This window comes from Streptomyces sp. DSM 42067, assembly GCF_055792885.1.
In genome coordinates, this window is the sequence record NZ_CM147706.1 from 6,673,512 (window position 1) to 6,729,424 (window position 55,913).

53 protein-coding genes and 2 pseudogenes (1 of these 55 only partly in view) are annotated in these 55,913 nt (G+C 67.5%); 35 read left to right on the plus strand and 20 right to left on the minus strand.

Going from position 1 to position 55,913, the window contains the following annotated elements:
* The 6 genes from mycP (ACSMXV_RS30260) to ACSMXV_RS30285 all read left to right on the plus strand — a co-directional run.
* Window positions 1-885 carry the 3' portion of a type VII secretion-associated serine protease mycosin gene (gene mycP / locus ACSMXV_RS30260; protein WP_473174317.1) on the plus strand. Its footprint begins 471 nt before the window's first position, so the window shows 885 of its 1,356 coding nt (coding positions 472-1,356); its start codon lies beyond the left edge, outside the window; its stop codon occupies window positions 883-885.
* Complete coding sequence (locus ACSMXV_RS30265) at window positions 878-1,201, plus strand: hypothetical protein (protein ID WP_473174318.1); 324 nt, start codon at window positions 878-880, stop codon at window positions 1,199-1,201. Before mycP (ACSMXV_RS30260) ends, ACSMXV_RS30265 begins: the two co-directional genes overlap by 8 nt.
* A gap of 40 nt (window positions 1,202-1,241) precedes the next feature.
* Window positions 1,242-2,648, plus strand: a complete 1,407-nt coding sequence (locus ACSMXV_RS30270; RefSeq protein ID WP_473174319.1) for a hypothetical protein — start codon at window positions 1,242-1,244, stop codon at window positions 2,646-2,648.
* A 94-nt stretch (window positions 2,649-2,742) separates the two neighbouring features.
* The gene (gene mycP, locus ACSMXV_RS30275) at window positions 2,743-4,080 is read left to right on the plus strand and encodes a type VII secretion-associated serine protease mycosin (RefSeq protein WP_473174320.1); all 1,338 of its coding nucleotides are present in this window, start codon (window positions 2,743-2,745) and stop codon (window positions 4,078-4,080) included.
* 364 nt (window positions 4,081-4,444) lie between these two features.
* Entirely contained in the window at window positions 4,445-5,218 is a 774-nt protein-coding gene (locus ACSMXV_RS30280; RefSeq protein ID WP_473174321.1) for a hypothetical protein, read from the plus strand.
* 101 nt (window positions 5,219-5,319) lie between these two features.
* Window positions 5,320-6,546: a S8 family peptidase gene (locus ACSMXV_RS30285; RefSeq protein WP_473174322.1), complete on the plus strand. Its 1,227-nt coding sequence runs from the start codon at window positions 5,320-5,322 to the stop codon at window positions 6,544-6,546.
* Window positions 6,547-6,871: 325 nt separating this feature from the next.
* On the opposite strand, the gene ACSMXV_RS30290 is transcribed toward ACSMXV_RS30285, so the two are convergent.
* Window positions 6,872-7,210, minus strand: coding sequence for a GntR family transcriptional regulator (locus ACSMXV_RS30290; protein ID WP_473174323.1), 339 nt, complete (start codon window positions 7,208-7,210; stop codon window positions 6,872-6,874).
* A 152-nt stretch (window positions 7,211-7,362) separates the two neighbouring features.
* Between ACSMXV_RS30290 and ACSMXV_RS30295 the strand changes: the two genes are divergently transcribed.
* Together ACSMXV_RS30295 and ACSMXV_RS30300 are read left to right on the plus strand one after the other, a co-directional pair.
* The gene (locus ACSMXV_RS30295; protein WP_473174324.1) at window positions 7,363-7,713 is read left to right on the plus strand and encodes a hypothetical protein; all 351 of its coding nucleotides are present in this window, start codon (window positions 7,363-7,365) and stop codon (window positions 7,711-7,713) included.
* Window positions 7,713-8,111 carry a hypothetical protein gene (locus tag ACSMXV_RS30300; protein ID WP_473174325.1) on the plus strand — a complete coding sequence of 133 codons (399 nt, stop codon included), beginning with the start codon at window positions 7,713-7,715 and terminating at the stop codon, window positions 8,109-8,111. The genes ACSMXV_RS30295 and ACSMXV_RS30300 overlap by 1 nt, the downstream gene beginning before the upstream one ends.
* Before the next feature lie 262 nt (window positions 8,112-8,373).
* On the opposite strand, the gene ACSMXV_RS30305 is transcribed toward ACSMXV_RS30300, so the two are convergent.
* The gene (locus ACSMXV_RS30305; RefSeq protein ID WP_473174326.1) at window positions 8,374-8,880 is read right to left on the minus strand and encodes a hypothetical protein; all 507 of its coding nucleotides are present in this window, start codon (window positions 8,878-8,880) and stop codon (window positions 8,374-8,376) included.
* Between the two features lie 298 nt (window positions 8,881-9,178).
* On the opposite strand from ACSMXV_RS30305, the gene ACSMXV_RS30310 reads away from it, so the two are divergent.
* The 4 genes from ACSMXV_RS30310 (at window position 9,179) to ACSMXV_RS30325 (ending at window position 13,665) form a co-directional block, all read left to right on the plus strand.
* Window positions 9,179-9,616 (plus strand): hypothetical protein, encoded by a 438-nt coding sequence (locus ACSMXV_RS30310; protein WP_473174327.1) that lies wholly within the window; start codon window positions 9,179-9,181, stop codon window positions 9,614-9,616.
* Window positions 9,617-9,713: 97 nt separating this feature from the next.
* Window positions 9,714-11,987 carry a PPE domain-containing protein gene (locus ACSMXV_RS30315; RefSeq protein WP_473174328.1) on the plus strand — a complete coding sequence of 758 codons (2,274 nt, stop codon included), beginning with the start codon at window positions 9,714-9,716 and terminating at the stop codon, window positions 11,985-11,987.
* Window positions 11,980-12,669, plus strand: a complete 690-nt coding sequence (locus tag ACSMXV_RS30320) for a hypothetical protein (protein ID WP_473174329.1) — start codon at window positions 11,980-11,982, stop codon at window positions 12,667-12,669. Before ACSMXV_RS30315 ends, ACSMXV_RS30320 begins: the two co-directional genes overlap by 8 nt.
* 339 nt (window positions 12,670-13,008) lie before the next feature.
* Window positions 13,009-13,665 (plus strand): hypothetical protein, encoded by a 657-nt coding sequence (locus ACSMXV_RS30325; protein ID WP_473174330.1) that lies wholly within the window; start codon window positions 13,009-13,011, stop codon window positions 13,663-13,665.
* 620 nt (window positions 13,666-14,285) lie between these two features.
* Here ACSMXV_RS30325 and ACSMXV_RS30330 read toward each other — a convergent pair.
* The 4 genes and pseudogenes from ACSMXV_RS30330 to ACSMXV_RS30345 all read right to left on the minus strand — a co-directional run bounded on the left by ACSMXV_RS30330 (window position 14,286) and on the right by ACSMXV_RS30345 (window position 17,459).
* Entirely contained in the window at window positions 14,286-14,750 is a 465-nt protein-coding gene (locus ACSMXV_RS30330) for a hypothetical protein (protein ID WP_473174331.1), read from the minus strand.
* 445 nt (window positions 14,751-15,195) lie between these two features.
* Entirely contained in the window at window positions 15,196-15,582 is a 387-nt protein-coding gene (locus ACSMXV_RS30335) for a hypothetical protein (RefSeq protein WP_473174332.1), read from the minus strand.
* Between the two features lie 496 nt (window positions 15,583-16,078).
* Window positions 16,079-16,596, minus strand: a pseudogene (locus ACSMXV_RS30340) (hypothetical protein).
* Window positions 16,597-16,835: 239 nt separating this feature from the next.
* Window positions 16,836-17,459: a hypothetical protein gene (locus tag ACSMXV_RS30345; protein WP_473174333.1), complete on the minus strand. Its 624-nt coding sequence runs from the start codon at window positions 17,457-17,459 to the stop codon at window positions 16,836-16,838.
* A gap of 892 nt (window positions 17,460-18,351) precedes the next feature.
* On the opposite strand from ACSMXV_RS30345, the gene ACSMXV_RS30350 reads away from it, so the two are divergent.
* Genes ACSMXV_RS30350 through ACSMXV_RS30360 form a run of 3 tightly spaced genes read left to right on the plus strand, consistent with a single transcriptional unit; the run spans window position 18,352 to window position 21,205 of the window.
* Entirely contained in the window at window positions 18,352-18,681 is a 330-nt protein-coding gene (locus ACSMXV_RS30350; RefSeq protein WP_473174334.1) for a hypothetical protein, read from the plus strand.
* Window positions 18,678-19,766: a WXG100 family type VII secretion target gene (locus ACSMXV_RS30355; RefSeq protein WP_473174335.1), complete on the plus strand. Its 1,089-nt coding sequence runs from the start codon at window positions 18,678-18,680 to the stop codon at window positions 19,764-19,766. The genes ACSMXV_RS30350 and ACSMXV_RS30355 overlap by 4 nt, the downstream gene beginning before the upstream one ends.
* A complete protein-coding gene (locus ACSMXV_RS30360; protein WP_473174336.1) occupies window positions 19,763-21,205 on the plus strand; it encodes a hypothetical protein in 1,443 nt (480 codons plus the stop codon). The genes ACSMXV_RS30355 and ACSMXV_RS30360 overlap by 4 nt, the downstream gene beginning before the upstream one ends.
* A 109-nt stretch (window positions 21,206-21,314) precedes the next feature.
* Here the strand turns inward: ACSMXV_RS30360 and ACSMXV_RS30365 are convergent.
* Window positions 21,315-21,509, minus strand: a pseudogene (locus ACSMXV_RS30365) (DUF6228 family protein); the annotation flags it as partial.
* 876 nt (window positions 21,510-22,385) lie between these two features.
* Between ACSMXV_RS30365 and ACSMXV_RS30370 the strand changes: the two are divergent.
* Both ACSMXV_RS30370 and ACSMXV_RS30375 read left to right on the plus strand, forming a co-directional pair.
* A complete protein-coding gene (locus ACSMXV_RS30370) occupies window positions 22,386-23,144 on the plus strand; it encodes a hypothetical protein (protein ID WP_473174337.1) in 759 nt (252 codons plus the stop codon).
* Window positions 23,141-23,827 carry a hypothetical protein gene (locus ACSMXV_RS30375; RefSeq protein WP_473174338.1) on the plus strand — a complete coding sequence of 229 codons (687 nt, stop codon included), beginning with the start codon at window positions 23,141-23,143 and terminating at the stop codon, window positions 23,825-23,827. Before ACSMXV_RS30370 ends, ACSMXV_RS30375 begins: the two co-directional genes overlap by 4 nt.
* 188 nt (window positions 23,828-24,015) lie before the next feature.
* Here the strand turns inward: ACSMXV_RS30375 and ACSMXV_RS30380 are convergent, their stop codons facing one another.
* From ACSMXV_RS30380 to ACSMXV_RS30395, 4 genes are all read right to left on the minus strand, one after another.
* The gene (locus ACSMXV_RS30380; RefSeq protein WP_473174339.1) at window positions 24,016-24,210 is read right to left on the minus strand and encodes a hypothetical protein; all 195 of its coding nucleotides are present in this window, start codon (window positions 24,208-24,210) and stop codon (window positions 24,016-24,018) included.
* A gap of 11 nt (window positions 24,211-24,221) precedes the next feature.
* On the minus strand, window positions 24,222-24,806 hold the full coding sequence (locus tag ACSMXV_RS30385) for an ArsR/SmtB family transcription factor (RefSeq protein WP_473174340.1): 585 nt from the start codon (window positions 24,804-24,806) through the stop codon (window positions 24,222-24,224).
* Window positions 24,807-25,113: 307 nt separating this feature from the next.
* Complete coding sequence (locus tag ACSMXV_RS30390; RefSeq protein ID WP_473174341.1) at window positions 25,114-25,854, minus strand: class I SAM-dependent methyltransferase; 741 nt, start codon at window positions 25,852-25,854, stop codon at window positions 25,114-25,116.
* 213 nt (window positions 25,855-26,067) lie between these two features.
* The gene (locus ACSMXV_RS30395) at window positions 26,068-26,574 is read right to left on the minus strand and encodes a hypothetical protein (protein ID WP_473174342.1); all 507 of its coding nucleotides are present in this window, start codon (window positions 26,572-26,574) and stop codon (window positions 26,068-26,070) included.
* A 623-nt stretch (window positions 26,575-27,197) separates the two neighbouring features.
* Here ACSMXV_RS30395 and ACSMXV_RS30400 point away from each other — a divergent pair.
* The 4 genes from ACSMXV_RS30400 (at window position 27,198) to ACSMXV_RS30415 (ending at window position 31,645) form a co-directional block, all read left to right on the plus strand.
* Window positions 27,198-27,551: a DUF4333 domain-containing protein gene (locus ACSMXV_RS30400; RefSeq protein ID WP_473174343.1), complete on the plus strand. Its 354-nt coding sequence runs from the start codon at window positions 27,198-27,200 to the stop codon at window positions 27,549-27,551.
* A gap of 327 nt (window positions 27,552-27,878) precedes the next feature.
* Entirely contained in the window at window positions 27,879-28,478 is a 600-nt protein-coding gene (locus ACSMXV_RS30405) for a hypothetical protein (RefSeq protein ID WP_473174344.1), read from the plus strand.
* A complete protein-coding gene (locus ACSMXV_RS30410) occupies window positions 28,475-30,574 on the plus strand; it encodes a M48 family metalloprotease (RefSeq protein WP_473174345.1) in 2,100 nt (699 codons plus the stop codon). Before ACSMXV_RS30405 ends, ACSMXV_RS30410 begins: the two co-directional genes overlap by 4 nt.
* A 168-nt stretch (window positions 30,575-30,742) precedes the next feature.
* Window positions 30,743-31,645 (plus strand): alpha/beta hydrolase family protein, encoded by a 903-nt coding sequence (locus tag ACSMXV_RS30415; RefSeq protein ID WP_473174346.1) that lies wholly within the window; start codon window positions 30,743-30,745, stop codon window positions 31,643-31,645.
* Between the two features lie 274 nt (window positions 31,646-31,919).
* Here ACSMXV_RS30415 and ACSMXV_RS30420 read toward each other — a convergent pair whose 3' ends face one another.
* A complete protein-coding gene (locus ACSMXV_RS30420) occupies window positions 31,920-33,494 on the minus strand; it encodes a CBM35 domain-containing protein (RefSeq protein WP_473174347.1) in 1,575 nt (524 codons plus the stop codon).
* Between the two features lie 868 nt (window positions 33,495-34,362).
* Between ACSMXV_RS30420 and ACSMXV_RS30425 the strand changes: the two genes are divergently transcribed.
* From ACSMXV_RS30425 to ACSMXV_RS30435, 3 genes are read left to right on the plus strand one after another with little or no spacing between them, the layout of a single operon-like run.
* Window positions 34,363-34,686, plus strand: a complete 324-nt coding sequence (locus ACSMXV_RS30425; protein ID WP_473174348.1) for a type VII secretion target — start codon at window positions 34,363-34,365, stop codon at window positions 34,684-34,686.
* A 2-nt stretch (window positions 34,687-34,688) separates the two neighbouring features.
* Window positions 34,689-35,951, plus strand: a complete 1,263-nt coding sequence (locus ACSMXV_RS30430; RefSeq protein WP_473174349.1) for an amidase domain-containing protein — start codon at window positions 34,689-34,691, stop codon at window positions 35,949-35,951.
* A complete protein-coding gene (locus ACSMXV_RS30435) occupies window positions 35,951-36,391 on the plus strand; it encodes a hypothetical protein (RefSeq protein WP_473174350.1) in 441 nt (146 codons plus the stop codon). The genes ACSMXV_RS30430 and ACSMXV_RS30435 overlap by 1 nt, the downstream gene beginning before the upstream one ends.
* A 161-nt stretch (window positions 36,392-36,552) precedes the next feature.
* On the opposite strand, the gene ACSMXV_RS30440 is transcribed toward ACSMXV_RS30435, so the two are convergent.
* Genes ACSMXV_RS30440 through ACSMXV_RS30450 form a run of 3 tightly spaced genes read right to left on the minus strand, consistent with a single transcriptional unit; the run spans window position 36,553 to window position 38,719 of the window.
* Window positions 36,553-37,128, minus strand: a complete 576-nt coding sequence (locus ACSMXV_RS30440; RefSeq protein ID WP_473174351.1) for a hypothetical protein — start codon at window positions 37,126-37,128, stop codon at window positions 36,553-36,555.
* A 41-nt stretch (window positions 37,129-37,169) separates the two neighbouring features.
* Window positions 37,170-38,471, minus strand: a complete 1,302-nt coding sequence (locus ACSMXV_RS30445; RefSeq protein WP_473179108.1) for a putative T7SS-secreted protein — start codon at window positions 38,469-38,471, stop codon at window positions 37,170-37,172.
* Entirely contained in the window at window positions 38,417-38,719 is a 303-nt protein-coding gene (locus tag ACSMXV_RS30450; RefSeq protein ID WP_473179243.1) for a hypothetical protein, read from the minus strand. The genes ACSMXV_RS30445 and ACSMXV_RS30450 overlap by 55 nt, the downstream gene beginning before the upstream one ends.
* A gap of 384 nt (window positions 38,720-39,103) precedes the next feature.
* On the opposite strand from ACSMXV_RS30450, the gene ACSMXV_RS30455 reads away from it, so the two are divergent.
* Window positions 39,104-39,472, plus strand: a complete 369-nt coding sequence (locus ACSMXV_RS30455) for a hypothetical protein (protein ID WP_473174352.1) — start codon at window positions 39,104-39,106, stop codon at window positions 39,470-39,472.
* Window positions 39,473-39,580: 108 nt separating this feature from the next.
* Here ACSMXV_RS30455 and ACSMXV_RS30460 read toward each other — a convergent pair whose 3' ends face one another.
* Window positions 39,581-40,162, minus strand: coding sequence for a hypothetical protein (locus tag ACSMXV_RS30460; protein ID WP_473174353.1), 582 nt, complete (start codon window positions 40,160-40,162; stop codon window positions 39,581-39,583).
* A 189-nt stretch (window positions 40,163-40,351) separates the two neighbouring features.
* Here ACSMXV_RS30460 and ACSMXV_RS30465 point away from each other — a divergent pair, with 189 nt between their 5' ends.
* The 4 genes from ACSMXV_RS30465 to ACSMXV_RS30480 are packed head-to-tail and all read left to right on the plus strand — an operon-like array spanning window position 40,352 to window position 43,297.
* Window positions 40,352-40,678, plus strand: coding sequence for a hypothetical protein (locus ACSMXV_RS30465; RefSeq protein ID WP_473174354.1), 327 nt, complete (start codon window positions 40,352-40,354; stop codon window positions 40,676-40,678).
* Window positions 40,678-41,964 (plus strand): putative T7SS-secreted protein, encoded by a 1,287-nt coding sequence (locus ACSMXV_RS30470; protein WP_473174355.1) that lies wholly within the window; start codon window positions 40,678-40,680, stop codon window positions 41,962-41,964. The genes ACSMXV_RS30465 and ACSMXV_RS30470 overlap by 1 nt, the downstream gene beginning before the upstream one ends.
* On the plus strand, window positions 41,961-42,668 hold the full coding sequence (locus ACSMXV_RS30475; RefSeq protein WP_473174356.1) for a hypothetical protein: 708 nt from the start codon (window positions 41,961-41,963) through the stop codon (window positions 42,666-42,668). Before ACSMXV_RS30470 ends, ACSMXV_RS30475 begins: the two co-directional genes overlap by 4 nt.
* A 26-nt stretch (window positions 42,669-42,694) precedes the next feature.
* Window positions 42,695-43,297 carry a hypothetical protein gene (locus ACSMXV_RS30480; RefSeq protein ID WP_473174357.1) on the plus strand — a complete coding sequence of 201 codons (603 nt, stop codon included), beginning with the start codon at window positions 42,695-42,697 and terminating at the stop codon, window positions 43,295-43,297.
* A gap of 115 nt (window positions 43,298-43,412) precedes the next feature.
* Here the strand turns inward: ACSMXV_RS30480 and ACSMXV_RS30485 are convergent, their stop codons facing one another.
* Window positions 43,413-43,886, minus strand: a complete 474-nt coding sequence (locus ACSMXV_RS30485; protein ID WP_473174358.1) for a hypothetical protein — start codon at window positions 43,884-43,886, stop codon at window positions 43,413-43,415.
* Window positions 43,887-44,347: 461 nt separating this feature from the next.
* On the opposite strand from ACSMXV_RS30485, the gene ACSMXV_RS30490 reads away from it, so the two are divergent.
* The 5 genes from ACSMXV_RS30490 (at window position 44,348) to ACSMXV_RS30510 (ending at window position 48,966) form a co-directional block, all read left to right on the plus strand.
* Window positions 44,348-45,169 (plus strand): hypothetical protein, encoded by an 822-nt coding sequence (locus ACSMXV_RS30490; RefSeq protein WP_473174359.1) that lies wholly within the window; start codon window positions 44,348-44,350, stop codon window positions 45,167-45,169.
* A gap of 142 nt (window positions 45,170-45,311) precedes the next feature.
* Window positions 45,312-45,599, plus strand: a complete 288-nt coding sequence (locus tag ACSMXV_RS30495) for a WXG100 family type VII secretion target (RefSeq protein ID WP_181866079.1) — start codon at window positions 45,312-45,314, stop codon at window positions 45,597-45,599.
* Between the two features lie 54 nt (window positions 45,600-45,653).
* A complete protein-coding gene (locus tag ACSMXV_RS30500) occupies window positions 45,654-46,925 on the plus strand; it encodes a putative T7SS-secreted protein (RefSeq protein WP_473174360.1) in 1,272 nt (423 codons plus the stop codon).
* A 5-nt stretch (window positions 46,926-46,930) separates the two neighbouring features.
* Window positions 46,931-48,052 (plus strand): hypothetical protein, encoded by a 1,122-nt coding sequence (locus ACSMXV_RS30505; protein WP_473174361.1) that lies wholly within the window; start codon window positions 46,931-46,933, stop codon window positions 48,050-48,052.
* A gap of 26 nt (window positions 48,053-48,078) precedes the next feature.
* On the plus strand, window positions 48,079-48,966 hold the full coding sequence (locus ACSMXV_RS30510; RefSeq protein ID WP_473174362.1) for a hypothetical protein: 888 nt from the start codon (window positions 48,079-48,081) through the stop codon (window positions 48,964-48,966).
* Between the two features lie 94 nt (window positions 48,967-49,060).
* Here the strand turns inward: ACSMXV_RS30510 and ACSMXV_RS30515 are convergent, their stop codons facing one another.
* The 3 genes from ACSMXV_RS30515 to eccCa all read right to left on the minus strand — a co-directional run bounded on the left by ACSMXV_RS30515 (window position 49,061) and on the right by eccCa (window position 54,035).
* Window positions 49,061-49,663, minus strand: a complete 603-nt coding sequence (locus ACSMXV_RS30515) for a hypothetical protein (RefSeq protein WP_473174363.1) — start codon at window positions 49,661-49,663, stop codon at window positions 49,061-49,063.
* A gap of 23 nt (window positions 49,664-49,686) precedes the next feature.
* Window positions 49,687-49,977: a type VII secretion target gene (locus ACSMXV_RS30520; RefSeq protein WP_473174364.1), complete on the minus strand. Its 291-nt coding sequence runs from the start codon at window positions 49,975-49,977 to the stop codon at window positions 49,687-49,689.
* Between the two features lie 110 nt (window positions 49,978-50,087).
* Window positions 50,088-54,035: a type VII secretion protein EccCa gene (eccCa, locus tag ACSMXV_RS30525; RefSeq protein WP_473174365.1), complete on the minus strand. Its 3,948-nt coding sequence runs from the start codon at window positions 54,033-54,035 to the stop codon at window positions 50,088-50,090.
* Window positions 54,036-54,294: 259 nt separating this feature from the next.
* On the opposite strand from eccCa, the gene eccD reads away from it, so the two are divergent.
* Complete coding sequence (gene eccD / locus ACSMXV_RS30530) at window positions 54,295-55,761, plus strand: type VII secretion integral membrane protein EccD (RefSeq protein ID WP_473174366.1); 1,467 nt, start codon at window positions 54,295-54,297, stop codon at window positions 55,759-55,761.
* Window positions 55,762-55,913: the final 152 nt, after the last annotated feature.

Genomic DNA, 55,913 nt, shown 5'->3' on the forward strand with positions numbered 1-55,913 from the left:
CGTAAGTCCGACGAGAGCGGCTTCATCGGCATCGCCCCGGAAGCCACGATCATCCCGATCCGTCAGAACGACGACCAGGGCAGCGGCAACGTCGGCACGATGATCTCGGCCATCAAATACGCGGCCGATGCCGGGGCTCAGGTCATCAACATCTCGCAGGACACGGCGTCGAAGATGGACCCCACGGTCCACGCCGCCTTCCGCGCGGTCATCCAGTACGCCCAGGAGAAAGACGCCCTGATCGTCGCAGCGGCCGGCAACAACGGCGCGGACGGCAAGAAGGCGAAGACGTACCCGGCGGCGTACCCGGGCGTCCTCGCCGTCGCGGCCTCGGACCGCACCAACCTCCGCGCCCCCTTCTCCCAGTCGGGCACGTTCGTGGGCGTGGCCGCGCCCGGCATCGACATGGTCTCGACGGTCCCCAAGGGCGGCCACTGCGTCGACCAGGGGACCAGCTTCGCCGCCCCGTACGTCTCGGGCGTCGCGGCGCTGATCCGCGCCAAGCACCCCAAGTGGACCTACCAGCAGGTCATCACGCAGATCGAGCAGACGGCGGACCGGACGAAGTCGGGCCGCGACGACTTCGTCGGCTGGGGAGTCGTCGACCCGGTCGCCGCCGTCAACGAGGACACGGTCACCCCCGCCGAGTCCCCCACACCTGACCCGGTGGGCCCCGCCGGCGACGCGGCCGACGTCGAGGCCGCGACCCTCATCCTCGGCGAATCCCGCCAGGAGCGGACGGAGCGGTACGCACTGTATGTGCTGGCGGGGGGCTTCGCCGTGGTGCTTCTCGTGTTCGGCGGGGGCAGGGTACTGAGCGACTGGCGCCGCAAGCGGGGTATTGGTAACGACATTGGAGTGAACGGGGAGCTGCAGCATGGCTGAGCAGTACAAGGTCGATCTGAGCGAGATCGAGGGCACGATTACGAAGTTGAATCGTGTCCTTAAGGACATGGGGACGTCGGCGTCGAGCTGCAAGAACACGACGTACCTGCCGGCTGGGGCGCTCGGTTCGGCGGACGCCGGGTTCCGGGAGGCCGGGGCGCTGCACAAAGCCCATGAGGAGATGAAGGAACGCCTCTACGAGATCGTCGCGCACCTGGAAGAGGTGCTGGACGACTTCGGGCAGAAGACGAAGAAGACGCATGACGCGTTTCACGACGCTGAGGCCGTACACCGCGCGGCGTTCAACGGGAAGTGACAGGGTGTTCCGATACGTGGCGAGGAGGGGGATGTAAGCCGTGGGCGAGAAGCAGGAGATGGACAGTTTCGGGTACGTCGAGGCGGCCGATGACAAGTGCTACGTGGTGGAGCACACCACGTCATTCGGGCTCGACTACAACATGGACCAGATGAAAGACATGGTCCGAAACGCAGACCCGGGCACGGTGGAGAAGGTGGGTGAGGGCTGGGCAGCCCTCAGCAAGGAGCTCGTCGGTAGCGGCGGGATCAAGGAGACCTTTGAGGCCGCTGTCCAGCACGTCCTCGCCCATTGGGAGGGCAAGAGCGCGGACCTGTTCGCGGAGCAGGCGCGGGTGGTCAGCAAGAAAATCACCGACAGTGCCAAGTACGCCGACAACACCTCGCAGTCCCTCAAGGGTGCCGCTGCGGTTCTCGCAGACATCAAGCCCAAGGTCCTGGCGATGGAGAAGCCAAGCAAGGCCTCCAGCGTGGGCGACTTTATTGGCGATCTCGGCGACCGGGACGCTTCAGGTACGGACAACAGCCTGAAGAGCGGGGCTGGCTCGCAGGAGGCCCTCGACAACAACGAGGGCAGCCTGTCAGCAGGTCGAGAAGCGCAGCTCAAGATGGCTGCGCAGATGGAGATCCTGGGGGCGGCTTACAACAGTCGGGCTCGGGAGATGGGGTCGTGGAGGCGCGGTGGCATCGAGGAGAGTGAGAACTACCCCGGTGATCCCGGAGGCATTCCACCTGCTGCTGTAGTTGTGCCCACAGGGACTGCGCCTCGAAGCCCGCAAGGCGCTACAGCGGGTACCGCTCGCGGCAGCCAGGCCGGCACGATCAGCTCATCGAAGCCCGTTGCCCCGCCCTCGGGCATCACGGGCGGCGCACACAAGCCGACTCCGCCACAGCCCCAGGTCAGTACCGCGATTGACGGCGTTTCCGGTGGTCGAACCGGGGTACCACCAGCTGGCGGCGGCGCCACAGTTGGCGGTGGATCCGCTGGCGGCGGCCCGGCCGGTGGTGGCGGAGGCTTGGTCAGTGGCGTGCCTGGTGCGTCGGCTGGAGCCGGTGCCGCTCGTGGTGGCACGGCCGGTCGTGCGGGCATGGCGGGTCGCCCAGGCGCTGGGGGCGTGGGTGGCGCCGCTGGCGCAGGTGCTGCCAAGAGCGGTGCGGCGCGTGCCGGAGGCCTGGCTCGCCAGAGCGGTGGCGTAGTTGGTGGCACGCCCAGGGCTGGTGCGGGTGCGGGCAGGGGCACTGCCGGCGGTTCGGGTCTGCACCGCAGCCGCGGAGCCACTGGGGGAGCGGGTGCTGTTCGCAAGGGCGGCATGGCGGGCGTCCCCGGTGCACGAACCGGTAAGCCGAAGGACCAGGAGGGCCGCGAGGGCGAGCGTCCCGACTATCTGGTCGAGGACGAGGAGACCTGGACCCCGCAGACCAACGCAGCACCTCGAGTCATCGAGTAGTCGCTAGCGCTTGGTGCTCACTGGCACGTGACAGGATGCGTGGGCGTGGCCTCCGGGCCACGCCCACGTTCGGTAATCGGAGAGGGAAGACGGAATGGCCTTCACGCGAACGATGCGTGCACTGAGCGCCACGGCACTGACTGGCGCGCTGATCCTGACGGCGGCTCCCGCTGCCTCTGCCGACCAGACCAGACGTGACCAGTGGGCGCTGGAAGCATTGCAGGCCGAATCCGTCTGGAGAATCTCGAAGGGCAAAAGCATCACCGTTGCCGTGATCGACACAGGCGTGAACGCCGAGCACGTTGATCTGAAGAACAACGTCCTCAAGGGCAAAGATTTTGTGGACGGCGACGATGACGCCTCGCCTGAAATCTCGGAGCAGGCCTCCCACGGTACAGCGATGGCCTCGATCATCGCTGGCCACGGACATGGTTCAGGAGCAGCAGACGGTGTTATGGGGCTAGCGCCAGAAGCCAAGATTCTCCCTATCCGCGCGGATCTAGCCGGGTTCGCTGACGAGATCCGCTATGCGGTGGACAATGGGGCCTCGGTCATTAACGTTTCCATGGACATTAGTGACTCGAGCTATGAATTGGGCGGGGCTCCCGAAGATCTTGAGGCGATCTCCTACGCACTAAAGCGTGACGTCCTAATCGTGGCTGGAACCGGGAACGATGGGAATCGCAGAGTTGCATTCCCTGCCATAGCTCCAGGCGTCTTGGCTGTGGGAGGGGTTAAGCAAAGCGGTGCCATCTGGGAGGACTCCAACTACGGTCCCGAAGTTCTGCTTACCGCCCCCGCCACGCGCATTGTGCATGCAGGGTGGCCCGGCAATAAGCTCACTATCGGAGACGGAACTTCAGACGCTACGGCCTTCGTATCAGCAGCGGCGGCCTTGCTCCGGTCAAAGTTTCCTGACCTTACGGCGGGGCAGATTGCGAATCGCCTCGTTAAGACTGCCGTACTACCAGATTCTGCTAAGGGACTTTCTCTCCCTGATGAGAAGTACGGCTACGGCACCATCCGCCCGCTCGCTGCACTGACGAAGGACATCCCCGCGGGCTCAAAGAACGGACCGCTCAAGGTCCCCGGACCTGAGAGCCCCGCCGCTGCTCCGAGTACCGGCAAGTCTGACGCCGACTACGCCGCAGAAAACGAAAAGGCAGACCAGAAGCAAATGCTCTTCTTCGCCGTCCTCGGTCTTGTCGCCCTGGCCGTGATCGGCCTGATCGTGCTCCTGATCGTGAAGCTGTCCCGGCGCAACAAGAACAACAACGGGGGCCCCGGCGGTCCTGTCGGCTACCCGCAATACGGCCAGCAGCCCAACGCGCCGCAGCAAAACCCGTACCAGCAGCAGCCCTTGCCGCCGCAGCAGAACCCGTACCAGCAGCAGCCCACCCCGCCTCACAGCCAGTGGCCGCCCCAGCAGTAGCTGCCGAGAGTGACGTAGACGACCAGAGGGCGTGATGCTTGGTCGCATCGCGCCCTCTCGGTGTAGAGGATCCAGGCGAGGGGCAGTTCGCTCCAGTTTGGGGCTTGGCGTGGACCAAGGGCGCCGGGCCTAGAGCAACTAACGGTCAGCAGGCCGTTTATCTCCCCTTGTTCCTATGCGACTTCCCATAACCCGGTAGGTTGATCGCGACCACACTTCGCGACTTGATCAGGGCAGGCTTGGGCCATTGATCGAGCCGTCCTAAAGGAATGTATCAGTGCAATCCAATCAGCCTCCGTGGTACGGGCATACCAGTTCCGCCTCATATGGTGCTTTGCCTCAAGCGCCGGCTCCTCCGCCAGGAATGCCGGGGCCGGCCTACCAGCCCGTACCGCCTGCGAAACCAAAAGGCCGAGCCCGCAAGGTCTTCGGTGTTCTGCTGGTCGTTTTCGGTGTGCTGCCGCTTCTCGGCGCAGCCCTCACCGTCTACCAGAACTTTAAGAACGCCAAGCAGCAGAACTCCAACGACGCCTTCATACCCAAAGCATGGCACAACCTGAAGAGCGATGAGCTTTTCCCTGACCGTCTCACCCACGAGACGGTCGACGGGAAGAGCCAGATGTGGGCGCGGCAGGGGATCGCCAAGGAGACCTCATGCAAGGAGGCGTTCCCCGCTGACTTCGTGAACAACGTGATGGCGGACCGCTGCAAGTTCGTACTCCGGGCGACTTATACCGACCTCGGCGGCGAGATGGCAGCGACCATCGGTCTCGTGGTGGCCGCATCGCCCGACCAGGCCAGGGAGATCGTCTCCGAGATCGACAAGGACCAGAGCGAGAAGCTGAATAAGGTTCACGTACCGACGGTCCGGCCGTTCGCCGTTCCGGGTACTCCAGCTGCCGAGTGGAGCGAGGAGATGGGCATCGGCGGCGCCTCGGAACAGGTATTTATGGTGCCGGAATCGCCGTATGCCGTGACCATCACGGTCGGCCCCACGGACCCCTCCCGTTCGGTTGGCCAACTGCCTGAACCTTGGGACGTGATGGCCCATCGGGAAAAGCGACCCTACCTCGGCGTGGCGAAAAATCTCGCGCGCATCTATGCCCAGGACCTGCAGAGGACGGTGCAGGGCAAGTGATCAAGCGACTTACTGCCAGCGCCTTGCTGGCATCCTCACTGACAGTGGCTGGCGCCTCGACAGCATCCGCTGCGATCCCGAACGGCTGGGAGCTGCCCGCCATGTCAGTCCCGGCCGCCCAAGCCATCAGCAAGGGCGAAGGCGTCACCGTCGCGGTTCTCGACACCGGCATTCGCACCGACCACCCTGCCCTGAAGGGCCGCGCCAAGGAGGGGCCGGACTTCCTCCAGGAGGACGACCAGTCGGAGTCCTGGTACGGCGACCACGGCACCTCGATGGCGTCCAGCGTCCTCGACGTCGCCCCCGAAGCGAAAGTCCTCGGCCTGCGGGTGATCCGAGACCCGGACGACCCCGACTACCAGACCCCGGACGAGGTTATGGGTCAGGGTGGCAGCAGGGACAACAGTCACGGCCTCTCGCAGGCGATCACCTACGCGACAGATCACGGCGCCGACGTCATCTCGTTGTCACTCGGCTCTGGCAGCGTCTGGGACACCTACGACGAGGAGCAGGCGAAAGCCATCGAGTACGCCCTGTCCAAGGGCGTCGTGGTCCTCGCCGCCCTTGGCAACGAGGGCAACGTGGAGCGAGGGGAGGAAAACCAGGTCTCCTACCCAGCTGCCTACCCGGGTGTCATCTCCGTGGCAGCCTCGGTCCCGGACGGCTCCCGCGCGCCGTTCTCGTCCGTGCACTCCTACGCCGACATCGCCGCCCCAGGCGTCGTCATCAATGCAGCGGACTACCGCTCCAGCGGGCGCAAGCCTGTACAGGGAACATCGTCCGCTTGTGCATTGGCTGCGGGGGTGAGTGCACTGATCGTCTCGAAGTACCCGGATCTGCCGCCGCGCCAGGTGGCGCAGGTCCTTGAGGGGACTGCCTCGCATGCCTCCCGCGGCCACAGCGTGGAGACCGGCTACGGCGTGATCAATGCCCATGCCGCGCTCCGAGCCGCAGCCAAGCTCACTCCGGAGAAGCCGGTGGCGATCGGCAAGGCCGGGGCTGGCGTGCACTTCGGCCCCGGGGACGACGGCACGCCCCAGATGGTCACCTACGGCTTGGACCCCGAGTACTTCGCAATTGCGGCCGGCGGGGCCCTCACGGGTCTCCTCGCCATTCTCGGCGGCCTCTGGCTCTTCAAGAGCGGCCGCCGACTGCAACGTCAGGGATTCGGTGATGGTGGACCGGGTGGTTCTGCCGGTACCCCGCAATACGGCCAGCAGCCCGTTCCGCTGCAGCAGAATCCGTACCAGCAGGCCGTCCCGCCCCCGCGGAACCCGTACCAGCAGCAGCCCACCCCGCCTCACAGCCAGTGGCCGCCCCAGCAGTAGGCAAAGCGCATCCTGAGCCCGGCGGTGTAAAGCACCTCCGACTGCGGCAGGCTACGGCCGCAGTCGGAGGCGCTTGCTGTCCAAGACGGGGGCGCTGGCACCGGCAAGGGCGCAAGGTGCGTCTTCGAACTTGAGCGGTGCATGCACCAGCGGCAGCGCGGTCTTGGTTGTTGCTCGGGACAGCGATTGGCAGATCTGGGCCAGCTCCGGCGGCTGCGGCCAAGCCTTACCGAGATCGCAGTGGCCCAGATCTGCCAATCCTGCGGCGGCTTCACCGATCAACTTTGAAGACCCCGCATGGTCCGTCACCACGCGGCTGGACACGTCATGCCCTGTCCAGCCCATCCTCGTCGGCCGGGTCCTCGCCGGACGCGTTCGGCGGCTCCGCCTCGGACGGCTTTTGCTCGATGACGAACGAGCCCTTCCCGACAACGGTCCGCACGATGCCCAGCTCCGCGAGGAGGACCAGGGTCTTTCGGGCAGTGCCGCGGGCAACCCCGAATTCCTGGACTAGACGGTCCACGCCCGGCACAGCACGCCGCGGGGGGTAGTCGCCGCGCTTGATGCGGGCGACCAGGACAGCCGCAAGCTGCAGATAGAGGGGGTCCGGTGCGTCGCGGTCCAGCTCGTCATCGGGACCGTACCCTTCGGGGATCTCAGTCATGGTCGGAACGTACGGGGGCAGGGGAAGCCTGATTAATTCATGTCATGCCATGGCATGGCATGACCAGGTGCCTGTATCGTCGCCCACAACAAGGACCCCCGCGACCGCTGCAACGGCCCGGGGGAGTGGCCACCGCTTACGGGAGCGATGACATGACAGACCTTATCCGTGCCCTCACCGACCTGTGGAAGGTGGTGTTCGGCCCACGTCCGCAGGGCCGTCACCGTGCCGACCGGGCGGCCGCCGTGCCGCCGTTGCTCGCCCCTCCGATCCCTCCGGCGCCTCCGGCCTGGCCCAGGTCGCCGAGGCCGAGGAGTCCCTACGGGCTCGACGGGCCGCTGAACGGCCACGAGACGGCCCTGGTCCGCCCGTATCTCGTCGCCCACGAGGAGCAGGAGGCGCAGAGGGAGCGGCGGATGGCGCTGCTGCTGGCGCTCGATGGGTTCGACGTCGGCCCGGACGTGATCCACGGTGTGCGTGTCGGGGTGGGGGTGGCCGCCTGATGCACGACGTCCCGCACCGCAGCATCACCGACCGCGAATGGGCAGCTCCCGGCGACAAGTGCGACCCGGGGGACACGCACGACCTAGTAGGCGGCCCGTGCGCGTTGTGCGGCTCACCGCACGGCCCCCACGCGACCGTCACCGACGCCGCCACAGGCCGGCACCAACAGCTCTGCCAGCAGTGCGCCCGCAGCGGCCGACCTGCCGCACGTCGGCCCCTGCGGATGTGCGTGCGCTGCGACATGCTCACGGACGCTCCGGTCCTCGTCTCCGAGGTGCATCAGGCGAGCGGCCCCGGCTGGAACGTATACGCCTGCCCGGGCTGCGCTCCTTACTTCCCGCCCCTGCCGGACGTGCTCGACCTCTTTCCCCGCCGCAGGGAGGAGGGTGAGCGGTGAAGGCCCGGATCCGGCGCACCGGGGCGCCTCGTGCATGACCCTGCGCGCCTACCGGGTCGGCGTTGACGGGCCTTCGAAGTTGAGCGGTTCGGCCCCTTCTCGACGACGGCGTCAGCTCGCTGGGGTCTTCCCGCGGGATGTGACACTTCAGCGCCGAGTGTCACATCCCCCACGCCTCGTCGGCCAGGCGTCTGTGCCCCTCGCGCACCGCACAACTGGCGAATGGGCATCACGCAGGCAAGCGGGTGTAGTCCCGCCAATCTCACAGCTTGCCGGTGATGACTCCGCGCCAGGTCCAGCCCGACTTCAGGACGACGCTCTGCAGGGGGTCCTTCAGGTCGTCGCTGTCGAAGCTGAACGTCTCTTCTCGGCTGCCGTCCTCGTCTCTGCCGAGCGACCAGCGCTTCGAGACGGTCTTCACCTGACCGCGCTGGACCTCTGACGACAAGGCGAGCCTGGGGGTGTCGCCGACCCAGTCGACCTCGAATTCCTGGTCCAGGGCACGGACTTCGTTCTTCTCCGGGACCAGGCGCATATGAATCTTGAACACTCGGCTCAGCTGAGTACGAAGGAAGAATGTTCGCCAGGCCGGCTCCAGGAGGCGCCACTCGGCCACCAGGTCCGCGCCCTCCTCGCGGCCGTCCCGGATAACGTACGGAACGTCAGGACTGTTGAGGCCGAGCAGGGCCGCGTGCACCTCATCGGCGGATAGCGGGGCGATGCCGTCGGCGGGGCGCTTGGTTCCGGTCAGCTTGTCGAAGAGTCCCATGACGTCAACCTAGAGCCATGGCACGGTCAGGCAGCGACAGGTCGAATTCGAGTTGCTCGGCCAGCGGTACCAACCAGCGGGCGCATCAGCTCGTCGAGCAGTCGCTGAGCGGTGGGCCACTCAGGGGAAGATCCGGTATCTTCTGCCGTGATTGGCATGTCCTTGCTCACGTGGCCGAGCGCGGCGCTCGGTCGGCGGGAGCACCGTCACGCCGTACGGATGAGACGAACAACCCCCGTAGGCAAGTGCGCGAGGCGGGCATGCCGGCCACTGTTGTCAACGGGGATGGGACAAAGGGATGAGCACTCCCTTCGATGCGCCACAGCACAGCGGAACCGCTCAGATGCGGTTGAACTCCGTACCCGCGGAAGGCGGTGGCGGTGGGGGTGCCAGCGGGACCGCCAAGGTCGACACCCAGCGTCTGGACGAGGCAGCCAATGCTCTCGTCGAACTGCGTGGTGACACCGAGAACGTCGACAACGCCGCCGACGAGGACACCATGAGCGCCGTCATGGGCCTGAACAAGCACACCGCTCCGGGCTTGCCCGAGGCGGGCTCCTGGGCCACTGCCGGCTCCCTGATGACCATGGACGTCCGCTGGGGCTCCCAGGTCATGAATCTCAAGCGCATGCTTCAGGACATCAGCGACAAGCTCCACACCACCACCGGCCACTACACCCGCACCGAGCAGGAGGAGCAGGCGCGTCAGCGCGCGATCAACTCTCCCTTCGGATAAGCCGGGCCCCGGGCCGGAACACTGCCCGGGACAGACCGCAAGGCCGGACCAGAACCAACCGCATCCCCGTCCACGGGACGGATAGGAGCTGTCGCACGTGGTGTCCATCCCCTACCTCGACAAGGCCGACCTCGGCCCGCTGGCTGATGCCGCCGCTTCCTGGAAGGCGCTCCCGGCCAAGTACGAGGCGCTGCAGCGCGAGTTCGAGCAGCGTGTCATCAACCACCTCAAGGGCCACTGGGAGGGGGACGCGGCCGAAGCGGCCTTCGCCACCATGGCCAAGGCCCGCACGGAGTACGAGAACGCCGCTACCGAGGCGGGCCGCATCGGCAAGCTGCTGCAGGATGCCCACAGCGAGTTCGGCACCTGTCAGAAGCAGCTCCGCGCCCTCCTCGACGAGGCTCGCAACGACAAGTTCCACGTCTCCGAGGACGGGAGGATCGAGGATGTCGATCCCCGCTGGGACAGCCCGACCGCCTCCGCATCGCCGGGCTTCGCCACCGAGCGCAAGGAGAAGCTGGACTCGCTCGTATCCCGTCTGCAGCGGATCCTGGAGCAGGCCACCGCCGCCGACGAAGCCGCCAGCGCCGCCCTGGAACGCGACGCGAACGGCGACAGCCAGTCCTTCAACACCAGCGTCTACACCAGCCTCGACGCCGCAGAGATCGACCAGGCTACGAGGCTCGCCCAAAAGGGCGAGAACATGACGGACGCCGAACTCGACAAGCTGAACCGCATCCTGCATGCCAACAGCAAGGATTCCGACTTCACCACCGGTTTCTACGACAAGCTCGGCCCCCAGAAGACCCTGGACTTCTACGCCAACCTCACGGCCCAGGCCGGTGACGAGCCGGACTCGAAGCGCTTCAAGGAGGTCCAGGAGCTTCAGAAGAACCTGGGCTACTCCCTGGCCACGGCCACCGAACCGGACAACAAACCTCACCTGTCCGACAAATGGAACGAGGAGCTGCGCGCCCAAGGCGCCCAGAAGTTCACGGTCAGCGACAACACCGGTTATCCGTACCAGCCTTACGGATACCAAGTCCTCGGCGGCATCCTCCGGTACGGCGAGTACGATTCGCACTTCCTCACTCCCATAGCCCAGCACGCGGTCTCCCTGGAGGCCAGGAACCCGGACATGTGGATCGAGAACTCTCCCCGCGGTTCGCTGAACGAAGACGTCACGTCCAACCCCTCCGGGAAGGGCGGCGACGGCTTCGACCCCATGACCGGCATCATGGAAGGCCTCGGCCACAGCCCCGCGGCCGCCGAGGACTTCTTCACCGGCGATGTGGTCGCCTACAACGAGAACGGCACCGTCGACCCGAACGGCACAGTCAAGGTCGACTACGGCGACGGAGAGAAGGACGTCTCCTCCTACCTGGACTACTTCACCGACTCCGAACGCGACTGGCTGCCCGACACGGCCAGCCGCGACCTTGAGGAAAGCGCCAAGGCCACCCAGCACGGCCCCGATGCGCTGGGACACGCCCTGGAGGCGGCCACCAGCGGTGTGGCGTACGACTACGAGGGCACGGACCTGCCCAAGCACAGCGAGGGACAAGCCCGGTTGGTGAATGACATCGTGGAGAAGTTCGGCGGCGAGGGTGGTGGCGAACTGATCAATGGCAAGGACGGTGCGCCGCTGGAGCCGATGCGTGACAGCCTTGGACATATCGCCGCCACCTATATGGGTGACATCCAGCGGGGTGTGTCGGGCGACGACGATCTACCAGTCCATGGCGCATCAGCGAACCTGGGCCGAGCCACCACTCAGGCGTTCCTCGCCGAAGTCGGGCAGGATCCTGATGCCTACCAGGCCATCACCGCTTCCCAGCAGGCCTACACGGCAGGTCTGGTGGATCAGGCTGTGAACGGGCAAAGCAACTCCGAAGTCCCAGTCAGCGACCGTGTCGCCAGCGCCGTGCACCCGGGAGCAACCGTTGCAGGCATCATGAGCGAGGCTCGCGCAGATGCTGTTTGGGACACAAAGCGCGCCGATGACGAGGAGTTCAATAGCAACGCACAGGACGCCGGCAAGTGGGTCGGGAGAGGCGCCGGACTTGTCACAGGAGCCATCAGGGTTCCTGTCGTGGGCGATGTCGCGGGCTGGATGGTCGAGGACGTGACAGACAGCGTTCTGGAGTCCATCAAGCAGGACAGCACCCCTGAGGCCAAGGACGAGGCTGGCCGTGACTACAGCAACGGCCAGGCGGAGGCCGTTCGGTCCGCCAGGGAGGCAGCCCGACTGGCCGGCGAACGCAGTAACTACAACGAACCGACCATTCGAGGTCTGGAAGACGCCGCCGGTCGTGAGGCTCAACAGAGTCACTCGGCTGGCGCCAAGGCTGAGGATGCGCGCCATGGATGACCAGCGAGCGTCAAGTAAGAGGTCAAAGCTCCCGATCTACGGGCTGGTAGTCGTCCTGCTCCTGGCTGCAATTGGTGGCGGCGTCGCGTGGTGGATTCAGGGAAGAGAAAACAGCAGCAGCCAGGCATCTCGTCCCGTTCTGCCTGCCACCCTGTGCAGTACATCAATCTCCACTCGCCCCATCAGCGAGTTTCACGCGGGACCCAAGGACTACGTCAGGATGCGTGATGGCAGATCCGGAGGCCTTGACGACCGTCTGGAACCGTACTCCGTTGATCAGGGCGAATTGATGTGCTCGCTGGATATAGACGGTGACGCCATCATCATCACTGCGTCGCTGGAGGAGAGCCACATCAGCCAGTCGGACGTCGACACTGAGGTTGAGAACAATGGGGCCAACGCCATAACTTGGGGTAAGGCAAAGGGATACGTCTCTGGTGCGGGCACCAGTGAGCTGGGGGTCGTTTACTTCCCGTGCACTCTCCGGAACAGCGCAACGGACGAGCAGCTGGACTGGGCGGTACGTGCCAGTGTGGCGGCTCCGGCGTTGCGGCAGGACAAACTGGATGGGCGCAAGGCCATCATGGCCCTCACAGCCGATGTCACCGCCTACGTGGGCAAGCACTCAGCGAAGTGCCTCAACGTGAAGGAACTCCCCAGCGCGCCCCCGGTCCTGAAGTGACAACCGGACGTCTCGAGGAAAGCGCCAAGGCCCCAACCCAGTACCCGGTGCGCCGTGGACCGGCAGAGGCTGAGCACTTGCCAATCGCCCTGGCGGCTCCGGCCGGTCCCATGAGTGACGATCTCTGAGCTGAAACGGCTGGGTGCCCGGCTCCCAGAGGGACGGGCACCCAGCCGTTGCCTGTGTCGCAGCTACTCAGCGGTGGGGAGAGCGACCAAGGAGTACCTTCTGGTCCATCGAGGAGTTCTTGCTGACACACAGGGATCTCACGGCCGCGGCAGCGGACGGCTACGACCAGGGCGAGAGTTCTCGCTCTCCCAACAAGAGGGAAGACTGGGAATGGCGAAGCGCAAGACACTCACTCTCGCCGTAGCCACCCTGCCGCTCCTGGCCATGGTTACGGTGGGCTGCTCGGATGAGAAGAACGAGAAGGAGGGAGTCCCAGTTCCGCAGCTCGCCAAGGAGTTCTGCGACTCCTCGCTGACGCCTGCAGCAGCGAAGGCTTTCGAGAAACTCTATGCCGGGCAGAATGTCAAAGAGGCATCGGACAGCGGAAAGCTGACCGAAGCGGCTGAGGAGCTGAAGCAGGCGACGGGTGACGATGTGAGCACGTGCGGGGTCGTTTCGTATGGGTCGGTGGACTACGGGATGCGCATCGAGTTTGGCTGGTCCTACGGCCCCTGGAGCCCTGACGATACCTCTGAATACGCATTCTTCACCGCGGGCGACCGAGCCTTCTCCAATGGACGGTTCGCGTACGTACTCGTGAAGTGCAGCGCATCCGTCCCGAAGCTCGATCCCGACGAGGAGCACTACCTTCTCGCCAGTCTGAATGGCCCGGAAGCGGATCTCCCTCTTGCCGAACGCCAGAAGCTCCTGGTCTCGATCGTCTATCCGGTGTTGCGGAAGATGGCGGGAGTTGTGGGGTGCAAAGAAGCGGCCGACCTCCCGGCTTCGCCATCGCTGAGCACCACGGCCGCCCCAGAGGCGACCTGACGGTCACGCGGCATTGCATGCAAGTTCGGCCCTTCGTAACGCAGACAGGGATTGCGCACCGGCGGCTTTGCCAGCTGCGCGGCCACCGAGGCCGTCCGGACGCGGGTCGGCCTCTGCGGATGTCCGTGCGCTGCGACGTGCTCACGAACACCGCGGTCCTCGTCTCCGAAGTGCACCAGGCGAGCGGGCCCGGCTGGAACGTGTACGCCTGCCCCGGCTGCGCTCCCCCATTTCCCACCCCCGCCGGACTTACTCGACCTCTTTCCTGCCGCAGCGAGGAGGACGAGCGGTGAAGGCTGGGACCCAACGGGGCCCAACACGCTGGAGCCCTCGTACACGGCATTGGCGTTGGTGGCACCTGTATCGGCGAACCCCAGGCGAGCGCCATGGACTTCGCGGACCTGGAGGTGATGCCGCAGCCTTCTTCAGCCCAGGTGGGGCCGAACCATCGTGGACCTGCGTTCGTTGAGGAGCCGAAGCCGATCGAGCGGCTGGCAAGGTGGTCATCGAAGTCACCTGAAAACGTCGCGCTGAGGGCTACTTAACTCGGGGAGCAGCCTGGGGAAACGGGCCGGCGGAAACGCCGATACCGTGCCCCAGGCCGACTCAACGCCTCGTACTCATCCCGCGTTCGGAGCCGGGTCGAGGTGGCTCAGCCGGACCGGGAACGCCTCCGGCATACGACGCCAGCCTTGGCCCATGAACTGGACCGAGCACCACGAACCATCGACGAAGCCGATCTCGTGGTTGCCGCCCACCACATCGCTTCGGTCACGGATCCAGGTCACGTTGCGAAGGTCCGTGGCCCACCCGGCCTCGACCGCACCGCGCGCGCCTGTGAGGGAACCCGCGCAGGACACGTACGCGAGCTGGAGGTGGTGGCTGGTGACCTGCATGACCACATACGCGCCGTTCTTGGTCCGGGGCGTGATGGCGCGCGCCAGGTGGCCGGCCATGCTGTTCCAGCCGCCGTGGAACGGCTTGCCCGGCTTCTTGGTCTCACGCCAGAAGACGGCCTCGAAGAACGCCTCGAACGGGTTCCAGGTGATGGAAATGAGGTTCGCGACCCCGTGCACCGGGAGCATGCACCAGCTCCAGAGCGTTCGGCGTTCTGATCGGAGGCTGCGTGGGCGGCGGAAATAGCCGGGCTTCGGTGCGCGAGCCGCCAGTGCGACCCGGTGCTCACCTCGCAGTACCTCTCCGGCGGGTACCACCGCCCTCGCCCGTTCGACCGACTCCCGGTTCCGGTCCGTGCCGCTCACCCGAAAACTTCCCTCACTGTCTTGCCTGCGTGCGAAGGCTGCATGTCCGTGCGCTCGTCGAGACGCTGTGGGTCGAGACGCTGTGGATCGGGGCGCTGATGATACTCGTAACGCTCCTCCGGCACCCGGGCCCGTCTTCCAGTGTGGACGTACTCGCGACAGGGCCAGACCCAGCAACAGCGGCCGCTTGGGACCGGCCCAGCGGCTTCGGCTGCAGTAGCCGCGACGTGCCGCCCGACGGCTGCCGCGGTGGCCAGCCCAGGAGCTCTCAGCCGCCCACCTGCGCAGCGAACGACTCCGCATGCGTCGGCACCGACGCCACCATTGCAATCCACGACCCGTCCGCGAACACAAGCTCGAAACGGCCTCGCTGGAGAACCCCCTTGGGGTTCGCGCGGACCCCAAGGACAGCAGACCGCGGAGCCTCCCACTGCAGTTCAAACACCTGATTGGTCTGCCAGAGCTTTGCACGGTCCGCGAGGACGAGCACCCGGCGGTCGGTGAACGCGACCGCCAGCGTCGAGGCGGGCAAACGCGCGGCGGTGTAGTGCGTCACCAGGAATTGCCCGGCCTGGCTCTCCCAGCCGCCGTGCATGCTCTTGCCGTGGGCCGCGCGGGTGAGGGCATCGTCGGTCGCCTGCTGAGCACCTTCCATCGCCCGCTCCAACCGGGAGACGGACTTCGGTTCACTCGGCCGCAGGAACCTCTGTACTGCCCCGGGAAGGACGGACTTGACCCGGCGCTCCAGCTCCGACTCTTGGGGTGGCTGCCGCAACCAGACCGGCCGCTCTGGTACCCCAGGTGCCGTCTCGCACTCGCACACCGCGATTAGTTGCTCTCCGGACTGGAGGTGCGGTTGGACCTGGTCACGGCAGTCCTTATTCATCCCGTGTGTCTTTCTGGTCAGATGAGTGGTCAGCCGAAGGGATTGTCCCGGAACCGAGGTTCCACCGTCTGCTGATCGATGCTTGACGGATTGGCGATGCCCAGCCCTCACGGTCGGACGCGCTGGGGTTGCGGTTTCCCGCCAGTTGGTCGTCGAACTCTTCCTTGGCCGAATGAATAGAAGCAGCCCCATGCCGCGAAGCTCCGGTTTATCGACCCTCGGCGAATGAGCCTCACGAAGGCAAGCGGGGTGCGTCCCGCCGACCTCACAGCTTGCCGAAGACCACTCCGCGCCAGGTCCAGCCCGACTTGAGGACGGCGTTCTCGAGGGGGTCGCGCAGGTCCGCACCGTTGAAGCGGAAAGTCTCCGTCGCTTCGAGGCTGCCGCTTTCCCCGCGTTCGACCGTGTAGCGGCGGGAGACGGTCCTGTCGGGCCCGCGCTAGTACGCCCCTGAAATCTTGAGCTCCGGCGGATTCCCGACCCGGGTGACCTCCCACGATTCCTCGAGGGCCCGTACCTCATGGTTCTCCGGGACCAGGCGCATCCGGATCCGGACCGCCCGGGTCAGCTGCGACTCGACGAAGACGGCCTGCCAGGCGGGCTCCGCCATCCGCCACTCCGCGAGCAGGTCGGCGTCCTCCTCGGCGCCGTCGCGGATGACGTACGGGGCATCGGGCCGGTTGACACCGAGCAGGGCTACCCGTACCTCCTCGGTCGGGCGCGGCGCGGCGCGACGCCGTCGGCGGGGTGCTTGGTTCCCGTCAGCTTGTCGAAGAAGCCCATGAAATCAACCTATGAGGGGTCGGATTGACGGTGCAAGATCGGCCGCTTCGGCGGGACGCGCTACGAAGCCGCGCCGGTGTCCGGGCGTGCCGTGCGTACGAAGTCGCCCAGGAGACAGGGACGTTGGGACGCGGTGGCTGTCAGGACCAGTCGGATCACCGCCCGCCTGCGCGGATCGGCGAGCATATGGGTGGGGCGACCAGGATGCGGCTTCTTACGGAGCTCGGCCGCCGCCCAACTCAGCGTATGGGCAAGGCGTCGACCAGGGACTTCCACCCGGCCCCCTGTGCCTTCACGTCGCACCAGGACCTGTCCCGGAAGTGCCACCGCAGCGTGGCCTGCTGCTCGTCGTGGGCGTCCCAGACGGCAAGCTCCACACCGGCCAACTGCTCCCGGGGGACGGACCAAGCAGTCTCCGCCTCGTGCTCACCGACGTACAGGAGGCTGACCCGCCGTTCTCCGACGGCCAGCACGCGGTCCCTCCAGACGTACACAGCGATCCCGAGGCCCCCGGCCGCACTGTCCCATCCGCCGCCCAGTCTCTTCTCCCGCCGGCGCTTCTCCTTGCTCCGGCAGAGCCACAAGAGCCCTCGGAAGGGCATCAGGAGCAGGTCGCCGAGGAAATCCAGTGGGGCGGTGAGCCACGCGAGGAAGCCGGTCAACCACGCCCGCACCCTTACTCCGGCGGAGGGCTGGGGGCGGCGCCCGCCGTGGGGGCGGATGCGGGAGCGCGGCCGTCGCCGTTTCGGCGGCTTGGGCACCCGGGAGTGGCGTACCACGGGCTGCAGGTGGACGACGCGGTCTCCCTGGAGCGCTGTCATCGCCAGCTCTCGGAGTGCGGCGTCCGTCCTGGCCGTTGTCATACGAGCCCTCCCGTGTGTCCTGTTCCGTCGATCCTGCTGCAGGTCACCCGAAGGACGACGCCCTCCGGGCGGCCCTCGCGGGCCGGGCCACCGGGTAGCCCAGCGCCCGCCGCGGAGTCAGGCCCGGCGGCGCCTGTGTACGCCTGCCCCGACTGCGTTCCCCACCTCCCGTCCATGCCGGACGTGCTCGATCTCTTCCCCAGCCGCGGTGAGGAGGACGCGGGGTGAAGACCCGGACCCAACGGGAGCCAACACGCTGGGGGCTTCTCGTGCATGGCCCTGCGCACCTACCGTGTCGGCGTTGAGGGCACCGGCACAGGTGAATGCCAGGTGAGCGTCATGGACTCCGCGAACCTGGAGTTCACGACGCAGCCCCAGCCCTTCGGTCCAAGTGGGCAGCACCGTCCCGGGACGGACCGAGAGCCCCAGAGTTCCACTCATCCCCGTCACTCTTCAACTCCGAGGACCAGCCCTCCGATGCCATGACGGCCATGGTGCGATTCTGCCGACACCGCCGAAGTGCCCTGCAGGGATGGCGGCCGAGACTCATAACTGCTGGGTTCCGAGAGCGGCTGGGGAGGTCGGCAAGCGGAACGGGGCAACTCGGAGAGGTGACCTCGTGGCGTTGAGATGATGCATCGGGCCCTGACCTCGGATCGTCGTGCCCGGGGTGGCAACTCCGAATGGAGGGTCTGTGTGCATCCGGAACCCGAGTCTCCTCTGCGGCGTCGGAAGTACTAAGGTTGCAGGTCGATCTTCGGGCTCGGATGCCGACGCGCAACGGGGGAGCCCCATCGGCGATGGCTGGCACGGTTTGGTTGAACTGATCCATCGCTGTTCTTACCGCGCGGTGAGTGTGGCCGCCTACAGGGCTTGTGAAGGGAAGGTGTTCGTGTCCGACGAGTCATACGTCGATACCGGCGATATGCAAAAACTGGCGAGGAACTTTGAGAGCTACGCGTACGACTTGGAGAGTTACCTAAAGGCCTTTGCGCGGAAGACCGGCGAGGAGGCCATCAGCGATGGCTTCGGGGTGCTCACGGAGTCCGAAGAGGTCAACTTCGCCTACATCGAGTTCTCCTCGGACGTCACTGAGGCCATGACTTCGGTGCACCGGCACCTGGACGCGATCGGCGCGGCCTTGCGGCAGGTCACGCGTAATACCGAAGTGACGGACAGCGACACCTCGACCCTCTTCGGCAAGGCCGGGGGTGAGGGGTGAGCGGCGACGAGTCGGTGGCCGAGGAGATCCACGAGGCCGCGCTGGAGCTCATCAACCCTGGTGGGCGGCCGGAGATCCTGGAGGAGGCGGCCAAGGGCTGGCGGACGCTGGCAAACGAGGTGGACGAGGTGTTCGCTGCCCTCGACCGCCAAGTCAAGGCCACGGTCGGCGACAGCTGGCGAGGAGAGGCTGCTGAAGCGTTCCAGACCCACTGGAACGAGCTGACGTCTGCTGTCGACCAAATCACTCCACAGTTCGAAGACGCGGCGAAGGGGCTCGACGAGGCCGCCAAGGCCATCCGAGAGGTCAACGACGAGATCCATGACATCTACGTCGAAATCGGCATCTCGATCGGTGTCTCCATCGGCATGTCCGTCCTGACGATGGGCTTCTCTGCGGCGGCGGGCGCGGCGAGGGCCGCGCAGTTGGCCGCGCGGGCAGTCCAGGCAGCGGGACGGCTCGGCCAGTTGCTGAGGCAGGTGGCTACCATCTTCCGCACTCTGTATGCCAACAGGTTCGGCAAGATCGCGCTCCAGGGGCTGGCCAACTTCGCCGGAGGCACCGCCGGCGGGGTGGTGACCAGCCTGCTGAGCGGCAAGGGCCCGGAGTGGAAGACCAACCTCGTCGGTGGCGCCATGGGGGCCACGGCTGGCACTGCTGTGGGCAAGGGTGCTGAGGCGTTGATGGCAGGCCGCGCCGGGACCGCGTTCGTCAGCGGTGCGGCCGGCGGTGCGGCCGGTGGCTTCTCCGGCGACTACGCGAACGCCCTGAGGGAGGGCAAGGACTTCGACGTGGCTTCCGCAGGCATCACGGCGGTGACCGGCGGTGTCGCCGGCGGCGGCGCGGCCTCGTCTGTGAGCATGCACAACGCCTTCTCGCCTGGCATCACGCCGGGCCAGGAACTCACTGTCGATGTCGGTCTGAACTCGACCGTGCCGATCCCCGGCGGCGTTCCTGCGAACGAGGCCAAGGACGGTGTGGAGTCTGCGGACAAGGCTGCCGACAAGGCCGAGTCGGCGGCCGGCAAGGGCGCGGACAAGCTCAACAGCTCTGTGGCAGACGATGTGAGGAGAGTGTTCGGATGATTCCGCAGGAGGCGGAGACGCTGGCCCGCACAGGGCGCCGGACGCAGGCGCTCAGCGGGTGGGTCGCGGTGGTCGGCGTCCTCGCTGTGACGGTGCCGTTGCCGGCCTGGCTACTGTGGGGTGATGTCGGTCTGCGCCGCTCGACGAGCGCGGCCTGCCTCGCGGTGGTCGTCCTGTGCGCGGCGGCGGTCTGGCTGTTTCAACGGGTCCTTGCCCGCCAGGAACTGCCAGCTGCGTTCGCGGCGGTCCGTCCCCTCGGGATCGCCCAAGGGGGCCAGCCCCTGCCCAGGCGCCTTCCATCGAGCTGGCCGACACGAGCACGGGCCGCCGCCGCCCTGTGGTGCGCCGTGACCGCCGTGGTGGGCCTATGTGCGCTGGCTTCGGGAGACGCTGTACGGCCCGCCCAGGTGGAGCGAATCCACGCGTCGGGCGGCGAGGTCGGTCAGGTGCCGGTGAAAAGCGTCACCGGTACCGTGCGCCATGACCCCAGCCGGGGCGGCTCCTTCTACACCGCCACGGCGGTGGTTGCGCTGCCCGGCCAGAGTGCCGGACGGGCGCGGTCCGTCACCGTCGAAACTAAGACCAGCGATCCGTTGCACCCGGGCTCCATGGTGACGGTGCTGTACGCGCCGTCGGAGCCCGGGCTGGGGGCGATCCAGGGCCGCGCTGACGATCTCCGCCGGTCGCTGGCCGGAATGACGATGTCGTTGGGGCTGTCCCAGATCTTCCTCACTGCATGGCTGGTGTTCGCCGTGGCCGCAGCAGCGCTTGTCCTCAGAAAATCTCGGACGGTGCGCGGCTTCTCTGCGTCCGGGCGGCGCCTGCGCGCGCTCAGGGGAGCCTGCGTCGGCTCTGAGCGGTTCTCCCTCGGGGGCGGCAGGGACAAGGCGGAGAACGAGAAGAATTCCGACTGTCTGGTGATCGAAACGCCGTCCGGCACGGTCCACTTCATCCAGGATGTGCCCGCCGCGGCCCTGGCGGAGTGCATCGGGACGGAGCAGCTGTGGTTGTGCTGGGACGCTGAGCAGGGGCGGGACAAGGGCGGGTCTTCGCCCACGTCGGTCCCGGCGGCGCTGGTCGGCGATTCCGGGTGGGTGCTGCACGGTGCGATGCCGCTGGCCGAGGCCAGGCAGCTCGACGACCAGGCGGCGGTCCCCGGCGATGCGGGGGCACCGATCGATGCGGGGCGCAAAGTGCAGCTGTGGGCCCCGCGTTCGGCGTGGCCGCTGTACGTGTCGCCGGTCGGCCCGGTGGCCGTGGCGCTCGCCGCGGTGTGCGCGGCGGCGCTTGCGCTGTACGACCTGGACGGTTGGCGCTGGTGGATCGCGGCGAGCGGGCTGGTCTGCCTGGGCACGGCCGCGGCGGCGTACACCCTGGCGCTGTCACCGACCGATGAGGCGGCGAACAGCCGGGCGACATCTCCCGCGAGCAGCGGCTGAAAACAGGGTGGACTCAACCACGCGGACCGGCACCTGTGTCTGCGCTGCGGCGTCGGAAGTACCAAGAGGTCGTCTGACGTAATGGTTGCCCGGCCTTGGGGTATTCCGGCTACTTGGTTCCGCTGATGAGAAATGCGTGAATCTCGGCGGCGAGGTTCCGCATTTCCTCGCTGGCCGCATGCACGGCGGTGGTTTCGAAGTGCCACTCTTCGGAGGGCGACCGGTCGTGGATGCCCCACGTCAGGTGGACGTAGCCGCCGGAACGGTGCTCCGCCGAGAGGGTCAGGTCGTGTTCGAGGGAGCGCCAGGCCCTTGCTCTTGGTACTCGTCGAGCTCCGCCGGGGAAGACAGTGAAGGAAGTATTCGGGTGAAGTTCTCGGAGGTGCTTTCCTGGTCGGGCTTCAAGACCTGGATCTCAGGCCCCGACCATCATGCCGTCGCTCGTGAGGCCCGGGAACGGGCCGCGTCGGCTCTTCCTGCCGGGGAACGACTCGAGGATTCGCATGTCGTAGTGATCGGTGAAGGTGTGCCGATGCCCCCGAGCCGCCTCAGGCCGGACGTGTTCCCAGGGGCTAGGTCGACGACTGATCGTTGGCTGTCCCATGCGGGCAAGACCGAGCGGGTTTTGGATCGCCTGAACCCGGTGAACGCGGCGGTGGATGCGTTTGACGATCGGGGCAGCGGCAAGGGGCAGGCGCTGTCCGGTGACTGGGGGAGTGTTGCGGGGCAGATGGCCTGTTCGCTGGAGCCCCGCAACGGAAGCGGTGTCGTGTCGGTCCTCGTTCTGGGGGACCGCGGTCTGCACGTGGTCCACGTCCAGAAATCTCCGGACGGGCGAAAGGCGGGGCCAGCGGTCCAATACGGATGGGGGGTTCCTCGCGGGCGTATTGCCTGGTGCCGGAACCAAAAGGACGTAAAACACGGCACTCATGAGATCGGATTCGATGACGGATCATGGGTGCGAATCTTTTTCCCCGTTGGTGGCTGGGGGACGCTGGCGGAAGCACTTGCCAACAGCCCTGGGGGCTCGGGCCCGGTCCCGCATGCCTCCCGCTCGTACCGAGACGATGCACTGGAGCGGCAGCACAGGCCCGGCGGCCGCCGATGCACGGAAGGATGCGAGTGAGGATGCCAAGGCCCTGCGGGATCGGCCCGACCCACAGAGGTATGGAGCGTTCGGGTGAGCAGTGAGTGGACCATGGACAAGGACAGGAACGTCACCGGCGCGGTGACCGGTATCCGTCACCTCCCACGCTCTGGGAGGTTCGTCACCGTGGCCGCCCCGCTCGCCCTCGTGGCGCTGACTGCCGCGTGGCTCTTGCTGGGGGCCACGCCGGTGCGTGCCGCGGTCCTGTGGTGCTCGCTGGTCCTGCTCGCCGCGTGCGTGGTGATCTTGGGCGTGGCGGTGGTGGGCGGGGGCGGTCGGTCCCGCCGGGAGACCTACCGGCGGGCCGTGGAGGTCGCCTCGGTTACCCCGAGCCGTGGCGAGGGCACGGTGCCGTTGCGGCTGGGCGGCACGCGCTGGCTGTCGGCCCGCTCCGCGGGCGTGCTGGTCGCCGTCCCCACGCTGTTGGCCCTCTGGACAACGCTGGGCGCCGCCGACGGGCGGGGTTCGGGCACGAGTGCCGTGCTGGCCGAGGCGGGTGCGGTGATCGTGGAGCGTCCGATCGTGAAGATCGAGAACGAGGCCGCGGAGGGCAGCAGCCCCCGCGCCGCCGCCACGGCCGACTACACCGTCCTGCTTCCCTCGCCAACCGGGCGGGACGGCGTTCCAGCGACGTTCGAGGCGTCCACCAATCGGCGCCAGGCTATCGGCAGCGAGCTGTACGTGGCGTATGTCCCGGAGCGCCCTGAGCTGGGTGCCATCGGTGACGACCAGCGTGAGGACGTGCAGCGTCAACTCGCCGGGCCGCCGTGCAGGTGGGCGACGCGTGGGTGATCGAGGGGCTGTGGGCCCTGGTGACCCTCACCCTGCTCGCCGGCTTGTGGGCGACCGGTAGTGTGCGGCGTCCTGCGCGTACCGTCGGCCCTGACTGGGAGGCGCTGCGGGTCACCGTCACCGGGGCCGGGGAGCACACCGACGCGCCGCCGCCCGGCAGTGCGGCGGCGGCCGATGAGAAGAAGCGCCGGGAGAACACCAGGCGGCTGAAGGGCCTTGTGCTGGACGGTGGCGGCCGGGAAATCCCCTTCCACTCCCAGATGGCCAGTGAACCTGCCGCAGAGGCGCTGTCCGGTGCGCGCGGCTGGCTGCTGTGGCATCCGCGGCAGCACCGGGGCCGGGACGTCCTTGCCGAGCTGGTGGGTGACGACGGCTGGCAGCTGCCCGGCGCGGTCCCGGTCCAGGTGGCTGAGCAGGTCGCGGAGGCGGGGCTCACCGTCCCCGCGCATCCGGACCCGCAGCGGCGGGTCCGGACGGTGGACATTGCGGCGGGCTGGCTCGTGACGGCATCCGTGCCGGTGGTCGCGGGGTGGGCGGTGGCGCTCGGCTGCCTGGCCGCCCTGCTGCTCGTTCCGGACGGCGGTGCCTGGCGGCTGTGGACGGCGGCGGTCGGTCTACTCGCCCCCGTCGTCGGCCACATCATGCGAGGGATGGCGAGCGACGGCGGCGACCAGGCGGGGTGAACACGCCCGCGAGCGGGCCTCTCACCGGGCTTACCGGTCAGAGGCCCGCTCGCTTGTTCCCTTAACAAAGCGCCCAGTGCTTGATCCCGCTCGGTAATGGCCCTCGGGGCTGTGGGGGGAGAGCTCACCGGCGGTTCCGCGGGCGCGGCTGTCCACCGGGCCACGGGCGGGCGGGCACTCTCCCCCACTCACGGCCTTGCGGGTGATGTGGCGACCAATGGTGCTGCGGCGAGCCGCAGGCCGACTTCCACGAGGGTCCAGCCGAGACGGACGCGCAGGTCACGGGGTTGCCTGGCCGCGACGGCGAGGCGGTAGGCGTCGGCTTCGGCGCTGAGTTCGGCGGCGCGAGTGCGGTGCAAGGCGAGGTGGGTCTCCGGGTGCATGGGCCGGCCTCTCAGTCCGTGTGGCTGGGGATGATGTGCGTGTGGACCCGCACTTGCTCGGTGTCCGGGGTGTTGTCGTCGGGCGCCTGGGCGCGGTACCTCTCCACGAGCTCGTGCATCTTGTGGTTGAGTTCGAGGGCGAGCTCGGGCGTGAGGCTCAGTGTCCAGTCGCTCATGTCCGAGGCGCGGTTCCACGCCTCGGACCAGTCGTCGCGGGTGCCGAGCCAGGTCGCCAGTTCCCGGGTGTGCTGGTTCGCGACTTCGTGCATGAACAGGTCGGCCGCCCCGCGTACCTCGGGGTCGCGGTCCTTGAGCAGCGCCCCGTCGAAGGTGACGCCCATGTGGACCGCTTTCCACCACCTCTCCCGCCCCTTGCCGTGCTCCGGCGCGTCCTCGACGAAGCCGTGCGCGGCGAGCTGACGCAGGTGGTAGCTGGTGGCGCCGCTGGACTCGCCCAGTTTCGTGGCCAGTTGGGATGCGGTGGCCGGTCCACCGCGCCGTAGAGCGTTCAGCAGCCGCATACGCAGCGGATGTGCGAGTCCGCGCAGCGAGCGGGCGTCGAGACTGTGGACCTGCGGGTCTTGCGGCTCGTTCATGCGTACAAAGATACCGTTGCAAAGAAATGCTTGCAACGATTTCTTTGTAACCGGTCCTTCGTGGGCAGCTGAGCCCACAGCGCCCGGTGGAAGTGACGTCACATCCAACCGGCACGCGGCACGTGGCACGCGGCACACGCACACCAACCAGGCGAACCTTCCGGTCGCAGGGGGCGTTCTGGTCCGATCACCTGGTCCGGATTGTGGTCAGCAGAGGCTCGTGCAGCCGCACCGATGTGGCCTGGGGCCTCCAGCCCAGGCGGCATCCATCTCCTCGGCGGGTTCGTCGCCGGCGCCGGACCCGACCTCAAACCCGGCTGACCTCAGGGCGCCGTGCGACGAAGACGAACTCCCGCCCTGGCCGATCGGGCGCATCGCGTACGTTTTCCACCACATACCCTTGCGCGACCAGCTGCGTCTCGACTTCCTCCCGCTCGCGGAAACGCAACGTCGAATCCGACGTCAGCACCTGCCCGTCCGCGGCGAACACGTAGGTCCAGCGGAACGTCACCAGCGGCCCACTCACCTCGATCAACTGGACCCAGCTCTCGACTCCGCCGACGCCCGGGATCTCCGTCACGGCGTACGAAGCCTCGCGGTTCCACTCCTCCCAAGCGCGCCTGGCCGGATCCCGGGTCTCGAACACCAGATGTCCCCCGGGCCGCAGTGCTTCGTAGGCGCCCTGCAGGGTCCTCTGCCAGGCCTGCGGGTCGATGATGGCCTGGGCTACGTTCGCCGTCATGGTCGCAAGGTCGACCCGCAGCGGCGGAAGTGCTGCCGCATCACCGCATATCCAGCGCACCCGCTCGCTGCCCGGCTTGCCTCGGGCCACGTCGATGGACGCCTGGGCGGGATCGACACCGACGACCTCGATCCCACGATCAGCCAGCAGGAGTGCGAACACACCCGTCCCGCAGCCGATATCCAGCACCTGACGCGCCCCGAACTCCTCCGCCATGCGGACGTACGCATCGAGATCGCTGCGATCAGCATCGAGCGGGTCATAGATTACGGCGAGCCGCGGATGTCCGAAGCACTCGTCAGCCATGCAGGCGAAGCTATACGGAGCCGACGCTCAGCCGCTGCCCAGTTTGTGGGGTGGACACGTAGAGACACCGTGTCCGTGCGGCGCTGAGTACGCCATCGCGTCCTGTCCGGTGCGCCGTGGCATCGGGCGTACTCTTCGCCCTGCCCCGCGACGACGCCCTCCGGGTCGTCCTCGCGGGACGAGCCACCGGGTAGCCCCGCGCCCGCGGAGGACTCAGGCCCGGCGGCCCCTGTTGCCGACGGCGTAGGCGAGGCCCCAGGCAGAGGCTGCGGCGACCACCAGGCCGAGCAGGGAGATCCACGTGGTGCCGCTCTGGCTTCCCCACCAGAGCTTGGCAGGGAGGAAGGTGTCCCACTGCACCATGTCCGCAACGGCACGGGGCGTTTCGCTCTCGGCGATGATGAGCGGAATGGCGTTGGTGTAGCCGAAGAAAGCGCCGAGCGGGGCGATGACGGCCGCGCCGATCCGTGCGCCGTTGCTGCGGCGACCCACCAGGCCGACCAAGGCGCCGACGACCACTCCGTTGAGGAGAGCGTGGGCCACGTAGAGGGTGTGGGCGGTGGTCTGCGACTGGTCCTTGTACGTGGCCAGGATGAGACCGCTGTAGATCAGCGAGACGACGACCGAGGCGAAGAACCCGAGGAGGACCGCACCGACCGGGTTGCCCGCATTCGTCTGGTGCCCGAAGGGGGGTGCCTCGTACGGCGGTCCGGCCTGCATCGGTTGGATCGGGGGCCGGCCTGGGGCAGGAGGTGGGCCGGCCTGCATCGGCGGTTGCCCCGAGACTGGCGGTTGTCCGGGCTGCGCCTGGGGCTGCCCCGGGACGGGCGGCGGGCCAGGGTGCATCGAGGGCTGCCCGGGCGGTATCGGGGGCTGACCAGGTACAGGCGGTGGGCCGAACCCCGGTTGCTGCTGGGGCGGGGCGGGCTGGCTGTACGGGTTGTAGGGGTTGTGCTGTGGCGGCTGCGGCGGAAACTGCGGCTGGCTCATTGATCCCCCACGGAGCGAACTGGCAGGCGGAGCAAAGTTATCAGCGAGGTCAGCGCGAACTGATCCGGGCCGGAGCGGGTGATGGGCGATGGTCGCTCCAATGTCCCTCGTCCCAGGGCCAGTTGGCTCCCCAGTTACGGAGGTGTCGATAGCGGTCGGCTGCTCCTCCAGCGCCGCCACCGCCGTGACCGGGTCCATGCTGATCCCCTCGGGGCCGCGGTCGAAGGGCTCACCGGCGGTTCCGTTGCTTACTCCGGATCATGCCAGGGAGTCAAGTTCATCTGCCTGGAGCAGCCCTGCCCAGTAAGCTCCCCCGGGTCTTCTTACCTTGATCACTCGGGCCGGAGCTCACCATGACCATGACTCGGTTGTCCAGAGCAACCTCGATCCTCTCGGCCGTAGCCGCCGGCGTGCTGCTCGTCGGCTGCTCGGCCTCAGTCGAAGTGGGAATGGCCGAGCCAAAAATGTCTGCGGACAAGCTGGCCACCACGGTCGCCGAAAAGCTCGCCGCCACAACAGGTCAGCCGACGCCGGACATCACCTGTCCCGAGGACCTCGTCGGCAAGGCCGGCACCACCACCCGGTGCACGCTCACCGCAGACGATGGCAGCACCTTGGGTGTGACGGTCACTGTGTCCTCTGTCGAGGGAGACCAGATCAACTTCGACATCAAGGCCGACGACACGGCTTCCCCGGCTCCAAACTGATCACTGATCAGGGACCCGCGATGTCCTGTGCCAGGACTCGGAAAGTTCCGGCATGCCTACCGGTCGTACCGAGACGCCGCACCGGAGCAACCGATGGGGGATGCCACAGACGCCTGGGCGTACACCCTGGGTGTGACGCGCGGCGGTTTCGCCGCTGACTGCTCTGGGGTATATGGGGATGCGCCACCGTACAGTTGCGCTCGGGCATTCATGTGTCACCGCGGGCAGCCGGGTTCCAGGAAGTGTGGCGGTCCCCCCGTCGTTGGGAAGGCCGGCCCGGTGCGGCTGCCTGATCACCACTGACGTGTCGTTACGGGGAGGCCATCGATGCGGGACCAGTACGACCGGGAAGCCGCGAACCGGCTGGCGCGCGCGGTGCTGGCGGGAAGGGAGCTCAACGAAGTCGCGGGACTTGGCGCCCGCGCTGAGCTGGCAGACTTCGACCTGATCGCCCGTAGTTTCCACAACACCCCGCAACGCAGGCGCCGTTGGCGCACGCGTCGGCCGGAGCCGCTCGGATTCGGCGTCGACGGGATCACCTCGGCAGTCACGGCACTGGTCCTGGCGATCGCCGTCGACACGCTGAGCCAGCTCGCCGCGGAACGCGTCAACCGCTCGGCGAACCGCTTCGCTTCCTGGTTCCGGCGCGTCCTCCTGCGGCGGCCCGGCCCGTCGCCAGAACCCGGCCCCGAACCCGGCCCAGAACCGGGACGCCGGGAAGACACCATCTCGTTGACCCCGGCCCACATGCAGAGGATCCACCGCATCGCACTCCGGCACGCCCGGCGTATGAGCGTCCCGGCACAGACCGCGGAGGCGATCGCCAACGGGATCGTCGCGGAACTGGCCATAGCGCCCGCGGCGCGGAACACCCCTGTGAGTGCCGCGGACCCGGGTGAAGAGGAGACCGGCGGGGCCGCGTCGTGACCGCTGCCGCGGTCGAGCGGCGGGGCGATCCGTTCGCGGTGCCGTCCGGCACGAGCCTGCGCTTCGCGCTGCTGATGCTCAGCACGACCGCGGTGGTGATGATGGCGGCGACCGGACGTATCGCCTCCCTGCTGACCGGCGACGATGTCATGCGCCGCATCGCCGCCTATCAAGCCTGCTGGGAGCGAGAGCACCGGCGGTGGGACGGCTTCCCATCCGGCGACCGGCCGTCAGCAGCGGAGGTGTGCGGTGCGGACCCGCGCGTGGTGCAGCTGTGGGTACCGACAACCGCCGTCCTCGTCTTCTGGGCGCTCGTGTTCGTCATCTACTGGTTCCTGCCGGCCTGGCGGATCCGCCATCGTCGCTACGTGCCGCTGGTCGACGAACTCCCCGAGGTGGCAAGGGCGTTAGAGGAGCTGCGTGACAGGTCGGGCACTGAGCCCGTCTCCTGGTACGCGGAGCCGCTCAACCCGCGGGTCTCCGCGCTGGCATTCGGCCGATGGCGACGCAGACACATCGTGCTCAGCGGCGGACTTCTCGCTCTACGGACCAGTCGGCCGGAGACCTACGAGGCTGTGCTCCTGCACGAACTCGCCCACATACGCAACCGCGACGTCGACATCAGCTTCCTCACCATCGTCGTCGGCCGGGTCGCCCTGCCCGTGCTCCTGTTCTCCCTGCCCACAGGCATCGGCTGGCCGCTGATCTGGAACCGCACCATGGGTTCCTTCGCGGAAGGTGCCGCCGGCTCACTCCAGATCCTCTGCCTGCTCGTCGTGGTCCCGCTCGCTCGCCGGGCGGTCCTGCGCAGCCGTGAATTCTACGCCGACGCCCGCGCCCAGCAGTGGAGCATCTCGCCCGATGCCCTGCGTTCGCTCTTCGACAAGCGGGACACCAGGCGTCGGCTGTCAGGCGGCCTGCTACGGGTGCACCCCACCCCGGCCCGGCGGCTGGCCATGTTCGAGAACCCCGAGCCCTTGTTTCGCAGTGGCTTCTGGGAGATGGCCGCCGTCGGCTGCGTCCTCGGCGTGCTGTACACCGAACTCAATGGCACGTATGTGCTGAACTCCGCGCTGGGGGACCGGGCCGACGCCGTTTCGGGAGTGCTGGCCCACGCCTTGGTCGGAACGCTGTGTGCGGCGGTCGTCGGATTCCTTGCGCTGCGCGCCGACGAGGGGTTCCCTGGGGCGGCGTCGCCGGCCCTGCGGGCTCCCGCCTGGGGGCTGGCCTGCGGCATGGCGCTGGGCGGCGGCGTGGCCAATGGGACCATCATGTTCGCGCTCGCCACCACGGACCAGAACGGTGCCGGTTTCCTGCTGTGGACCGGACTGCTCGCCCTCGCCGCGTTCCTCGCGGGGCGGTGGATGTCCCGAACGGTCCGCCTGTGGCGGCGGGCGCTGCCACACCGGCGGCGGCCGATGCTGACGCTGTGCGGGCTCGTCGTGGCCGCGGGCGTGATCTTCGCCTGCGTCCTCCAATGGCTGTTGGAACTGATGGTCACCCAGCCACTGATGGCGACGGTCGTCGGCCGGGGCACACCGGAGGCCGCGACCTTCGTTCTGGGTGCCGTGACCGGTGCCGGGATCAGGGCGCCGTACCTGCTCTGCGCGGTGACTCTGGCAGCCCTGCTCCTGTTGCTGGGGCAGGCGGCGGCGTACGGCGGGCCGCGCCGCGACCTGCGCCTCACCCTGGGCGGGGGCGTGCGCTGGGGGCTGTGGCTGCTGGCGGGGGTGATCCTTCTGGGATTCTCCGGGCTCTACGTCCTGGGCCTGCTCATCGTTCCCGGCGCCCTGCTCGTCCTCGTCGTCCGGACCGGCCGACTGCCCCGCGAAGGCGGGCTAGCCTTCGCCCATGCGGTGTTGGCCGGCAGCCTCGCCGGTGTTCTCGCCCTCGGCGGCGCGGGCATGGTCCTTGCGCTGACCGGCTGCGGGGTGGGGCAGTGCTACAGACCCGACCTGTACGGCACGGCCGCCTTCACCGCGCTGAGCGTGCTCCTCGCGCTGGTCATCGCGGTATGCGTCCCCTCGGTACGCAAAGGGCGGACGCCGCGCGGGGCCCCAGGGGCCGGCAGATCGTCGCACGGACCTGTCTGGTGATCCAAGCGGCATGGCCGAAGCGCGACTCGACGGCGTCCCCTGCGGATGAGTTGCCGTCCGCGGCCGCAGGAGTCAGCTGACCGGCGCCGTTGAGGGCAGCCGGCTGGCGAGAACAGTCGCGGTCCCTTGCCACTGGTTGCTGTGGCGCTTCGATGTCACTATTCCGTGGTGGAATTGGTGATCGATGCCCATGGAGCAGAACTTCCCGCCACCTTGACGCTGCCGGACGGCCCTGCGCGGGGTGGACTCATTCCGCTGCACGGGTCGCACTGCGGCAACCGTGACTTCGTCCTGTACGAGCATCTATCGGAGGTCCTGCCTGCACAGGGGATCGCGGTGCTGCGATACGACCGGCGTCCGTCCCGCCTAGGTGTCGATGTCCCGTTCGTCGATCAGGCCGCCGATGCGCGGGCCGCCATCTCCGTGCTGCGCCGGCATATCGGCCATGCGGCGATCGGCCTTTGGGGCTTCAGCCAGGGCGGTTGGGTCGCGCCACTGGCCGCCGCGACCTGGCCCGACGAGGTGGCATTCCTGACCCTGGTTTCGCCCTCCGGGGTAAGCCCCGGAGCGCAGATGCGCTACGGCCTGGCGCAGCAGCTGCGGAACAACGGGTTTGCCGACTGCCTCGATGAACTCAGCCGGTTCCAGGACGCCATGGCGGCCTATCTGCGCGGGCAGAGCGATGCGGAAACCATCCGTGAGGAGTTCGCCAAGGCCGCGAGCCAACCGTGGTGGCCCCTCCTCGGCTACGACTTCAGCGACGACCTGTACAACGCCCCTCCGGGGGAGCTGTGGGTCGACATGGACGCCGACCTCACCTCTTCATACGAAGCAGTTCGCTGCCCGGTCCTCACCTTCCACGGCGAGACCGACCAGTGGCTGTCGATCGACGAGAGCATCGGGATCTGGCGCGAAGCCAGCGCGAAGTCCGGCAGACCCGCGCCCGAGGTCATACGACTGCCCGGTTGCGACCACGTTCCCACCATCCGCACAGGAGACACGACGCGCATCAGCCCCACCTACGAAAAGGCACTGCTCGACTGGCTGAACCGGCCGGAACTCCTCGGCTGACGGAAGCTCTCGGATCCACACAGATAGCTCACAGCTGCAGCAGAGGCCGGATACTCCCAGGGCACTGCGGTCGCCGTGAGCCCGAGAGCTGCCGTTTGATGGGCGCCGCTGCGGCCTGGCCGGCCTGGTCGGCCCATCCGGACGAACCGGATGGGCCGACCAGGGTCATCGCCGATCTCGCCGATCTCGCCGTTCTCGCCCCCCCGGCAGGATCGGCGGCATGGCCGGGTGCTGGAGTGCCGGCACGGGGCGACACGCTGGGCGACGGGGTCGGTTACGGCGTCACCTGACTGCCGCCGAAGGTCACTACCAGGCGGCCGTCCGCGGCGAAGGACCAGCCGAGGGCACCGGCATACGAGGAGCACCGGGAGCCGTTCGTTCCGGACCAGAACTGGTTCGTGCTGTCGGCGTCGCCGATGATCCTGTCGTTCGTTCCGCTGCCGCTGCGGCACGAGGTGTTGTTGCGGAACACCGAGGTGCCCGCGTCGAAGTTGAAGTTGCGTTCGGTGTTGTCGATGCTGACGTTGTTCGAGATCGACATCGTGCCGGGGTTGCTGTTGTAGGTGAACCCGTGCTTGCCGTTGTCGTAGGCGATGCTGCGCCGGACGACATGGTTGATCGGGACGTCCTCGCCGCCGAGCTTGTAGCCGTTGCGGTCGCCGTTGCCGGCCTGCGAGCCGTCGCTGAGGGTGCCGTTCTCGTAGGCGAGGGAGTCCTCGATGGTCACCGCGCCGATGGGGTCCTCGTCGGCGTAGGTATAGAGGTCCCAGCCGTCGTCGATGTTGTTGTGGGAGACGGCGTAGCGGAAGACGTTCCCGGGGCCGGAGGTGAGCTTCGCGGCGAAGCCGTCGGCGTCCTCGCCGTCGGAGTCGGCATTGTCGTGCGATACCGCGCTCAGGATGAGGTTGTTGGACGGCCACTGGTCGTGGGGGGTGGTGGAGGCCATGCGCGACAACTGCAGCCCCGTGTCACGGTTGAAGCGCGTCACCGTGCGCTCGAAGACGTTGTTGCTGCCGCCGACGAAGATCCCGTTGTCCCCGGCACGTTCGACGACGACGCCCTTGACGTGCCAGTACGAACCGTTGACGGCAAGCCCGCGGTTCGACGAGGACTCGCTCTGGGCCGAGAAGTTCAGCACCGGGGTCTCACCTGGGTAGGCGGCCAGTTCCGTGCGGTCGCTCGACGTGCCGTTGTTGCCCGCCGGGATGGTGACCGTCTGCGAGTGGTTGTAGGTCCCGCCGCGCATGTAGATCGTCCCGCCGGGCGTGATGCGGCTGATCGCCGAGGTGAGCGTCGTCGGGGCCGCCTGCGTTCCGGCCGCGCTGTCCGTGCCGTTCGGCGCCACGTACAGCGCGGTGCTCGACGGCGGCGGGGTGGTGTCGCCCGTCTCGACGTCCATGTAGTCGATATTGGGCAGGCCGGCGGAGGTGGTGGGGTCGAGCCGGATGGTGTTGCTGCCCGCGTTCAGCGACACGGTCAGGGCCTTGGTGGTCCAGGTCGACCAGGCGCCGGTGGCCTCGAAGGACGGCGTCTGGACCGTGGACCCGTTGACGATCAGGCCGGCAGGGCGCGCGGTGGTGGTTCCGTTGGCGAAGCGGACGCTCAGTGTCGCCGTGCCTGAGGTGGCGGCATTCACTGTTAACTGTGCGTAGGCGCCGACCGCGTTGGTTCCGTTGCAGAATCCGCTTCCGGAGTAGCCGGCCCAGTCGGAGTCGATGGTGCCGGTGCAGACTGCAGGGGAGTTCTCGGCCTCGTAACGGGTGGACGCGGCCTGCGCCGTGGTGCCGGACAGCGCGACGAGCGCGCCGGCCAGCAGGCCGACGCACGCGGTGACGGGTCTCGGTTGCATCGTTTGTCTCCAGGTTGGTTGGCTTGCCTGATCAGGGGTTTCAGAGGTTCGGGGCAAGGAGCGGTCGGGGAACTGCGCGGTGGTTGGCGGCCGGCGCCGGTTCGTGACGTTGACGTTCGGGTCCACCCCGCGCGGCAGGTGATGCCGTGCCGGACGGGGCAGCACACACGGCACCGGCAGCGCGGTGCTCACGGGACTGTCGTCGGCGCGGCGAGCGGGTACCGCACACAGGACTGTCGTCGGCGCGGCGAGCGGGTTCCGCGTCGGACCGCTCTTCCCGCGCGTTCCTCCAGCGGTGAGAGCGCGGGGGCGATCGGGCCCGGAGCCAAGAGTGCAGACGCATGGAGCCGACCCCTTTCTGTGGCGGTTCCGGGTGTCCATGCGGCCCGTTCGACGGCATGAACGGGTCGGAGAGCCGGAGACCGCATCCGGGTGGGGAAAGCGCTTTCTTCGGACGCTAAGGGCCTTGCCGTGAACGCGTCAATAGACTTGTACTTGATTCTTATTCACGAACATGAACGACTGAAGGTCGCGGTGGCGACGTTCTGTCCAGGCGCCCGTACCGGAGCCGGCCGGGCCGGGGCAGGCACCCCGCATGGACGTGGCGTGTGAGTGTGCAGGTTCAGAGGAGAACTGTGGAAAGTTGACGGCGGCGAGACCCGGGCCGCCGGCCTCTGCGTCTCCCTGTCCGGCGGGCGCTACTGGTGATGCTGCCGGGGCATGGCATGGCCGTGCATCGTGTGATCGATGGCCAAGGGCTCGCGTGGGCCCAGGAGATCGGATGCGCCGGAGGGTCCGTAGGATGCCCGGGGTATTCGAACGAGTTCGCCGATTCCATCAACGGTCAAGCACATCGGGGGAGTTGCCCATGGGAGACATCGATATCAACGCCGCGCGGGTACGCGCCGCGGCTGACGACACCGAGTCCCTGTCCCAGACGGTCATGAAGCGCCTCAGCCATTCCCTCGACACCAGCGACGAGGTGTACGGCTCTCACTACGGGAACGGCTGGGAGAGCCCGGTCCAGCTCAAGGTCTGTGCCCTGAAGTGGGAGGAGCACATGGTCTCCCTCGCCAAGAAGATGGGCGAGCTCAGCCAGAAGCTGCGGGAGTCCGCCGACGGGTACGACCGCGCGGACGCCGAGGCCGAGTCGCGCCTGCGCGCCGGGCTGCGCGACCTCGGGAGGGCCTGACCATGGTCTCGTACGAGGGGATCAACAACGCCCTGCCGAAGAAGTGGGCGGATGCCGCCGACGAATGGCACGCCCTCGCCAAGTACTCCCTGGACGCTGCGAAGGACCTGCGCGAGTACGGCGCCAAGCCGCTGGCCGACAACTGGACCGACGAGGTCGGTGCCACCGCGGCCGCCGAGTTCGAGCTGCTCGCCAACCAGCTGGAGGCGGCGTACGACATCCTCCTCGCCGTCAACATGGTCGCCGACGGCATGACGACGACCATCGAGACCGCGCACAGCACCATGCGGGCGGCGGTGGACCTCGCGGGCCGCTACGGCCTGGAGATCGGCGTCGACGGGACGATCACCGGCCCGCCCCCGCGCAACCGCATGGAGGCCGAGGAGATGGGCCCGTACCGCGCCGAGGTGCAGGACCTCATCGACCAGGCCGTGGAACAGGTCACGACCGCCGACAAGCTGGCCGCGGCCGAGTTCGCCAAGCTCGCAGGCCAGACGGGCGTCACCGACCCCAGCAAGGCGCTCAACGACCTCCAGACGCACGCCTCGCACGTCCAGATGAAGATGCTCGCGGGTGACATCCCGGTGGGCGAGGACCCGACCACGGTCCGCCAGTGGTGGAACGGCCTGACTCCCCAGCAGCGCAAGGACATGATGCTGGCCCAGCCGGTCACGATCGCCAACCTGGACGGCATACCGGCCGATGTGCGGCAGGAACTGCGCGGCAACGGCAAGTACGACCGAGTGAAGCTGGTCGAGTACGCCCTGGCCAACTGGAACAAGGACGACCCGACCGACTTCGGCAACAACTGCACCAACTTCGTCTCCAACGCCCTGCTGCACGCGGGAATGAAGGAGAAGACCAGCTTCTGGGAGGGCACCTCCGGCGACGACACCTGGATGATCGGAAACCGCACCGGTGTCGACTCGGTCGACAAACGGCTCGCCTACTCCGACACCTGGGCCGCCGCCGAGAACCAGCAGAACTTCATGCTCAGGCACGGCGGCACCGAGGTCCCGCGCTCCGACGTGAAGCCGGGCGACATCATCTACTACGAGCAGTCCGGCCCCAACGACTCGATCGAGAAGGGCAACACGCACCACGCGGCGATCGTCACCGCGGTGATGCCGGACGGCGAGATCAAGTACACCCAGCACAGCGACTCGTACCAGAACGTGAGCCTGGAAGGCCGGCTCCCCGCGACCGAGAAGCACGAAGGACAGCAGAACGTACGGATCGTCCGCCCCAACCCGGACTGGTACTGATGAGCACACACACGCATCCCACGACGGCCGCCGCTGCCCCCGCCCCCTCGTGGCGCCGCTGGTCCCTGCTGGTGCCGGCGCTGGTGGTCGCCTCGGCGGGGCTGCTGGCGGCCCACTTCTCCTTCGAGGGCGACACCTTCCAGGACTGCCGGTACCTGGGCCCGTCCACGCGGATGTACGTCACCGCCTGGGCCGGCCCGGTGTGCGGCCTGGCAGCCCTGCTGCTCCTGCTGGCCCTGCGCCGCGGCGCACACCGGCGGGGGCAGCGGCCGGGGGCGGTGTGGCAGGGGCACGTGGCCATGGCCGCCGTGTGCCTCGTCCCCGTACTGCTCCTGGTGCAGTTCGCGGCGCTCTACTGGGTCTACGAGCCGGACCCCTCGGGGGGCCACGACTGCTCCGGCCTGACGCTGGTCCACGACCGGGCTGCTGCAGATCACTGAGCGCCGGAAGGGGATGTGCCGGCCCGCCGTGCACCGGCGCAGGCCTGGCGCGCGACCTGAGTGCCATGTGCATGTGCTCGTGGATGAGCCCCTCGCGGAATCACGTTCGCGAGGGGCTCATTTACGAGTGCCGAGGCGCCGTGGCGCCGTGGCGCAGAAACCTACGCTGTAGCAGGGGCCGCCGGGCGAAAAGACCGGACGAACTCCTTGAAGTCGTCCGCGACCGCGTCAAGCTGACTCGGTTTGGCCGTCAGGGCGAGCTCGATCACCGCGCGCTTGGACGGATCGTGCACATCCTGCATGACCAAATACACCTGGCTCTGCACCAGATCCAAGGGCCACCCGCGCAGCGTGGTGGAGATACGGAGGGTTTGGGTGAACCCCGGCGCCTCCGGTGTCCCTACGTGAGTCCGCTTGGCGACGCGCACCGTCGCCGCCTCACTCAGCCGCTGGACCGACTCGTCGGCGATCGTAAGCAATTCACCTGCATACGTGGCGAAGTCACCGCCGTACGTGGCCAAGTCACCTTCGCCCGTGGCCAGGTCACCTTCGCCCGTGGCCATGTCACCTTTGCCGCGGAGCTTGCCGGCGATCGTGATATTCGCGGTGAACCCGTCCCGCGAATCGGGGTGGAGGGCAACGAAAGCCACTCCTGGGGCTCCCACCTCATCGGGGGGCGCCGACTGCCAGCCCTCCGGCAGTGAGAACTCGACCTTTACCGGCAGCGTGGTCGCCATGGTGGATCAACTCCCTCAGTGTGCGGAATTCGAGGCTGGTGTCAGCCGAAGGGGTTGAGCGATTTCACCCCGTCGCCGATCGCGTCGAGGCCGTCGCCGACTGCGTCCGCCGCATCGCCGGCCGTATCGGCTACCTTGTCCGGATCGATCTCGATCTGCGTGGAGACCTTGGCCCCGAGGCCGAGTCCGAGGCCAAGCTCTCCGCCGACGACGAACTTGCCGTCCTTCATACCGGCATCCACGGCGGCTGCGGCACCGGCCCCTGCCCACCCCTCGGCGGTGACACCGGCCCCGATACCGCCGACGTCGACGCCGGCGCTCACGGTCGCTTTGGCGCCCGCAAACGCCTCACCGCCGATGTGTAAGCCGTCCTTGCCCACGGAGGCTTTCGCCGACCCTTCAGCACCGACGAATCCCGAGGCCTGCCCCTTGGCGCCGATGATGCCGTACTGGGCACTGCCCTGTGCGGACCCCTTTGCAAGGTAGGCAGAACCGCTCGCTTTGGCCTCGAATGTGCCGTTGCTGAGGGACGCCCCCACTGTGCCTTCCAAGCCGAGCGCTTTGATATCGGCGCTCCCGGAGAGGAGAGCACTCCCCACCATGGTCCTGCCCTTGGCCCCGGCCTCCCACAGCTTCGCTTCGTCGGTCGCCTCGGCCAGCTTCATGGTCCAGGCTTGGCTCCTGGGCGTGGAAGCGGGCTCCTCGGATCTCTGACCCATGTTCCACTTCCTCTGATCGCTCAGAGGATCGGATGCATGGTGAGTGCGGCTGAGGGCGGTCTGCCCCGATGTGGGTCTCTGCTCGGCCAGATCGCTTGCCTTTGCCAGCCAATCCGGTGCATCGGAACCCGAGCCGGCCAGCTCGGCCAGCCTCTTCTTCGCCGATTCGCCTTCATGCTGCACCTGCTGCCGGGCGGCCCTCAGAATCTCCTCGGCCTGGCTGCGATCGCCGCTGTCCCACAGGGCGATCGCCTCCCTTGCCTGCTGCTGCGCGTTGCTCAGCGCCCCGGCGTAGCTGCTGATCACCGAGGCCGCGCCCGACATCGCATCAGAGGCGCGCAACCAGTTCCGCTTCTCGCCGGAGAACTTGTCCCAGAAGGCGTCGCTGGCCTTTCCTGTCCAGCCGGGTACGCGTACGCGGCCCAGTCCCGTCCCGACGTCCTCGAATGTGCCGGACTGTTTCCTGAGCGACCGGGAGATCTCCTCCAGGGAATCCGCTGCGCCAGGGATGAGCTCCTTGGGGTCTGTGGTCGTGCCCAGCTGTGCTGCCATGTCTGTCCCCCCGTCCTTTACATCAGGCCCGCGCGATGCGGACTCAGCAGGTGCCCCGCATCGGTATCCGATCGTGCGTAGTTGTCGGCCATGGCGTTGAGCATCTCCACCGCGGAGTTCGCACGGCTGCGGAGAATGAGATAGGCGATCTGCCACGTAGTGGAGAATCGGGCGAATTCCTCGGAGAGGCCCGAGTGGCCGACGGCTCCCGAATCCTTGCTCAGCGCTTCGAGATCTATGTCTGCTGCCGGGTTCAAACATTTGAGAATGCTCGAAGCGCCACTATTGAGAACTTCCGGATCGGCGCGAAAGCCATCCATGCTCGGATCACCGCCCCCTGAACAACTGCACGAAAAGTCAGGCAAGTTGGCCCTGCCGACGGCGGACAGTATCACCATTGACGATCAGTCAGGCGGGGTGAGCTTCTCGAGTTGTGGCGTCCGTAACTCGCCCTGTAGGTTCGCGAGTTGCGCAGGTCGCCGCACGGCGCCGCCCGTTCCCATGTGGCTGAACAAGGTAGGTGGACCGACGGTGTCGAACGGGTAAACGAGTGCACTCGAGTTCGAATCAATGCGACTTTCGACTTCGCCGCACAGCTCGGGAATTGGTCAGAGACGTGGCACTTGCCCGCTGTATTCCCCAACCTGCGATGCCGTTCTCAGGGTGCGGATTTCGTCGCGCCGTCAATCAAGGGGGTCTTCTTCATGCGTTTGGCAACCGTAATTCTGCTGCTTGGTGCCCTACTCGGAGTCGCGCCGACCGCTGCTGCGTACGCGGCGCCGTCGGGCGACTCCGCGCCGCACGTCGCAGTAGGGCGTGGCGGGCACAGCAGCGGCCACGGCGGTTACAGCAGCGGTCACCGTGACTTCAGCGGCGGTGGCCTCAGCAGGCTGGAGCTCGGCAAAGGCCCCCGGAAGGGCGGCAGCTACGGAGATACGGACGGAAACTCGCACAACGTCAAAGGCGTGTGGGTTGTGATGCTCGTCCTCGGCGTCTTCCTGCTGGTCGGCGTCATCTTCGCCGTCGTGTTCGCCTGGATCAAGGTGGAGGAACGCCGCCGGCAGGCCGGCTGACGGCCCACTCCCCGGTGCGCGCCTGGGGCGGCGCTCGCCGCACAACGGTCGGTCAGGACGGGGGGGCTCGTCAGTGCTTCCCCGCTCGCGTGGACGCGACGCACTGCGTCACGGGCGGGGCTGCACCTCCATGAGCCGGGTGCCGCCCGGGAGGGCGAGGACTCCGTGTCCTTCGACATCCCCGGCGTACCAGGCGCCCTGCTCCATGGCTTCCGGCCAGCGGCGCCGGTGGATCGAACCGCGGGCCGACATGATGCCGCTCAGCTCGCCGGTCTCGCCCTCGGGGCGGAGCTGCAGCTGAACGGGCACGCCGCTCGCGCCCTTGAGCAGGGGGTGCTTGCGCGCTGCCGGGATCGGGCGCCACGGGGCCGCCTCGAGAATGCGCCGGATGCGCTTGATGGAACGCAGCGCGCTGACGTCGAGGTAGAGGATGACGAGATAGGCGAGAAACGTCAGGCTCACGATCAAGCCGAGAACGCCTTCCCCGGTGTCGGACATGGAGATGACATCGAACTCCTGGAGCAGACTGGGCGCGAGGGACGACGTCACCCAGAGGATGGTCCAGAGCGACAGGCGCGCGATCACCCTGCGGCGGGCGTTGACCCAGGTAGCCCGAGTCCCTGGATGGTCGAAGGCCACCTTGCCCAGGGGGACTCGGCTCTCCCGCCCTTCCGCTGGTGCTCCCCGCATGCCGCCCTCCGGATTCACAACACGTCCACACTTCGTAGCGCTCGGCCGGCACTGCACGCCCAGGCGCGATTTCTGATCTGGCTTTGCTCGCACCTTAGTCTGTCGCTGCGTCAGCGCCACGGGGGTTGTCTGTTCTGTCCCCCTGGATGCCATTTGATCGCTTCGCCGCAATTGAGAAGGGGGTCGTTTGTGGGGCAGGAATTCAAGGTCGATCTTGACCATTTGAAGTCATTTGGTGACACGTTGAAGCGATCGGTAGAGGAGTTGGAGGGCGCGCGCAAAGCGCTCTCGCATGTCCGTGCCGACCAGATCGGAACGGTGCGCCTGGACGAGGCCTGTGACACGTTTCAGGACAGATGGCAGCATGGGACCGAGGAGTTGAAGGAGCTGATCAAAGCGGTCGGCGAGGGCGTGGAAACAACCATGCTGAGCTACAAGAAGTTTGAAGCCGAGCTGTCGCAGGCCCTCAAAAAGATGGAGGAGACGGCGGCCACGAATGCAGGGGGGAACCGCTGATGGCTGCTAATCCGTATCCCAGCCTCGGCTGGAATCCCGTGCCCGGCGTACCCGAAGAGGTTTCCGCGCTGCATCAGAAGGTGAAGTCGGCGGCGGAGACGCTGGACAACTGCCACCGTCAGATCGAGAGTCTGCTCGCTGCCAGCTCCAGCTGGGAGGGGGACGCGGCGTCCGCTTTCCGGGAATCTCTCGATGGCGACCTCAAGGAGTACATGAGGAACGCTGGGAGGTCGCTGGGGAAGGCCGCAACGTGGCTCGGTCAATGGGACGGCGATCTGGCGTCGCACCGTGACCTGGCCAAGAAGTACGACGACGCCGCGCGAGAGAAGAAAGCTGCGGCCGACAAGGCCCAGCAGCGTCATGACGAGGCGAGCAAGAACCCGGACCTCAAGCTTGGCGGGAAGCAGTATCCCAGCCAGGAGGAGGCCGACGCCGCGACGGCGCGTCTGCGAGCCGCCGAGGGCGCCCTGAACGAAGCCACTACCAGCCTCAACAACGCCACCACCGCGTACAACGACGTCATCAAGAAGGCGCGTGAGCTGGAGGGGGAGCACACCCAGCGGTCCGAGTTCATCGCCGGCAAGCTGGACGAGGCCGACGACAAGCTGGCTCCGAAGGAGCCCGGCTGGCTCAGCAAGACCGTTCAGACCATCGGTGACGGCATTGCGTGGGTCGGCAAGCAGATATGGGAGCACGCCGGCACCATTGGGGCGATCGCCGGTCTGCTGGCGCTCCTGCCAACGCCGGCCGCGCCGATCTTTGCGGCGATCGCGGTTGGCGCGAGTGCGCTCGCCATGGCCAAGAACCTCTCGAGTGAGGACTTCAGGGACGCCCTGACGGGTGAGTACGGGTTGAAGGAACAGGCATTCGCCGTGGGCTCCATGGTCGGTGACGGTCTGGGCATGGTGCCTGGGGTCGGCGCCCTCGCCAAAGCGGGAAGCGAAATGGGGATGGCGGCGGCGCTTGCCCGAGAAGGCGGAGAGGCGATGTCGCTCGGGTCGAAGTTCGCCAAGTTCGGCAGTGAAATCGTCCCCGCCTTCCAATTCAAGGCGCTTGATGCGGCGACGGATCCCAAGGTCGGGATGCTCCAGTACTCCATCCAAGGTGTCAACATAGTCGGGAACACGGCATCGTCACTGGAGACCCTCGGCGTCCTTCCGAAGGATGGCCCCGGGCATGATGCCGCCGAAGCGACGAAGATAGGCGCTGCCTCGACGGGGCTGAAGAGTGGCGTCATTCAAATCATGGATGATCTGGGTGACATGGTAACGGGGATTCGACTGTGAACGGCTTTCTGGATAACGCGCCGCCCGAGCTCAAGCCGAAGTTCTGGTACGGACTCCCGTACGGGTACCTGAAGTTGGACCTCCAGCCGTCAGCTGAGGGACTCCAGGAGGTCGCGCGGCAAATCAATGAACTTCCCCGTGAACTCCGCGACCGCGCCGAGCAGGTGTTCCGTCTGTACGCCATCGTCGTGACCATGCTGCAGAAGCAGCAGGTTCAGGGTTGCGCACTCGGAATGCACCCCGACGACAACGGGAGCCCTTCGCTGTCCGTCCTTACGGTTTCCACGCTTTCCACGCCGGAGGGAAACCCCAAGGCTGCGCTCACTCAGATGCTAGCGGGCGCCGGGACGGGCCCTGATAACGGCGTTGTGCCGGTGAAACTACCCGTTGGCACGGGGTTCCTGATGGAGTCGGAACGGCGCACGGTGGCGCCGAGCGCTCCCCCCGAGGGTCAGGAGGAGCCCCTGGAGGGAACTGTCTGGCAGGGAACGGTGGCTATCCCGGACACGCGCTCCTCGTCGGTCATCACTGTGCAGTTGGTGACACCGTCGGTAGAGCTCGCTGACGACTACCGTGGAGTGCTGGTGGGTGTCGCCCACACAGTCACTTTCACTGACCCGGTGGCCCCGACCGAAGCGACCAGCAGACCCGGGCCGTTCACGGCACCCGGCTCAGGACCGGAGGAAAGGAGTCCATTCGGATGAAAACGGGTGAGCACGGAGGAAACGCCATGTCAGACATCACTCCGGTGCTTTATGCGACGGACGGCACTGACTTCAGGGGGGCGCTGAAGTATCACTACGGCATCGCGCTGAAGCGATTCGCGAAATTCGGCCTTCCCTGTGCGGCCATGTTTGTTCAGATGTACATGTGGCCGATGGAATATCGCGGATACCTGCTGCCGATTGCCATCGTGGGACTCCTCGGGTTCGTGTTCACTTCGATCCTCTTCTACGCGCGCACGTCCGTGATCTGGAACTGCTCGCGGGTCTTCCGTACGTACCCGTTGGAATTTCGTGGGTCGCTTGAGAAGGTGAAGCTGGAGAGCCGGAAGCTGTACCTGCGCTTCGGTAAGCAGGCTGACCAGTCAGTGACGATGCTCGCTAAGGATCCTCTCGGGCGCGCAGGGTGGCCCAAGGGCATGGTCGACGGCGTCTGGTTCGCCGGTGACGATCCGTTCGGAGGTGCGGCCATCGTGCCGGGCACCGGTGAGCTGCTCTTCATGCAGCCCAGTGAATGGGCGCTGGCTGCCGAGGCTCGCGACAACGCCGGAGAGGTCCGTATCAAGCAGGCCAAGCGTGCCGGCATCAAGCGGCCTGTGTCTTACCGGTAGTTCGACAAGCCCGGGGCTTGCCGATCACGCGCTTCGCGAGTGGCCATCTGTTGCGGGAACGAGCTAGCGGGCCTCAGACCGGTCTGGTGAGAGGCCTGCTGTGTCGTATCTCGACTCATCGCGGGGACGGAACCGGGTCGCGGTGGCTCAGTCGGACCGGGAACGCCTCCGGCATCCGGCGCCAGCCTTGGCCCATGAACTGGACCGAGCACCACGAACCATCGACGAAGCCGATCTCGTGGTTGCCGCCCACCACGTCGCTTCGGTCACGGATCCACGCCACGTTACGAAGGTCCGTGGCCCACCCGACCTCGACCGGGCGGCGCGCGCCCGTGAGGGAGTCCGTGCAGGACACGTACGCGAGCTGTAGGCGGTGGCCGGTGACCTGCATCTCCACGTCAGCGCCGTTCCTCGTCCGGGGCATGATGGCGCGCGCCAGGTGGCCGGCCATGCTGTTCCAGCCGCCGCGGAACGGCTTGCCCGGCTTCTTGTCCTCACGCCAGAAGAAGGCCTCGAACGGGTTCCACTTCTCCGGCGGGTACCACCGTGCGCGCCCGTTCGACCGACTCCCGGTTCCGGTCAGTTCCACTCATCCGAAACATCCCCTGCTGTCTTCACCACGTACGAAGCCTTCGTGTCCGTACGCTCGTCAAGGCGCAGCGAATCGGGCGAGCCCGTGGACGCGGCGAGCTCCTCGTCGTTGCGCTGGTGATCTCGCTCTCCAAACGGCCGCCGACTGGAGCCTCGCTGGTCCCGTATCGTGCCATGCTCGCGGTCCCGGGCGAGGCCGGGGAGGACGTCTCGTGACTCATCTGCATCCGAGGGTGTGAGCTGAACTTCCCCTGGGCTCTGTTGCCGCCAGCAGGCCCCGGCTCGCCACCGCCGTACGCAAGCACGGCATCAATCCCCTCACGGCCCTGCGCGACCTGTTCACCCACCATGAGCCCGACTGGCGTGGACGTGCAGGTTCAAGAACCCCGCGACGACGTGAACCGACCTCTGAGATCCTGTCGATCGTCATTGTCAACGCCATCGACAGTTTGGGCGGTCATGCACAACAACGGCCGGGAATGGGCCTCGCAGGATCAGCAGTCGCAGCGGTCTCAGCAGGCGTGGCAGGTGCAGCACCAGGCGCAGTCTCCGGCTCCCGGGCGCCACGGGGACGCCACCGCCCCGGCGCACGGGGACGCTCCCGCCCAGGCGCCGGCTTCCACGATCAAGATCAATAACAGAGCGCTGCACAAGTATGACCGGATGCCGGCCGGAAAGCAGACCGCCATCTGGCAGGCGGACCCGGGCGCGGATGGCGACCGGCTCGCGCACGTCCACGTGCCGCATGACGCGCCGAAGCGCGGGCGGACAGCACGGCCGCCGTTCACCGTGACCGGCCCGAACGGCGAGCTGCTGTGCTCAGTCCAGCCTGCCGGCGGCGGCGTGTACGACGTGTACGGAAGCGACGGCGACGCGTTGGGCCGGATCACGCGGAGCAGTGGACGGCTGCTGCCGTGGCCGCGCCGCGTCCGCTGGACCGTGCAGGCGGGCGGCGCCCCTGTGGGGCAGACGCTGACCGGGACTGTGGGGACCGGCAAGGGCTGGACGGCGATGGTCCTGCTTTCCCCGCTGTACTTCGTGGCATGGGCGATCATGGCTGCCCAGGGGCTGGTTCTGCTGTTGATCGGCGAGAAGGACGAGGCGAAGAAGGAAGCGGCCTGGGAGCTGGAGCCCCCGTCCCGTACGCAGTGGCGCGCTGCCGATGATCCGGAGGTCGCCATCGATTACCGGATCGGCGGCGTCTACCGCCTCGCATCACCGCGGCTGGACCAACGGCTGGCCTACGCTCAGGCCGTGCTGCACGTGTGGGACCGCGGTTGAGCCTGCTGTGCGCGCCCATGGCGCTTTGTGCGTGTCCATGCCACAAGTTCGTGACAGCGAACCATGCCGCGTAGCTGGTCAGTTGGGGCTCATATAGCCTGAACGGCGGTGATTCGATCACGGCTACGGGGAGGCGCACGGGATGGCGGACTTCAGGATCGATGTCGATCGCATGAAGACCATGCTCAACAGGCTGGACCAGGTGGACGACCGCATGCGCGGCGCCCAGGAGCGGCTGAACAAGGTGGGCCCCAAGGGTCTGGGCACGGACGGGCTCGACAACGCCTGCGACGGCTTCCAGGACGACTGGGGAGATGGCATCAAGCGGATCGCCGACTCCTCCAAGCAGCTGCACGAGGGGCTCAAGAAGACACTCGAGTCGTACCAGTCGACCGAGCAGGACCTGCAGAAGGGCTTCAGCCAGAAGTAGCCCTGGCTACCGCCGCTCCGACAATCCGAGTACTACGGGGAGAAGACGATGGGCATGTTCGACGATCCCAACTGGCCTGGTCTGACGTTCAATCCGGCCAAGGGTGACCTGCACACGGTCGAGTCACTGGCGTACGACGTCAAGACGGTCGGCGACGAGCTCGACGAGCTGCGCGAGATGCTGCTGAGCATCGGCAAGACGGACGGAGCGTGGGAGGGCGAGGCCGCCCAGAAGTTCCACGACAAGATCGGCGAGCTGCCCAAGTATCTGCAGCAGGGCCACGAGTCGATGACCGCCTGCTCGAAGGCGCTGAGGACCTGGCACACCGAGCTCGAGACCATGCAGCGACAGGCCAAGACTCTCGAGGAGCTGGCGGTCGAAGCGCGCAAGCGGCTCGACCAGAAGAACGACGCGGTCGACCGGGTCAACGCCAAGATAAACCAGGCGATGGTCCGTGAGCTCACCGAGCAGGAGGCCAAGGCCCTGACAGAGGAGGCCAACTCTGCCGAAACGGCGGCCAAGGAAGCCGCAGGGGAACTCGAGAGGCTCATCGAGAACGGCGAGGCGCTCCGCAAGTACTGGGAAGAGCAGGCCGAAAGAGCCGAGAACGCCATCCGCGAGGCCGCCAAGAACCGGCCGCCGGACCTCAGCATCTGGGACAAGATCACGGACGGGCTGAAGGGTGCCTGGGACGGCTTCAAGAACTTCCTGATCGACAACGCGGACCTGTTCTCCACCATCTCCAGCGCGCTGGCCGCTGCCGCGATCGTGGTCAACGTCATCCCGGTCGGTGGTCAGGTCGCCTCGGCGATTCTGGGCGCGGGCTCCGTGGTCTTCGCCGGTGCGGCCATGGCGGGCCACTGGATGGGCGGGGCTCCGCCGTGGAAGGTCGGCCTCGATGCGCTCGGTGTCATTCCCGGCGTCGGTGGTGTTGCCAAGGGGCTGATCTCCGGAGTCAAGGCGGTTCGTGCCGGAGGGAAGTTCGCAGCCGGAATCGCTCCGGGTGCCAAGACCATGGTCAACCAGATCACGAATCCCTTCAGCACGAAGATGATCAACAAGGGGCTGGGGATGTTCGGCAAGTCGGTTGACCCTGCGCTCATCACCACCGGCGTCAAGGGCTTCTCCACCGGCTTCGGCGTCGGCAACCTCATCTGGGGCGGGAACGACGGCGGCAACAGCGAGCCGCCGGTTCAGACCCAGCCGGCGCCGGTCGCTCCCGGCAGCCCTGAGGACAGGCTCATGGACAGCAGCGAGCCGCCCGTCCAGACGATGCCGTACCCGGCGGCCACGGGTGACAAGTTCCACCACACCCTGGCGGCCTGAGCGAGATGACCGAACCCACCACCGCCACCCCCGACTCCGAGATGGAGAAGTCCCGGCTCCACGTCGGGTGGGTCATACCGCCGTTCTTCCACGAACTGCCCGTGGACACGGACGACGCTGACGAGGCGGCCGAGCGGCTCTACGAAACGGTCAAGAAGGTCCTGGCGAGCGGCACGGATGACGAGCGGGTGCGAATGTTCGTCACCTACGCCGCCATCGTCGGGGAGTTGCGGGACGCCGGAGCCGTGTACGCCGGCTTCTGCGCCATGGACATGGACGGGCGCCCCAGCACCGCCAGTGTCGCGGTCTACCGCACGCCGCTGCAGAACATCACCGCTGAGGACGTACTGTCGGAGGCGTTCACCGGCCTGCAGCGGGCCTACCCCGACGACGACGTCAGGATCAGCGCCCTGCCCTGCGGCAAGGGCGAGGCCAGGGCCGTCGTACGGATCGGCGATGCCCCCTTCACTCTCGCTCCCGAGGCGTCCCCCACCGGGCAGCCCCTGGAGATGCCGCGTGGTCAGATCCAGGTGTACGTCCCGCTGCCGAACGACGCCGACATGCTGGTGTTCGAACTTTCCACGCCCTGCATGGAGGACTGGAACTTCTACTCGGAGCTCTTCGCGACGATCGTCCGGACGCTGGACTGGGCCACGGAGGAGGAGGCCCAGATGGCCGCCGCGCTCTCCCAGGCCCAGCCGGTCCCGGAGGTGGCGCCAGACCCGGCCCTGGTCCAAGAGCTCTATGCGCACTCCAGTCGGGTCCTGGACAGCCTCGCCGTTCGCGGCCGGATGGACGAGGGTAACGCGGTGTCCGCGGTCACCTGTGCCGACTGCTGGTCCAAGGGCCTGCGGTCGGTGTGCACGGCACGCCACCACTGGCAGATCGACGACGTCGAGGACGCGCTGCTGGCCATCGCCGTCGGGCGGCTCGACGAGTCCTTCCAGGGCCAAGGCTGGCTCAAGCTGTCGGGGACGCCGGGCCAGAGCGTGTCCCTGGCCGCGGACGGCGGCTCCGGACACCGCGTCAACGTCACGCTGATCGCCGGCCGGCAGCGGCTCGTCGTCGAGGTCGTCGCACCCTGTACGCGGACCGTGCGGGGACCGGGCGACTCCGTCTTCGGATAGGGCCGACCAGAGGAGGCGGCCGCATCATGGACAACAACCCCAGTGATCTCCTTCCGGTCGGCGCACACGCGCTCTCAGCGGACCCTCGACTCGTTGGCGCCGTACGGGAGTTCGGCAGAACCTACGGCTACGACTACTTCGACGACGAGGCGGTCAGGCGGACGCTGGCCGAACACGAGGCGTCCCTGCGCCGGACCTCGCGCGGGGAACTGGCCTGGGCCGCGTCCCTCACGAGCGCCGTCGGTCTCTCCTGGCTGGTTTGGGCCGCGTCCAGCAGGCCCGAGAACATCGCGCTCGGCTTCGTGCCTCCGGCCGTCCTGCTCGTCCTGGCGGTCGCCGCCTTCGTACGGCTTCACCGCAAGGGCAAGCAGAAGCTCAACCACCCCTTCCTCAAGGGCTACCGGCACGTCCTTGCGGCGGCTCTCGCACACGGCGTGCCCGTGACCTTCGTCCCCGGCTGGCTGACCGGCCGGGGCGGTGGAGGAGTGGAGGCAGCCCCCCTGCCGACGTACACCGCACCGCCCGGTCGCACCGCCCCCAGACAGCCGTGGTCCGCCGACGGTGCCGGGACCGCACCGCCGCTGCCCGCCAAGCCTGCGGCGGTCGCGCAGTACGAGCGGATCGCCGATCGGGGCGGCTGGCACGACGAGGCGGGCGGGGCCCTCATCCTCGCCGGAGCCATCGGTGTCTTCTACGCCGTGGTCAAGGACATGCCCGTGGCGTACGCAGCCGCGCTGCTCGTCGTCCTCGGCATCTGGACGTGGGTGGCCGGGCACCGGCTCGGCAAGCGGCAGATGGCCCTGTCCGCCGAGGCCCGACGCTACGTCGACCAGCTGACCGAGGCCCAGGCCGCCGGCGCGGCCGTCCCGGAGCTCTCCCCGCAGCTCCGCAAGCTTCTCGACTCACGTCTCTGACGGGCACTACGAAGACGACGACGGCGGTGGCGGTACCCGACCGGGTACCGCCACCGCCGTCCGTTTGCCCGGGCACTCAGCCTGCACGGGGTGCTTATCCGACCCGCGCACCGGCCGCCCTGGCCCGCTCCCGCGCCTCGGGGCTGACGCCGCGCTTGCGGGCCGACATCTGGTCGTTGACCGCCTCCGGCTGAGCCACCGAAATCAGGCGGCGTGGTCCTGAAACGGCGATGACACCGAGGAAACGGGGATCTCCGGCGAACCAGATCTCGCCGACATTCCCCTTCTTCACCTCGCGAACCCAGAAAGTAACGCCGCTCCCCAGCCAGTCGCCCCATTTGAGGCTGATCTGCTTCTCCAGCCTGTCGGGGTCCGGAATGGTGAAGCGTGTCGTGCCGTTCTTGGCGATTGTGGCCGCGTCAGGGTATGCCCCCCAGGGGTAGACCTTCAGAATGCGGCGCAGGCTGGCAAGACCCAGTACGTTCACGAGTGTCCGCAGGGCGATCCCGATCAGCACGATCAGCGCCGGGAAGAGGATCCAGAGAGTCCATACCGGCGTCATGACCACTGCGTACAGCCAGGCGACGAAGGACGCCAGCGAGAGGAGGAAGGAGCACACTCGGAAGATGGCTGTGCGGCGCCACGCCCACCGCGTTGCCGGATCCTCGTAGGCGGTCTTTGCCAAGGGAATGACCATGTCTATCGACTCCATTACCACGGTCAACCGAAGACGGCGCGGACTGACGCGGCGACCTCGACCTCTTCGTAATTGGCCTTGCTCTTCCCCACAGCTTCCGCGAGTTTGCCCGTCTGCCCGGCGATCTGCTCCGAGCCGTACTTCCAGTGCTCCTGGAAGTCGTTGCAGGCGGCGTCCAGGTCCTTGGTGCCGATGCCCTCAGCGGATACGTCCTGCATCGATTTGCGTACTTCGTCGAGCGCGGCCTTGGCCTCGTTCAGCGTCTTGTTGAACCGCCCCAATTCGCCCGTGTCGACAGTGAATTGGTCGCCCACGCATCCTCCCGTTCAGGTGTTGCCCGTGTCGGCGGGCACATCGTCCCGCCTTCGAATGTGGGGGGGGTGGGCCGGCAGTCCGGCCCACCCCCCCCACGTCCGGAGAAAACTCAGCTCTCCGGCAGGTATCCCGTCTGGACCAGCTGGCCGCTGGTCCGGCGCGAGATGAACTGGCCGCGTCCCGGCGGCATCGGAGCGGCCTTGATGTTGTTGAACACCGGGCCCTCCGACGGGTCGCCGGAGAGCACGATGCCCTGCGCGCCCAGCTCCTTGATCCGGGTGAGCACCGGCTCGAAGGACGAGCGCGAGGCACCCGAGGTGGTGCGGGCCAGGATGATGCGCAGACCCAGGTCACGGGCGAAGGGCAGGTACTCCATGAGCACCGACAACGGGTTGCCCATCGACGTGGCCACAAGGTCGTAGTCGTCGATGAAGATGAACGCGTCGGGCTCGGTGTACCAGTTGCGGTTGCGCAGCTGCTCCGGAGTCACGTCCGGGCCGGGCATGCGGCGGCTCATCGAGCCGGCCAGCGACTCCATGACCTCCTGCAGCTGCGGACCCGAGGCGCAGTACTTGTACATGTGGCTCTCGGGCACCTGGCCGAGCAGTGCGCGCCGGAAGTCGGATACCACGAACAGCGCCTTGTTGGACTGGTACCGCTCGGAGACCTGCTTGGCGATGAGCCGCAGCAGCGAGGACTTACCGGACTCGGTCTCGCCGTAGATGACGAACAGCGGGTCGGTCTCGAAGTCCACGAAGACCGGCGACAGCGTGAGCTCGTCGACACCGATCGCGATGCCGCGGTTGGTGAAGTCGCCGCCCGTCGGCAGTTCGGACGCGGACAGCATCGTCGGCAGCATCCGCACCTTGGGCGCCGCCGGCCCCTGCCAGGCGTTGTTGACGGCGTTGACGAAGTTCGCCATGCCGTCGGCCAGATCCTCCACCGTCGAGGCCCCGTCGATACGGGGAGTGGCGGCCAGGTAGTCCAGCTTGTCCGGGGACAGACCGCGGCCGGGCTTGCCCATCGGCACGTTCTCGGCCCGCTTGCGGTCGAACTCGGACTCCATCGCGTCACCGAGACGCAGCTCGAGACGGTTGAGGATCTGGTCGCGCAGCGCCGGCCGCATCTCGGTGTACCGGGTCGCCGTGATGATCAGGTGGACGCCGAAACCGAGACCGCGGGTCGCGATGTCCGCGATGACCTGGTCGAGCATCTCGTAGTCGTTCTTGAACGTCCCCCAGCCGTCGATGATCAGGAAGACGTCGCCCCACTGCTGGTCGGGGTAGTGCCCCTGCGCCCGGCGGTTGCGGAACGTGGCCATCGAGTCGAGGCTCTTGGCACGGAAGAACTCCTCGCGGGCGTTGAGGATGCCGTGCACCTCCGCCACCGTACGGCGGATCTTCTCCTGGTCCAGCCGGGAGGCCACACCGCCCACATGGGCCAGACCCTCCATGGCGAGCATGCCGCCGCCGCCGAAGTCGAGGGCGTAGAACTGCACTTCCGCAGGCGTGTGCGTGAGCGCGAAGGACGCGACCATCGTGCGTACGAGCGTCGACTTGCCGGACTGCGGGCCGCCCACGATCAGCGCGTGACCGGCCGAACCGGACAGATCCGCGTACATCACGTCGCGGCGCTGCTCGAAGGGCTTGTCGACCAGGCCGACCGGAACGGCGAGCTTGCTCTGGGCGTGGTAGCCCTCGGCGTGCAGACCGCGGTCCGCGGTGATGTTGAGCGCGGGCAGCAGCTGGTCGAGGCTGAACGGCTCGTCCAGCGGCGGCAGCCACACCTGGTGGGCCGGCGGACCCTGGCCGTCCAGGCGGCTGACGATGACGTCAAGGACGGTGTCGGCGAGCGCGTCGTCGATCTGGTCGGGACGGGTCTCCGGCTCCGGCTCGGAGAGGATCCGCACCGGCACCGGCGAGGCGGTGAACAGCACCGGCGAGCGGTCGATCCGGCCGCCGCCCTCGGCCACCGGCCCGTTCGGCCGGTAGGTGCCCGACACGTACGCGGCCTTGAACTGCACCATCGTGTCGGTGCCGTACTTCAGGATGCCCGCGCCGGGAACGTTCGGCAGATGGTAGGCGTCGGGCACACCGATCGCCGTACGGGACTCCGCCGCCGAGAAGGTCCGCAGACCGATCCGGTACGACAGGAAGGTGTCCAGGCCGCGCAGCTTGCCCTCTTCCAGCCGCTGGGAGGCGAGCAGCATGTGCACACCCAGCGAACGGCCGATACGGCCGATCTGGATGAACATCTCGATGAAGTCGGGCTTCGCGGCCAGCAGCTCGCTGAACTCGTCGATGATCAGGACGAGCGACGGCAGCGGGTCGAGCGGGGCACCCGCGGCACGCGCCTTCTCGTAGTCGGTGATGTTGGCGTAGTTGCCGGCCTGCCGCAGCAGCTCCTGGCGGCGCGTCAGCTCACCGGTGATGGAGTCGCGCATGCGGTCCACGAGGGTGAGCTCGTCGGCCAGGTTGGTGATCACGGCCGAGACGTGCGGCATGGTGCTCATGCCGGTGAAGGTCGCACCACCCTTGAAGTCCGCGAGGACGAAGTTGAGCGTCTCGGACGAGTGGGTCACCGCCAGGCCCAGCACCAGGGTGCGCAGCAGCTCCGACTTACCGGAACCGGTGGCGCCGACGCACAGACCGTGCGGGCCCATGCCCTCCTGTGAGGCCTCCTTGATGTCCAGCATGACCGGCTCGCCGTTCTCGCCGAGACCGATCGGGACGCGCAGGCGCTCGTGCAGCGTGCGCGGCCGCCAGGTACGCGAGACGTCCACGCTCGCCGCGTCACCGATCTGCATCAGATCGGTGAAGTCCAGGTTAGCCAGCAGCGGCTCGTCCGCGTCCGCCGCACCGAGCCGCAGCGGCGCCAACTGGCGCGCCAGCGACTCCGCCTGCGCCTGCGACAGCACATCGGGGAGGCCGGTGAACACACCCGTGCCCGCCTCCAGCTCCATGGCGTCGGGCCACACCCGCACCGACAGCGAGCCGCGCAGCTCGTCGAGCTCACCGGGCACTACCTCGAGGATGGTCACGCCCTGCAGGCCCTCCGCCGAGGCGAGGACCGAGTCGGCCGGAACGCCACCGCCGTCCAGCACGATGACAACGTGCGGCTGGTCCAGCACCGGCTGGCCCTCCCGGCTCCACCGGGACCGGCCCTCGAGCTGATGGGCGATCATCTCCTCGAGCTCGCCGAGGTCGGAGCACATGAGCCGGCGCGTACCGGCACCGTCGAACTCCTTGTGCTGCGTGTGCGGCAGCCACTTGGTCCACTCCCACTCCACCGCCGCACCGGGCGCGGCCACGACCGCGATCAGCAGGTCCTCTGGCGAGTGCAGCGAGGCCAGCTGACCGAGCATCGCACGGGTCTGGCCGTAGACCGTCTCCGCGTCACCGGAGACCGTCACGTGGTAGAAGGAGCGCAGCCCGATCGCCAGCGGAAGAGCGTTCAGCGTGCCGTGGCCGGCGATGAACTGCTGCATCGCGTGCGCGGTCAGCGGCTCCAGCTCGTCCACCGGCGCGGTCTCCGGCGCGACCAGCGGGGTCGCAAGCTGCTGCGGCCCCAGACCGATCCGTACCTGGACGAAGTCCACATCCGTGGACCGCCGTTCCCACAGCCGCGAACCCTCGGCGACCAGCGCCCACAGCTGCTCCGGCGCCGGGTGGAGGTAGTGCTGGGCGTCGCGCTGCTTGTGCGCGGTGCGACGGACCTCACGCCGCTTCTGCGCCAGGTACTTGAGGTAGTCGCGACGGGATTCGGCCATCTGGCCGGACGGCCCCCTCCGGGCCCGCACGATCTGGGCGACCACCATGGCCAGCGTGGACGCCAGCATGAGCACACCCATGATCTTCATGAAGCCGCCGGCCCCCTGGGCACCCGGCATGAAGAAGAACGCCGCCGACGAACCCATGCCGAGCATGGGCAGCAGGTTCAACAGCAGGCTGTCGTCCTCGTTGCGAGGCAGTTCGGGAGGGGACTCGAGCTTGACCTCCTCACTCGGCACCTCCGGCGGGAACACCCGCGGCGGGCGCTTGACGATGACGACGCTCACCGATGCACCAGTCCTTCACGCAATCGCAATCTCGAACCGCCCCCCGTGGCGACGGCCCCCGTACGCACGTCAACTCGCCGGGCCTGCACGGCCCATGAGTCGGGCGTTGATCCTACTGTTCTACGGGACCACTGGGGTGGGTGGGGACGTGGAGACAAGGGGTGGGACGGTAGGGTGACGCTCCACACGAAGCGCGGAACGGGGATCGCCCTGCGTGCCGCGTCCGACAACTCAGTACTGGACGAGGGGGAACCGTCAGGTGAGCACGGTTTCAGCAACCGGATTCTGCAGAGTCACGGTGGCGGCACCGAACAGCCGGATCGATGTGGCACTCCCGGAGGATGTGCCTCTCTCTGACGTGTACCCGGAGATCCTGCGGCTGTCGGGACAGACCCCGGAGGAAGCAGCGCCCACCGGGTACAACCTGGTACGCAGGGACGGCACCGTCCTCGACGACGGTCGCTCGCTCGTCGAACAGCAGATTCGCGACGGCGAACTGCTGCTCATGCGGCCGTTCGCGGACTCGCTGCCGCCCGCCGTCTTCGACGACGTCGTGGACGCCGTGGCCGCCGCCGTCGAGACCGACCGCCGCAGCTGGAACGACGGCATGATGCGCAGCGTCGGCCTGGGCGCCGGCGCGCTGCTGCTGACGATGATGGCGCTGGTGCTGTGGTTCTCGGAGCCGATCGCCCACGACATGCACGGCCTGCCGGGCGTCATCGCCGGTGCCACCGGCATCATCCTCGCGGCGCTGGCCGCCATACGCGCCCGGGTCTACGACGACGACCACGCGGCGGTGGGCCTGGGCCTGGCGTCGCTGCCGCACCTGCTGGTGGGCGGCTCGGGCATCGTGGGCGTCCCCGCGGGCGAAGGCCCCGGACGGCTGCAGTTCCTCACAGGGTGCGCCGTCGTCCTCGTCGCATCCGTGCTGCTCGTCATGATGCTGCCGCGGAACGACGCGCCCTTCGTCGCCGCCTCGTTCACCGCCGGCGTCGGCGTACTCGCCACCTTCGCCGCAATCGTCACCGAGGCCGAGCCGCGCCACGCGGCCGCCGTCACCGCCGTGGTCATGGTCGCCGTCATCGGCTTCCTCCCCGGCTGGTCCGCCCGCTTCGCCAAGCTCCCCATCGGATTCCGCTCGCCCGACCAGGTCTCCAAGCGAGGCCGCGGCGACGACCAGCAGGAGCAGGAGCCGGTCGACTTCCGGCTCATCACCGACCAGGCGCGCCGCGGGCACGAACTGCTGCTCGGCCTCGTCGGCGGCTGCGCGGCCGGCGGCGTCGCCTCCGCCGGTGTGGTGCTCGGCTTCTCCACCAGCGGCTGGGCCCAGCTGCTGTCGCTGGCGGCCGGCCTCGCCACGCTGATGCGGGCCCGGCTCTTCCTCTACACCGCCCAGGTCGTGACCCTGGTCATCTCGGGCATCGCCACGATCTCCCTGCTCGTGCTCGGCCTCGCCCTCAACCCGCCGGCCGACATCATCAAGGAGCTCACCTACAACGGAAACGGCGCCCCGCTGGACATCCGCACGATCTGGCTGTCCGCCGCCGTCGCCCTGGGCGCCACACTCCTCGTGGCCATCGCCCTGATCGTGCCGAGGAAGGGTGTGACCCCGTTCTGGGGCCGCATGCTCGACCTCGCCGAAGGCGCGGCGCTGCTGTCGCTCGTCCCGCTCTGCCTGGCGGTGCTCGACCTGTACGCGGCCGCCCGTGGCATGACCAGCGGATAGCCGTTCGGCACCAGCAGCACACAGCGGCTGCCACCCGCCCGGGTGGCAGCCGCTGTGTCATGCGCAGGCCGCTGTGCCGTAGGCGTAGGCGTAGGCGTAGGCGTAGGCGTCGGGGTCGGGGTCGGGGTCTGCCGCGCTCAGAGGCTCCATCG

Excerpts from the sequence above, each read along its gene's own strand:
- ACSMXV_RS30265 (WP_473174318.1), top strand. The coding sequence starts at position 878 with ATGGCTGAGCAGTACAAGGTCGATCTGAGCGAGATCGAGGGCACGATT.
- mycP (WP_473174320.1), top strand. The coding sequence starts at position 2,743 with ATGGCCTTCACGCGAACGATGCGTGCACTGAGCGCCACGGCACTGACT.
- ACSMXV_RS30280 (WP_473174321.1), top strand. The coding sequence starts at position 4,445 with ATGCCGGGGCCGGCCTACCAGCCCGTACCGCCTGCGAAACCAAAAGGC.
- ACSMXV_RS30285 (WP_473174322.1), top strand. The coding sequence starts at position 5,320 with ATGTCAGTCCCGGCCGCCCAAGCCATCAGCAAGGGCGAAGGCGTCACC.
- ACSMXV_RS30290 (WP_473174323.1), bottom strand. The coding sequence starts at position 7,210 with ATGACTGAGATCCCCGAAGGGTACGGTCCCGATGACGAGCTGGACCGC.
- ACSMXV_RS30295 (WP_473174324.1), top strand. The coding sequence starts at position 7,363 with ATGACAGACCTTATCCGTGCCCTCACCGACCTGTGGAAGGTGGTGTTC.
- ACSMXV_RS30300 (WP_473174325.1), top strand. The coding sequence starts at position 7,713 with ATGCACGACGTCCCGCACCGCAGCATCACCGACCGCGAATGGGCAGCT.
- ACSMXV_RS30305 (WP_473174326.1), bottom strand. The coding sequence starts at position 8,880 with ATGGGACTCTTCGACAAGCTGACCGGAACCAAGCGCCCCGCCGACGGC.
- ACSMXV_RS30310 (WP_473174327.1), top strand. The coding sequence starts at position 9,179 with ATGAGCACTCCCTTCGATGCGCCACAGCACAGCGGAACCGCTCAGATG.
- ACSMXV_RS30320 (WP_473174329.1), top strand. The coding sequence starts at position 11,980 with ATGGATGACCAGCGAGCGTCAAGTAAGAGGTCAAAGCTCCCGATCTAC.
- ACSMXV_RS30325 (WP_473174330.1), top strand. The coding sequence starts at position 13,009 with ATGGCGAAGCGCAAGACACTCACTCTCGCCGTAGCCACCCTGCCGCTC.
- ACSMXV_RS30330 (WP_473174331.1), bottom strand. The coding sequence starts at position 14,750 with ATGCTCCCGGTGCACGGGGTCGCGAACCTCATTTCCATCACCTGGAAC.
- ACSMXV_RS30335 (WP_473174332.1), bottom strand. The coding sequence starts at position 15,582 with ATGGAAGGTGCTCAGCAGGCGACCGACGATGCCCTCACCCGCGCGGCC.
- ACSMXV_RS30345 (WP_473174333.1), bottom strand. The coding sequence starts at position 17,459 with ATGACAACGGCCAGGACGGACGCCGCACTCCGAGAGCTGGCGATGACA.
- ACSMXV_RS30360 (WP_473174336.1), top strand. The coding sequence starts at position 19,763 with ATGATTCCGCAGGAGGCGGAGACGCTGGCCCGCACAGGGCGCCGGACG.
- ACSMXV_RS30380 (WP_473174339.1), bottom strand. The coding sequence starts at position 24,210 with ATGCACCCGGAGACCCACCTCGCCTTGCACCGCACTCGCGCCGCCGAA.
- ACSMXV_RS30385 (WP_473174340.1), bottom strand. The coding sequence starts at position 24,806 with ATGAACGAGCCGCAAGACCCGCAGGTCCACAGTCTCGACGCCCGCTCG.
- ACSMXV_RS30390 (WP_473174341.1), bottom strand. The coding sequence starts at position 25,854 with ATGGCTGACGAGTGCTTCGGACATCCGCGGCTCGCCGTAATCTATGAC.
- ACSMXV_RS30395 (WP_473174342.1), bottom strand. The coding sequence starts at position 26,574 with ATGCAGGCCGGACCGCCGTACGAGGCACCCCCCTTCGGGCACCAGACG.
- ACSMXV_RS30400 (WP_473174343.1), top strand. The coding sequence starts at position 27,198 with ATGACCATGACTCGGTTGTCCAGAGCAACCTCGATCCTCTCGGCCGTA.
- ACSMXV_RS30405 (WP_473174344.1), top strand. The coding sequence starts at position 27,879 with ATGCGGGACCAGTACGACCGGGAAGCCGCGAACCGGCTGGCGCGCGCG.
- ACSMXV_RS30420 (WP_473174347.1), bottom strand. The coding sequence starts at position 33,494 with ATGCAACCGAGACCCGTCACCGCGTGCGTCGGCCTGCTGGCCGGCGCG.
- ACSMXV_RS30425 (WP_473174348.1), top strand. The coding sequence starts at position 34,363 with ATGGGAGACATCGATATCAACGCCGCGCGGGTACGCGCCGCGGCTGAC.
- ACSMXV_RS30430 (WP_473174349.1), top strand. The coding sequence starts at position 34,689 with ATGGTCTCGTACGAGGGGATCAACAACGCCCTGCCGAAGAAGTGGGCG.
- ACSMXV_RS30435 (WP_473174350.1), top strand. The coding sequence starts at position 35,951 with ATGAGCACACACACGCATCCCACGACGGCCGCCGCTGCCCCCGCCCCC.
- ACSMXV_RS30440 (WP_473174351.1), bottom strand. The coding sequence starts at position 37,128 with ATGGCGACCACGCTGCCGGTAAAGGTCGAGTTCTCACTGCCGGAGGGC.
- ACSMXV_RS30450 (WP_473179243.1), bottom strand. The coding sequence starts at position 38,719 with ATGGATGGCTTTCGCGCCGATCCGGAAGTTCTCAATAGTGGCGCTTCG.
- ACSMXV_RS30455 (WP_473174352.1), top strand. The coding sequence starts at position 39,104 with ATGCGTTTGGCAACCGTAATTCTGCTGCTTGGTGCCCTACTCGGAGTC.
- ACSMXV_RS30460 (WP_473174353.1), bottom strand. The coding sequence starts at position 40,162 with ATGCGGGGAGCACCAGCGGAAGGGCGGGAGAGCCGAGTCCCCCTGGGC.
- ACSMXV_RS30470 (WP_473174355.1), top strand. The coding sequence starts at position 40,678 with ATGGCTGCTAATCCGTATCCCAGCCTCGGCTGGAATCCCGTGCCCGGC.
- ACSMXV_RS30480 (WP_473174357.1), top strand. The coding sequence starts at position 42,695 with ATGTCAGACATCACTCCGGTGCTTTATGCGACGGACGGCACTGACTTC.
- ACSMXV_RS30490 (WP_473174359.1), top strand. The coding sequence starts at position 44,348 with ATGCACAACAACGGCCGGGAATGGGCCTCGCAGGATCAGCAGTCGCAG.
- ACSMXV_RS30495 (WP_181866079.1), top strand. The coding sequence starts at position 45,312 with ATGGCGGACTTCAGGATCGATGTCGATCGCATGAAGACCATGCTCAAC.
- ACSMXV_RS30500 (WP_473174360.1), top strand. The coding sequence starts at position 45,654 with ATGTTCGACGATCCCAACTGGCCTGGTCTGACGTTCAATCCGGCCAAG.
- ACSMXV_RS30505 (WP_473174361.1), top strand. The coding sequence starts at position 46,931 with ATGACCGAACCCACCACCGCCACCCCCGACTCCGAGATGGAGAAGTCC.
- ACSMXV_RS30510 (WP_473174362.1), top strand. The coding sequence starts at position 48,079 with ATGGACAACAACCCCAGTGATCTCCTTCCGGTCGGCGCACACGCGCTC.
- ACSMXV_RS30515 (WP_473174363.1), bottom strand. The coding sequence starts at position 49,663 with ATGGTCATTCCCTTGGCAAAGACCGCCTACGAGGATCCGGCAACGCGG.